Source organism: Salinarimonas soli (assembly GCF_008386575.1).
GTDB lineage: Bacteria > Pseudomonadota > Alphaproteobacteria > Rhizobiales > Beijerinckiaceae > Salinarimonas_A > Salinarimonas_A soli.
Genome location: NZ_VUOA01000025.1, coordinates 56,229 through 103,377, shown reverse-complemented (window position 1 = coordinate 103,377; position 47,149 = coordinate 56,229). Strand labels below are relative to the sequence as shown.

The 47,149-nt window shown below is 72.0% G+C and carries 52 protein-coding genes and 1 tRNA gene; 24 read left to right on the top strand and 29 right to left on the bottom strand.

Annotation, left to right across the window (positions count from 1 at the left end; all coding sequences use genetic code 11):
- Positions 1-269 precede the first annotated feature (269 nt).
- Positions 270-3,698 (bottom strand): EAL domain-containing protein, encoded by a 3,429-nt coding sequence (locus tag F0L46_RS14300; protein ID WP_149818646.1) that lies wholly within the window; start codon positions 3,696-3,698, stop codon positions 270-272.
- A 385-nt stretch (positions 3,699-4,083) separates the two neighbouring features.
- On the opposite strand from F0L46_RS14300, the gene F0L46_RS14295 reads away from it, so the two are divergent.
- Positions 4,084-4,452 (top strand): hypothetical protein, encoded by a 369-nt coding sequence (locus tag F0L46_RS14295; RefSeq protein WP_149818644.1) that lies wholly within the window; start codon positions 4,084-4,086, stop codon positions 4,450-4,452.
- Positions 4,453-5,622: 1,170 nt separating this feature from the next.
- Here the strand turns inward: F0L46_RS14295 and F0L46_RS14285 are convergent.
- Positions 5,623-5,707 (bottom strand) — tRNA-Leu (locus tag F0L46_RS14285).
- A gap of 211 nt (positions 5,708-5,918) precedes the next feature.
- Between F0L46_RS14285 and F0L46_RS14280 the strand changes: the two genes are divergently transcribed.
- From F0L46_RS14280 to F0L46_RS14270, 3 genes are all read left to right on the top strand, one after another.
- Positions 5,919-6,209 carry a hypothetical protein gene (locus F0L46_RS14280; protein WP_149818640.1) on the top strand — a complete coding sequence of 97 codons (291 nt, stop codon included), beginning with the start codon at positions 5,919-5,921 and terminating at the stop codon, positions 6,207-6,209.
- 126 nt (positions 6,210-6,335) lie between these two features.
- Positions 6,336-7,328, top strand: a complete 993-nt coding sequence (locus tag F0L46_RS14275; protein ID WP_149818664.1) for a complex I NDUFA9 subunit family protein — start codon at positions 6,336-6,338, stop codon at positions 7,326-7,328.
- Between the two features lie 124 nt (positions 7,329-7,452).
- Positions 7,453-8,388 (top strand): coiled-coil domain-containing protein, encoded by a 936-nt coding sequence (locus F0L46_RS14270; RefSeq protein ID WP_149818638.1) that lies wholly within the window; start codon positions 7,453-7,455, stop codon positions 8,386-8,388.
- A 230-nt stretch (positions 8,389-8,618) separates the two neighbouring features.
- Here the strand turns inward: F0L46_RS14270 and F0L46_RS14265 are convergent, their stop codons facing one another.
- Positions 8,619-9,278 carry a Fe2+-dependent dioxygenase gene (locus tag F0L46_RS14265; protein ID WP_149818637.1) on the bottom strand — a complete coding sequence of 220 codons (660 nt, stop codon included), beginning with the start codon at positions 9,276-9,278 and terminating at the stop codon, positions 8,619-8,621.
- A gap of 96 nt (positions 9,279-9,374) precedes the next feature.
- Here F0L46_RS14265 and F0L46_RS14260 point away from each other — a divergent pair, with 96 nt between their 5' ends.
- The 7 genes from F0L46_RS14260 (at position 9,375) to F0L46_RS14230 (ending at position 16,542) form a co-directional block, all read left to right on the top strand.
- The gene (locus F0L46_RS14260; protein WP_149818635.1) at positions 9,375-10,229 is read left to right on the top strand and encodes a 4-helix bundle domain-containing protein; all 855 of its coding nucleotides are present in this window, start codon (positions 9,375-9,377) and stop codon (positions 10,227-10,229) included.
- A gap of 4 nt (positions 10,230-10,233) precedes the next feature.
- The gene (locus F0L46_RS14255; protein WP_149818633.1) at positions 10,234-11,565 is read left to right on the top strand and encodes a cytochrome c peroxidase; all 1,332 of its coding nucleotides are present in this window, start codon (positions 10,234-10,236) and stop codon (positions 11,563-11,565) included.
- A 136-nt stretch (positions 11,566-11,701) separates the two neighbouring features.
- Positions 11,702-12,700: a Bug family tripartite tricarboxylate transporter substrate binding protein gene (locus F0L46_RS14250; RefSeq protein ID WP_149818631.1), complete on the top strand. Its 999-nt coding sequence runs from the start codon at positions 11,702-11,704 to the stop codon at positions 12,698-12,700.
- A gap of 240 nt (positions 12,701-12,940) precedes the next feature.
- Positions 12,941-13,666, top strand: a complete 726-nt coding sequence (locus F0L46_RS14245) for a hypothetical protein (RefSeq protein ID WP_149818630.1) — start codon at positions 12,941-12,943, stop codon at positions 13,664-13,666.
- A gap of 302 nt (positions 13,667-13,968) precedes the next feature.
- The gene (locus F0L46_RS14240; protein ID WP_149818628.1) at positions 13,969-14,790 is read left to right on the top strand and encodes an alpha/beta fold hydrolase; all 822 of its coding nucleotides are present in this window, start codon (positions 13,969-13,971) and stop codon (positions 14,788-14,790) included.
- 75 nt (positions 14,791-14,865) lie between these two features.
- A complete protein-coding gene (locus tag F0L46_RS14235; protein ID WP_149818626.1) occupies positions 14,866-15,849 on the top strand; it encodes an alpha/beta fold hydrolase in 984 nt (327 codons plus the stop codon).
- 111 nt (positions 15,850-15,960) lie between these two features.
- A complete protein-coding gene (locus F0L46_RS14230; protein ID WP_149818624.1) occupies positions 15,961-16,542 on the top strand; it encodes a pyridoxamine 5'-phosphate oxidase family protein in 582 nt (193 codons plus the stop codon).
- 105 nt (positions 16,543-16,647) lie between these two features.
- Here F0L46_RS14230 and F0L46_RS14225 read toward each other — a convergent pair whose 3' ends face one another.
- From F0L46_RS14225 to F0L46_RS14190, 8 genes are all read right to left on the bottom strand, one after another.
- On the bottom strand, positions 16,648-16,887 hold the full coding sequence (locus F0L46_RS14225) for a DUF2188 domain-containing protein (protein WP_149818622.1): 240 nt from the start codon (positions 16,885-16,887) through the stop codon (positions 16,648-16,650).
- An 85-nt stretch (positions 16,888-16,972) separates the two neighbouring features.
- Complete coding sequence (locus F0L46_RS14220; RefSeq protein ID WP_149818620.1) at positions 16,973-17,440, bottom strand: nuclear transport factor 2 family protein; 468 nt, start codon at positions 17,438-17,440, stop codon at positions 16,973-16,975.
- A gap of 167 nt (positions 17,441-17,607) precedes the next feature.
- Positions 17,608-18,534, bottom strand: coding sequence for an SDR family NAD(P)-dependent oxidoreductase (locus F0L46_RS14215; protein WP_438646680.1), 927 nt, complete (start codon positions 18,532-18,534; stop codon positions 17,608-17,610).
- Between the two features lie 62 nt (positions 18,535-18,596).
- Positions 18,597-19,571: a catalase family peroxidase gene (locus F0L46_RS14210; protein ID WP_149818618.1), complete on the bottom strand. Its 975-nt coding sequence runs from the start codon at positions 19,569-19,571 to the stop codon at positions 18,597-18,599.
- A gap of 308 nt (positions 19,572-19,879) precedes the next feature.
- A complete protein-coding gene (locus F0L46_RS14205; RefSeq protein WP_149818616.1) occupies positions 19,880-20,512 on the bottom strand; it encodes an ATP-dependent Clp protease proteolytic subunit in 633 nt (210 codons plus the stop codon).
- 83 nt (positions 20,513-20,595) lie between these two features.
- A complete protein-coding gene (locus F0L46_RS14200) occupies positions 20,596-21,075 on the bottom strand; it encodes an SRPBCC family protein (RefSeq protein ID WP_149818614.1) in 480 nt (159 codons plus the stop codon).
- The gene (locus tag F0L46_RS14195; RefSeq protein WP_149818612.1) at positions 21,072-21,386 is read right to left on the bottom strand and encodes an ArsR/SmtB family transcription factor; all 315 of its coding nucleotides are present in this window, start codon (positions 21,384-21,386) and stop codon (positions 21,072-21,074) included. The genes F0L46_RS14200 and F0L46_RS14195 overlap by 4 nt, the downstream gene beginning before the upstream one ends.
- 374 nt (positions 21,387-21,760) lie before the next feature.
- Positions 21,761-21,982: a hypothetical protein gene (locus F0L46_RS14190; protein WP_149818610.1), complete on the bottom strand. Its 222-nt coding sequence runs from the start codon at positions 21,980-21,982 to the stop codon at positions 21,761-21,763.
- 326 nt (positions 21,983-22,308) lie between these two features.
- Here F0L46_RS14190 and F0L46_RS14185 point away from each other — a divergent pair, with 326 nt between their 5' ends.
- The 5 genes from F0L46_RS14185 (at position 22,309) to F0L46_RS14170 (ending at position 24,447) form a co-directional block, all read left to right on the top strand.
- The gene (locus F0L46_RS14185) at positions 22,309-22,536 is read left to right on the top strand and encodes a hypothetical protein (RefSeq protein WP_149818608.1); all 228 of its coding nucleotides are present in this window, start codon (positions 22,309-22,311) and stop codon (positions 22,534-22,536) included.
- A 122-nt stretch (positions 22,537-22,658) separates the two neighbouring features.
- Complete coding sequence (locus F0L46_RS14180; RefSeq protein ID WP_240539993.1) at positions 22,659-23,435, top strand: Crp/Fnr family transcriptional regulator; 777 nt, start codon at positions 22,659-22,661, stop codon at positions 23,433-23,435.
- The gene (locus tag F0L46_RS14175) at positions 23,432-23,698 is read left to right on the top strand and encodes a hypothetical protein (RefSeq protein WP_149818606.1); all 267 of its coding nucleotides are present in this window, start codon (positions 23,432-23,434) and stop codon (positions 23,696-23,698) included. The genes F0L46_RS14180 and F0L46_RS14175 overlap by 4 nt, the downstream gene beginning before the upstream one ends.
- Positions 23,699-23,802: 104 nt before the next feature.
- A complete protein-coding gene (locus F0L46_RS26210) occupies positions 23,803-23,940 on the top strand; it encodes a hypothetical protein (RefSeq protein ID WP_188311970.1) in 138 nt (45 codons plus the stop codon).
- 117 nt (positions 23,941-24,057) lie between these two features.
- Positions 24,058-24,447, top strand: a complete 390-nt coding sequence (locus tag F0L46_RS14170) for a hypothetical protein (protein WP_149818604.1) — start codon at positions 24,058-24,060, stop codon at positions 24,445-24,447.
- A gap of 55 nt (positions 24,448-24,502) precedes the next feature.
- Here F0L46_RS14170 and F0L46_RS14165 read toward each other — a convergent pair whose 3' ends face one another.
- Entirely contained in the window at positions 24,503-25,408 is a 906-nt protein-coding gene (locus F0L46_RS14165) for a cobalamin B12-binding domain-containing protein (RefSeq protein ID WP_149818601.1), read from the bottom strand.
- Between the two features lie 289 nt (positions 25,409-25,697).
- Here F0L46_RS14165 and F0L46_RS14160 point away from each other — a divergent pair, with 289 nt between their 5' ends.
- Positions 25,698-26,834 (top strand): glycosyltransferase family 4 protein, encoded by a 1,137-nt coding sequence (locus tag F0L46_RS14160; protein WP_240539992.1) that lies wholly within the window; start codon positions 25,698-25,700, stop codon positions 26,832-26,834.
- Positions 26,831-27,478 carry a class I SAM-dependent methyltransferase gene (locus F0L46_RS14155; RefSeq protein WP_438646679.1) on the top strand — a complete coding sequence of 216 codons (648 nt, stop codon included), beginning with the start codon at positions 26,831-26,833 and terminating at the stop codon, positions 27,476-27,478. The genes F0L46_RS14160 and F0L46_RS14155 overlap by 4 nt, the downstream gene beginning before the upstream one ends.
- A gap of 5 nt (positions 27,479-27,483) precedes the next feature.
- Here F0L46_RS14155 and dapD read toward each other — a convergent pair whose 3' ends face one another.
- Together dapD and F0L46_RS14145 are read right to left on the bottom strand one after the other, a co-directional pair.
- The gene (dapD, locus tag F0L46_RS14150; RefSeq protein ID WP_149818599.1) at positions 27,484-28,323 is read right to left on the bottom strand and encodes a 2,3,4,5-tetrahydropyridine-2,6-dicarboxylate N-succinyltransferase; all 840 of its coding nucleotides are present in this window, start codon (positions 28,321-28,323) and stop codon (positions 27,484-27,486) included.
- Positions 28,324-28,469: 146 nt separating this feature from the next.
- On the bottom strand, positions 28,470-29,324 hold the full coding sequence (locus tag F0L46_RS14145; protein WP_149818597.1) for a 2,3,4,5-tetrahydropyridine-2,6-dicarboxylate N-succinyltransferase: 855 nt from the start codon (positions 29,322-29,324) through the stop codon (positions 28,470-28,472).
- A gap of 230 nt (positions 29,325-29,554) precedes the next feature.
- Here F0L46_RS14145 and F0L46_RS14140 point away from each other — a divergent pair, with 230 nt between their 5' ends.
- Positions 29,555-30,058 carry a YciE/YciF ferroxidase family protein gene (locus F0L46_RS14140; protein ID WP_149818595.1) on the top strand — a complete coding sequence of 168 codons (504 nt, stop codon included), beginning with the start codon at positions 29,555-29,557 and terminating at the stop codon, positions 30,056-30,058.
- Between the two features lie 57 nt (positions 30,059-30,115).
- Here the strand turns inward: F0L46_RS14140 and F0L46_RS14135 are convergent, their stop codons facing one another.
- Positions 30,116-30,616: a DUF6101 family protein gene (locus F0L46_RS14135; RefSeq protein WP_149818593.1), complete on the bottom strand. Its 501-nt coding sequence runs from the start codon at positions 30,614-30,616 to the stop codon at positions 30,116-30,118.
- A gap of 265 nt (positions 30,617-30,881) precedes the next feature.
- Here F0L46_RS14135 and F0L46_RS14130 point away from each other — a divergent pair, with 265 nt between their 5' ends.
- Entirely contained in the window at positions 30,882-31,769 is an 888-nt protein-coding gene (locus F0L46_RS14130; protein WP_149818591.1) for a LysR substrate-binding domain-containing protein, read from the top strand.
- 9 nt (positions 31,770-31,778) lie between these two features.
- On the opposite strand, the gene F0L46_RS14125 is transcribed toward F0L46_RS14130, so the two are convergent.
- The 8 genes from F0L46_RS14125 to F0L46_RS14090 all read right to left on the bottom strand — a co-directional run bounded on the left by F0L46_RS14125 (position 31,779) and on the right by F0L46_RS14090 (position 39,074).
- Complete coding sequence (locus F0L46_RS14125; RefSeq protein ID WP_149818589.1) at positions 31,779-31,937, bottom strand: Flp family type IVb pilin; 159 nt, start codon at positions 31,935-31,937, stop codon at positions 31,779-31,781.
- 117 nt (positions 31,938-32,054) lie between these two features.
- On the bottom strand, positions 32,055-32,978 hold the full coding sequence (locus F0L46_RS14120) for a DMT family transporter (protein WP_149818587.1): 924 nt from the start codon (positions 32,976-32,978) through the stop codon (positions 32,055-32,057).
- Between the two features lie 430 nt (positions 32,979-33,408).
- Positions 33,409-34,065 carry a sigma-70 family RNA polymerase sigma factor gene (locus tag F0L46_RS14115; protein WP_188311969.1) on the bottom strand — a complete coding sequence of 219 codons (657 nt, stop codon included), beginning with the start codon at positions 34,063-34,065 and terminating at the stop codon, positions 33,409-33,411.
- A gap of 48 nt (positions 34,066-34,113) precedes the next feature.
- Positions 34,114-34,620: a general stress protein gene (locus F0L46_RS14110; RefSeq protein ID WP_149818585.1), complete on the bottom strand. Its 507-nt coding sequence runs from the start codon at positions 34,618-34,620 to the stop codon at positions 34,114-34,116.
- Between the two features lie 226 nt (positions 34,621-34,846).
- On the bottom strand, positions 34,847-36,355 hold the full coding sequence (locus F0L46_RS14105) for a Do family serine endopeptidase (protein ID WP_149818583.1): 1,509 nt from the start codon (positions 36,353-36,355) through the stop codon (positions 34,847-34,849).
- 243 nt (positions 36,356-36,598) lie between these two features.
- Complete coding sequence (locus F0L46_RS14100; protein WP_149818581.1) at positions 36,599-37,648, bottom strand: SDR family oxidoreductase; 1,050 nt, start codon at positions 37,646-37,648, stop codon at positions 36,599-36,601.
- A gap of 163 nt (positions 37,649-37,811) precedes the next feature.
- On the bottom strand, positions 37,812-38,336 hold the full coding sequence (locus F0L46_RS14095; RefSeq protein WP_149818579.1) for an ester cyclase: 525 nt from the start codon (positions 38,334-38,336) through the stop codon (positions 37,812-37,814).
- A gap of 15 nt (positions 38,337-38,351) precedes the next feature.
- Positions 38,352-39,074 carry an SDR family oxidoreductase gene (locus F0L46_RS14090; protein ID WP_149818577.1) on the bottom strand — a complete coding sequence of 241 codons (723 nt, stop codon included), beginning with the start codon at positions 39,072-39,074 and terminating at the stop codon, positions 38,352-38,354.
- Positions 39,075-39,332: 258 nt separating this feature from the next.
- Here F0L46_RS14090 and F0L46_RS14085 point away from each other — a divergent pair, with 258 nt between their 5' ends.
- From F0L46_RS14085 to F0L46_RS14075, 3 genes are all read left to right on the top strand, one after another.
- Positions 39,333-39,746 (top strand): hypothetical protein, encoded by a 414-nt coding sequence (locus F0L46_RS14085; RefSeq protein WP_149818574.1) that lies wholly within the window; start codon positions 39,333-39,335, stop codon positions 39,744-39,746.
- Between the two features lie 62 nt (positions 39,747-39,808).
- The gene (locus F0L46_RS14080; RefSeq protein WP_149818572.1) at positions 39,809-40,075 is read left to right on the top strand and encodes a hypothetical protein; all 267 of its coding nucleotides are present in this window, start codon (positions 39,809-39,811) and stop codon (positions 40,073-40,075) included.
- A 94-nt stretch (positions 40,076-40,169) separates the two neighbouring features.
- Positions 40,170-40,922, top strand: coding sequence for an SDR family oxidoreductase (locus F0L46_RS14075; RefSeq protein ID WP_149818570.1), 753 nt, complete (start codon positions 40,170-40,172; stop codon positions 40,920-40,922).
- Positions 40,923-41,047: 125 nt separating this feature from the next.
- Here the strand turns inward: F0L46_RS14075 and F0L46_RS14070 are convergent, their stop codons facing one another.
- The 5 genes from F0L46_RS14070 to F0L46_RS14050 all read right to left on the bottom strand — a co-directional run bounded on the left by F0L46_RS14070 (position 41,048) and on the right by F0L46_RS14050 (position 45,462).
- A complete protein-coding gene (locus tag F0L46_RS14070) occupies positions 41,048-41,392 on the bottom strand; it encodes a hypothetical protein (protein ID WP_149818568.1) in 345 nt (114 codons plus the stop codon).
- Positions 41,393-41,395: 3 nt separating this feature from the next.
- Positions 41,396-41,959: a cytochrome b gene (locus tag F0L46_RS14065; protein WP_276315547.1), complete on the bottom strand. Its 564-nt coding sequence runs from the start codon at positions 41,957-41,959 to the stop codon at positions 41,396-41,398.
- A complete protein-coding gene (locus F0L46_RS14060) occupies positions 41,956-43,068 on the bottom strand; it encodes a catalase family peroxidase (RefSeq protein ID WP_149818566.1) in 1,113 nt (370 codons plus the stop codon). Before F0L46_RS14060 ends, F0L46_RS14065 begins: the two co-directional genes overlap by 4 nt.
- Before the next feature lie 87 nt (positions 43,069-43,155).
- The gene (locus F0L46_RS26875) at positions 43,156-43,983 is read right to left on the bottom strand and encodes a helix-turn-helix domain-containing protein (protein ID WP_149818564.1); all 828 of its coding nucleotides are present in this window, start codon (positions 43,981-43,983) and stop codon (positions 43,156-43,158) included.
- A 228-nt stretch (positions 43,984-44,211) separates the two neighbouring features.
- On the bottom strand, positions 44,212-45,462 hold the full coding sequence (locus tag F0L46_RS14050; protein WP_149818562.1) for a cupin domain-containing protein: 1,251 nt from the start codon (positions 45,460-45,462) through the stop codon (positions 44,212-44,214).
- 312 nt (positions 45,463-45,774) lie between these two features.
- Between F0L46_RS14050 and F0L46_RS14045 the strand changes: the two genes are divergently transcribed.
- The gene (locus F0L46_RS14045; protein WP_149818560.1) at positions 45,775-46,500 is read left to right on the top strand and encodes a YoaK family protein; all 726 of its coding nucleotides are present in this window, start codon (positions 45,775-45,777) and stop codon (positions 46,498-46,500) included.
- A gap of 114 nt (positions 46,501-46,614) precedes the next feature.
- On the opposite strand, the gene F0L46_RS14040 is transcribed toward F0L46_RS14045, so the two are convergent.
- Positions 46,615-47,148 (bottom strand): Dps family protein, encoded by a 534-nt coding sequence (locus F0L46_RS14040; protein WP_149818559.1) that lies wholly within the window; start codon positions 47,146-47,148, stop codon positions 46,615-46,617.
- Position 47,149: the final 1 nt, after the last annotated feature.

Genomic DNA, 47,149 nt, shown 5'->3' with positions numbered 1-47,149 from the left:
GTCAAGGCGGGCCCGGTCCCTCTCCCTTGCGGGAAGGGGTTGGGGGTGGGGGTCGGACAGTCGGAGCGGGCGGGGAGGTGGGGCGCACGCACGCCCGTACAGGCTTGTTCTTGACCGGGACCTCTCGCGTCCCGACCCCCACCCCTACCCCTCCCCACAAGGGGGAGGGGGCGCACGCAGGCTGGTACAGCCCTATCCTTGACTGTAGGCGCTTGGCGTCCCGACCCCCACCCCTAACCCCTCCCCGCAAGGGGGAGGGGGATTGCCCCCTACCCCGCCCGCATCATCCGCTCCAGCGGGCCCAGCACCTCGCGGGCGGGGCCGGGGCGGCTGATGAGGTAGCCTTGGGCTTCGGTGCAGCCCTCGGCGCGGACCTGGTCGAGCTGGGCCTGGGTCTCGACGCCCTCGGCCGTGATGGCGATGCCGAGGCGGGAGCCCAGGCCCACCATGGCGCGCACGATGGCCGCCGTGTCGGGGTTGTCGATCTCCTTCACGAAGGAGCGGTCGATCTTGATCTTGTCGAAGGGGAAGCGGCGCAGGTAGCTCAAGGAGGAATAGCCCGTGCCGAAATCGTCGAGCGCGATGCGCACCCCGAGGCCCCGCAGCTGGTGCAGGGTTTTCAGCGCCTCGCCCTCGTGGATGAGCACCGTCTCGGTGATCTCCAGCTCCAGGCGCTCAGGGGGAAGCCCTGAGGCCGCGAGCGCCGACATCACGCCCTGGACGAGCCCCGGCTGGCGGAACTGGACCGCCGAGACGTTCACGGAAATGCGCATGGGCTCGGACCAGGTCGCGGCCTCGCGGCAGGCCTCGCGCAGGACCCATTCGCCGAGCGGCACGATGAGCCGCGTCTCCTCGGCGAGCGCGATGAAGGCGCCGGGCGGGATCATGCCGCGGGTGCGGTGATGCCAGCGCACCAGGGCCTCGCAGCCGCTGATCCGCCCCGAGGCGAGGTCGAGGAGGGGTTGGTAGTGCAGGGCGAACTCGCCCCGGGCCAGCGCCTGGCGCAGGTCGAGCTCCAGCGCCTGGCGCTCCTGCTGCGCCTCGTCCATGGCGGGCTCGTAGAAGCGGTAGGTGTTGCGCCCCGCCATCTTGGCCCGGTAGAGGGCGAGGTCCGCGTTCTTGAACAGCTCGTCCGCGTCCGTGCCGTCGCCGGGGCTGAGCGCGATGCCGACGCTCAGGCCCACCGAGACGCTGCGCCCGGCGACCCCGAAGGGCTCGCTCACCGCCTCCACGAGGCGCTCGGCCAAGGCCCGCGTCCTGGCGGGGCTCGCGTCGCCCGCCTGGAGCACGGCGAACTCGTCGCCGCCGAGGCGCGCGAGCGTGTCCTCCAGGCGCAGGGCGCCCGCCATGCGCCGCGCGGTCTCGCGCAGGAGCGCGTCGCCCGCCAGATGGCCCAGGGTGTCGTTGACCGTCTTGAACCGGTCGAGATCGAGATAGAGCAGCGCCACGGAGGCGCCCGTGCGCCGGCTCTCGGCGAGCTGCTGGTTGAGGCGGTGGCGGAACAGGGCGCGGTTGGGCAGGTCGGTGAGGCTGTCGTGGCTCGCCGCGTGCTCGACGCGCCGCTCCGCCTCCTTGCGGTCGGTGATGTCGGTGTGGGTGCCCACCGCGCGGATCGCCCGGCCCGCCCCGTCGCGGGCCACGACCTTGCCCCGGTCGAGGATCCAGCGCCAGGAGCCGTCCCGGTGCCGCACCCGGTGCTCGCATTGATAGATCGGGGTCAGCCCCTTGAGGTGGTCGGTCAGCGGGCGCATCACGGCGTCGATGTCGTCGGGATGGACGAGGGCCGACCAGGCGTCGACATGGGGGCGGATCTCGCCCGGATCGTAGCCCAGCATCGCGTACCAGCGCTCGCTCAGCCACACGTCGCCCGTGACCACGTTCCAGTCCCACAGGCCGTCGTTGGTGGCGTCGAGCGCCATGGCGAGGCGCTCCTCGCTCGCCCGCAGCTGGGCCTCGCTCGCCCGCAGCGCCTCCTCGGCGTGGCGGCGCTCGGTGATGTCGAAGTTGAGGCCGACCAGCCGCGCGGGCTCGCCCGCCTCGTCGCACACCACCCGGGCATAGCCCGCGATCCAGCGCCAGCCGCCGCCTTCGGTGTCGGGCCGGCGCACCCGGAACTCGGCCTTGTAGAGGCCCCCGCCCGCCACCGCCTGGCGCAGCTGCTCGACGGCCGCCGGCACGTCGTCGGGATGGAGGAGCGCCGCCCATTGATCGCGGTCGAGCACGGCCCAGCCGCCCTCGGGGGGCTCGATCCCGTGCATGCGGCAGGTCTTGGCGCAGTGGCGCGCGAGCCCGGCCTTGAGGTCGAGATCCCACACCCCCGCGCCCGCGGCCTCCTGGGCCAGCAGCAGAAGATCGCTCGTCTCCTGGAGGCGGTGGCGGTCGGAATAGATCTCCTCGATGTCGAGCGACGTGCCGAGCCACTCGACGATCTCATCCGAGCCCTCCCGGCGCATGGGAATCATGACGAGCTTGTGCCAGCGCCACGCCCCGTCGATCCGGCGCAGGCGGCCCTCCACGTCGAAGGGCACGCCCTTGGTGAAGGCGCGCCGCTTCACGGCCTTGATCCGCCGGGCGTCGTCGGGGTGGATGAGGGCCGCGCGCTCCGCGATTCCCGTCCCCAGCGGCCCGTGATAGGCCGTCATGCGCTCGTTGTAGAACAGGGCGTTGCCGTCCGGGTCCGTGACCCAGATCTTGTGAGGGAGCGCCGCCGCGAGGGTGCGGTAGCGCCGCTCGCTCTCGCGCAGCGCCGCCTCGTTGCGCCGCGCCGCGGTGACGTCGGTATAGGTGCGCACCACGCCGCCGCCCTCGAGCATCACCGAGCGCACCTCGAGCCTCGTGCCGTCGGGGCGCTCGCGCTCGTAGTGCCCGCCGCAGAGAAGCTCCTCGGGGCGCACGGTGGGGCGGTTGAAGAAGGGCTCGGCGCGCGCGAACTCGTCCGACGCGATCTGGTGGCGGTGGACGGTCTCGAAGGCGGGGCGGCCCTCCAGGAGGGCGGGGGGCAGGCCCAGGAGCTCGCAGGCGCGCCGGTTGTGGACCTGGATCACGCCCTCGGAATCCACCATCATCAGGCCCTGGTCCATGTTCTCCAGGGTGGTGGTGAGGAGCGAGCCGCGCTCGCGCAACTCGCGCTCGCAGCGCTCCAGCTCCGCCTTCTGGCTCGCGATGAGGGCCTCGTTGACCCGCCGCCGGGCGGTCTCGTCGTCGCTCGCCACCCGGGCGCGGTGGACCTGCAGATGCGCCACGACGACCCGCGCGAGGTCGGTGAGCGCCTCGCGGTCGGCGGCGGTGAAGGCGCGGGGCTCGGTGCCGATGACGCACAGCGTGCCGGCCCGCAGGCCCGGCGCCATGACGAGGGGCGCGCCGGCATAGAAGCGGATGTGGGGGCGCCCCGTGACGAGGGCGTTGGCCCGGAAGCGCTCGTCGAGGGCGGCGTCCTCCACCACGAACACGTCGTCGGCGAGGATCGTGTAGTTGCAGAAGGCGAGCTCGCGGGGCGTGCCGTCGACGTCGAGGCCGCAGCGGGCCTTGAACCATTGCCGGTCCTTGTCGACCAGCGAGACGAGAGCGATGGGGAGATCGAACAGGCGGCGGGCCGTGCGGCAGACCGCGTCGAACTGCTCCTCGGGCGGGGTGTCGAGGATGCGCAGGGCCCGCAGGGCCATGAGGCGCTCGTCCTCGTTCCTCGGCAGCGGATACATGCGATCTCCCAGGCGCCAGCCCTCGGCGGCCCCCGCGTCCCCGTGATGCGAGCGCCGCTCGAAGGCCTCTTCTAGCGGCGGGAGACTAACGATTGGTGATCGAAATGCCAGACGCCCGCCGTAGAAATTGAGGTGTCGGATGGCATTTTCATGCGGCTTATGTCGGTTGGCAGACTATTGGGCATGTCTTCGACGCCGGTCTGACGTTGCGTCATCACGTGATATTACGGATGAACTGTGCGCGCACGCCCCGATACGCGGAATAGGCGTGGCGGGACGGGGCTCTCACGCCTGGGATGCGTTGCGGCTATTGGAGTGGTGAGTGACGCTGCGTCACGCCCGCGGACGGCTGTCATCCCCGGCGCGGGACCCTATCTGCTCCCGTATGAACCGCATCGCTTCCCCCCGGCCCCGCGCCGCCTCCCGCGCCCTCCTCGGCGCCCTCGCCCTCGTGTCGGCGCTCGCAGCGGCTGCGCCCGCGGCCGCCCAGGAGCCCGCCCCCTGGCGCGACGAGGGCACGGGGTGCTGGTACCTGCGCGGGGGCACCGGCCTCACCCCCCGCCTTCGCCGCGACGGCACCCCCGACTGCCCCGGCGCGCCGCCCGCGCTCACGGCGCCGCCCGTGGCCGCGGCCCCCTCCCGCTGGGCCGAGGGCCTCGACGAGCGCGCCACCCGCGACCTCGCCCGCGCCGTGGAGCGCCTGGAGCGCGAGATGGCGGCCCTGCGCCAGGCCATCGAGCGCCAGGCGCGCTAGGCGCGCCCCTGCCCGGAATCGGGAGGATTGCCGGAAAGTTGTCCGAATTCGGAGCAAGTCCCGCTCACGATGTTCCCCGATGTCCCCACGCGGGACGGTTGCGTTCCGGAGCGGGACAGGCCAGGTTGGGATCACGCTCACTGTCACGACCTCCCCCCGCCGGCTTCGCCGAGCGGGGGTTTTTTTGGGGTGGCGCTTCGCGCGTAGCGTCGTGTCGTAAGTAACCGCGCGAGGCCCCGTACCGAAATGCAATCAGCGCCAGACAAATTTGCAGATGCATGCGCCTCCGCATTCTGATCTGTTACGGGAGCTTGGGGAGCGCCAAAGCTATCGAACCAGCTTCTTCGCAGTTTGCAATCCCACTCTAGGATCCCCTGACGTGCGCTTCCGCAAGCCTCTCACGATACTGAGCCGCACCTCATCGGTAACCAACAGCTTCGTGCAGGCCATCCTGCCAGCTATCGAACCCACTCCGGATGAGATTGCCGAGGCGCTTGCCATTTTAGGCATGACCCCCAAGACCATCACGTGCGCCTATTGCGGGACCGCCTCAACGGATTGGGATCACCTCTGCCCCCTCGTGAAGGGCAAGCGTCCTACAGGCTACATCACTGAGATCAGGAACCTCGTGCCCTCTTGTGGGCCATGCAACCAGTCTAAAAGCGGGGCGGACTGGCACGTGTGGATGACTGGTACGGCCAAAGGATCTCCGAGGACCAAGGGTGTTACCGACCTGGAGGCCCGCCTGGGGTGCCTGAAGCGCTACGTAGCGTGGGGACAGGTCCGACCGCTAGACCTTCGGGTGCTTGGTGGCGCAGAACTTTGGGACAGACATTGGGCGAACCTTGAGGCCCTCACGGCAGGGATGAGGGAAGCGCAGTTACATGCGGCCCAACTTCGAGAAAATATTGTTGGTAGACTGAAAGGCAGCGCAGGACTCAGTTCAGGATAAACAATGTCGATGACGCAAATTCCTAAGCACTCCGTCACCGCGGGTGCACCGACTACTCCATCGACAAGGAGGCAGTTAGCTCTCGGCAGCCAATAAGTCCCGAAAAATTCAAAGCCCCTAGAACGTGATCCGCTTACGCTACACCGCAACCTCCGGCCACGGAATGAGCGGTGCACTCGGCTGAAATGAAGGGGTCGACGAGCGAGACGCCGAAAATTTGGTGCCCAGGAGAGGACTCGAACCTCCACGGCTTTCACCACTGGTACCTGAAACCAGCGCGTCTACCAATTCCGCCACCTGGGCTCGCCGGAGCGATGGGAGAGGGCTTTAAAGAGGCCAGGGGCCGGCGTCAACGGGTGGGGCGGAAAAAAGCGCGGCGGGGGCTGCGTCGGGATGAAAGGCGAAAAACGTGGGCGGGAGGGATCCGGGGGGCGGGGTCGGGCGTAAGCCCCTCATGAGAGACCTCGCAGGGAGGGACGCGATGCGGCCCGCAGGGACTGGCAGGGGGCCGCTGGTGCGGCTCATCGTGGACAACGGCATCTTCGGGGCGGGCCTCGGCCTTGCGGCCGCGGGCGGGCTCGCGGCGGGCGACGTGGGGGGCCTGGGCCATCTCGCGCTGAACGGGATCGAGGGCGCGCTGGGCTTGGGCCTCCTCGGGCTCGGCCTCATGGGGCTCGGCGCCGCGGCCTGCGTCAGCACGGCCGTGATGCTGCTCGGGGCGGGCGAGGAGCGCCGCTTCGGGCGGGGCACCCCGGTCCTCGTGCCGGTTCCCGTGCCCGTGCGCCGCCGCCCCCGCCGGGGCTGAGCCCTCGGTCGCGAACGCGCGGCGCTTCCCGGCGCCGGCCTGCCCTTCACAGGCGCGGGCGGGTCGACTACAGAACCCGCAAGCCGTCCGCAGGAGGTGTTCAGGTTGGCCACTCGCTCCAAGTACATGTCGGCTCGGGTCGTCACCGTCTTCGGCGCCTCGGGCTTTCTCGGGACCTCGGTGGTCCGGGCTCTCGTCAAGCGCGACTACCGCGTCCTCGCCGCCGTGCGCCGGCCCGATCTCGCGGGCCATCTCCAGCCGCTGGGCTATGTGAGCCAGATCCACGCCCTCCAGGCGAACCTGCGCTTTCCCGACTCCATCGCCAACGCGGTGCGCGAGGCCGACGCGGTGGTGAACCTGGTGGGCATCCTCCAGCCCACCGGCCGCCAGACCTTCTCCTCCGTGCAGGCCGAGGGCGCGGGCGCCGTGGCGCGGGCCGCGGTGGCGCGGGGCATCGAGCGGGTGGTGCACGTCTCGGCCATCGGGGCGGACGCGAGCTCGCCCTCCGCCTATGGCCGCACCAAGGCGCAGGGCGAGGCCGCGGTGCTCGCCGCCTGCCCCGGCGCCGTGATCCTGCGCCCCTCCATCATCTTCGGGCCCGGCGACAGCTTCTTCAACCGCTTCGCGGCGCTCGCCCGCATGACGCCCGTGATCCCGCTCGCCTATCCGGACACGCGCTTCCAGCCCGTCTTCGTGGGCGACGTCGCCGAGGCCGTGGCGCGCGCCGTCGACGGGGAGCTCCAGGGCGGCGCCACCTACGAGCTCGGCGGGCCGGAGGTGCTGAGCTTCCGTGAACTCGTCCAGTTCACCCTCGACCATATCGACCGGCACCGGCGCATCATCCCCCTCTCGCCGGGCGCCGCCCGCACCCAGGCCACGGTGATGGAGACCCTGGACAAGCTGTTGCTGGGCTTCCTCCCCGACGACCTGAAGCTCACCCGCGACCAGCTCCTCCTGCTCCAGCGCGACAACGTGGTCTCGCCCGAGGCCCGGCGCGAGGGCCGCACCCTGGAGGGCATGGGCATCAGTCCCGACGCCCTCGAGGCGATCGTGCCCTCCTACCTCGTGCGCTTCCGCGCCCGGGGGCAGTTCTCGCAGCCGGGGCACAACAAGCTGTAGGGCGCGGGGGCCACGGCGCCCGCTTCCCTGCCCCGAACCCGCGCCCCACTGGAAACCTTGACGGGCGCATGGCAGTTTCCTGCCGGGCGCCGTCGCGCTCCGCAGTCACGGGCTTGGGGTTTGCGTGGTCGAAACCGTCATGATCTTCGGGCTGGGCTTCCTGGTGGCGGCCCTGCTTGCCCTTCTCGTCATCCCCGCCGTGAACGCCCGGGCCGAGCGCCTCGCCAGGCGCCGGGTCGAGGCCATGTTCCCGCTCTCCGTGGCCGAGCTCACGGCCGAGAAGGATCACCTGCGCGCCGAGCTCGCCGTGAAGGAGCGCCGCCTGGAGCAGCGCATGGAGGAGGTGCTCGCGGGCAAGCACGCCGACATGGAGGAGCTCGGCCGGCGCGCCGTGCGCATCGAGGCCATGGAGGGCGAGATGCGGCTGCGCGACGAGCGCATCAAGGCGCTGGAGACCGACCTCGCCGACACCGGCCGGCGGCTCCAGGCCACCGAGGGCGAGCTCGCCACGGACCGCGCGACGCTGGCCGGCGCCCGCGAGACGCTGTCGGCCTTGGAGCAGGCGCACCGGCGCACCCTCGACGAGCTCTCCGTCACCCGCGCCGACCTCGACCGCACCTCGGCCACCCTCGCCGAGACCCGCACCGCGCTGGAGGGCGCCCTGGAGCGCCTCGCCGCCCGCGAGAGCGACCTCGCCGATCTCGTGGCCCGCCACGACGAGGCGATGCAGGACCTCGACGCCCGGCGCATCCGGATCTCGGACCTGGAGACCCGCATCGCCACCCAGACCAGCCGGGGCGACGAGTTCGAGCGGCTGCTGGGCGAGCGCCGGGCCGAGCTCGCGACGGAGCGCGAGCGCCTCGCCGAGATCGCCCGCAGCCTCGTGGCCGAGCAGGAGCGCACCATCGGCCTGGAGCAGCGCCTGCGCGCCATGGAGGCCGACCCGGCGGGAAGCGACGTCATCCGCGCCGAGAACGCCGAGCTGCGCCGGCGCATCGACGAGGTGACGGACGCGATCATGGCGGCGAAGTCGCCCGCGCCGACGGCGGCGCACGGCTAGGCGATACCTCGGGGAGCTGTCCCACCCTCGTCCTGAGGTGCGAGCGGAGAGAGCCCGAAGGGCGCTCCAGAAGTCTCCGGAGGGCTGTGGCCCCGTTTCGCGTGCTGCGAGGCCGGGCTGTGCGGGGCACCTCAGCATGAGGAGACAGGAGCAAGCCCTTTCGGGTGAGACTCAGGACGGGGGTGGAGGGTGAGGCCTCCGTCGGACCAGCCGCTCAGGGCCAGCGCCGGTCACTCCGCCCACATGCGCACGAGGTTGGCGGCGCTCTTCGCCAGAAGGTCGAAGGCGGCGCTCTTGCCCTCGCGCTCGAACAGGTCGCGCTTGGCGGCCTCGAGATCGAACAGGATCTCGCGGCGCGCGGCGTCCCGGATCCAGCTCTGCGCCCAACCGACCGCCACGAGGCGCTCGCCCGCCGTCACGGGATCGACCCGGTGGAGCGCCGTCGTCGGATAGGCGACGAGATGCCCCGCCGGCAGCTTGTAGGCTTCCTCCCCCGCCGGGCTCTCGATCACGAGCTCGCCGCCCTCATACTGCTCGGGCTCGGCGAGGAAGAGCGTGAAGGAGACGTCGGTGCGCAGCTCCCCCATCAGCGGGTTGTCGACATGCGAGCCGTAGGAGCGTCCCACCCCGTAGCGGCTGACGAGGAGCGGCGTCAGCGCTTTCGGGCGGACCGCCGCCTCGAAGACGGGATTGCGCCGGATCGCCGCGGCGATCCGCTCGCGCAGGAGCCGCAGGGTGGCCGAATCCTCCCGGACCTGCTCGTTGTCCTTCACGAGGCGGGCGCTCCAGCCCGCCGTGGCCCGTCCGTCTTCGAAGGGCGCGGCGGCGAGCGTGGCGCGGATCTCGTCGAGCTCGTCCGGGCTCAGGACATCGGCGATCTGGATCAGCATGCGGCGTTCCCGGGGATTGATCCCGGCCCCCATAGCAGGTACCTAAGTTACTGGAAAGACAAGTAGTTTTTAGCCATTCCAAACTGGAGCCCTCCCATGAAGCGCCGCAAGCTCTGGCTCGGCCTGTCCACCGCGATCCTCGCCGCGCCGACCCCGGGGCTGCCCGCCGCCATCGCCGCCGAGGGCGGCCTGGTCGTGGCGCAGGCCCATGGCGAGCACGGCGCCAAAGCGAAGGCCCCGCCGGCCGAGGCCAAGGGCGCCACGGCGTCGGGTGAGGGCGGCGAAGGCGGGGAGGGGGCCTCCGGGGCCGCGCTGCCCCCGGAGCTGCGCCTGTCCCGCGGGATCGGCCTCGTGCGCGGGCATCTTCTGGTCGGCAACGAGCTCATCGAGGCCGGGCGCTGGGCCGACGCCCTGCCGCATTTCCTCCACCCGTCCGAGGAGGTCTACGGCACCATCCGCGGCGACCTGAAGGCCTTCGACGTGCCGCCCTTCGACGTCGCCCTGAAGGCGCTCGCCCAGACCGTCAAGGCGAAGAACAAGGAGGCCTATGCCCGCGCCCGCGCCACCCTCGACGAGCGCTTGGCCGCCGCCGACCGGGGCCTCAAGGCGAAGGAGGCCAACTGGGACTTCTTCACCCTCGAGACGGCGCTCGAGGTGCTGAAGAGCGCCGCGTCCGAATACGAGGAGGCCCTCAAGGGCGACCGCATCGTCAACGTGGTCGAGTACCAGGACTCCCGCGGCTTCGTGCTCGAGGCCGAGCGGATGATCGGTTCCGTCGGCGAGAACCTCGCGCGCAAGGATGCCGACGCCGCAGCGGCCGTGAAGGCCGCGCTCGCCGACCTCAAGACGGCCTGGCCGGCGACGCTGCCGCCGAAGACCGCCGTGAAGGACGTGTCGGCCGTGCTCGGGGACATCTCGCGCATCGAGCTCCAGCTCGGCCGCCTGCGCTGACCCCATGCCGCGTCTCCGCCGCCTCGCCGCCGCCGTCTTGAGCCTTGCCGGGCTCGGGCTCGGCCATGCCGCCGGCGCGGGCGAGGAGCCGGATCTCGCGCGCTGGCGCCCCGCCTTCGCGCGGCCCGACGCCGCGCCCGAGCCCCGCGCCAACCCGACGACGCCCGAGAAGGCGGCGTTGGGGCGGGCCCTGTTCCACGACGAGCGCCTCTCGGGCGATGGCCGCACGAGCTGCGCCACGTGCCACCAGCCGGAGCTCTCCTTCTCGGACGGCGTGGCGCGCCGCGCGGGCCATGACGGCGAGCCCCTGCCCCGGCGCACGCCCCCGCTCTGGAACCTCGCCTGGGGACTCACCTTCTTCTGGGACGGCCGCGCGCCGACGCTGGAGGCGCAGGCGAGCGGCCCGATCGAGAACCCGCGCGAGATGGCGGGTGACCTCGCGGCAGCGGCGGTGCGGCTGCGCGGCGACCCGGGGGCGATCAAGGCGTTCGAGGCCGCCTTTCCCGCCGATCCGCGCATCAGCGAGGCCCATGTCCGGGAGGCGCTGGCGGCCTACCAGCGCACCCTCGTGTCGCCCCGCACGCGCTTCGACGACTGGGTGGCGGGCAACGAGGAGGCGCTGAGCGCCGGGGAGCGCGCGGGCCTCGCCCTGTTCGTGGGCAAGGCGGGCTGCGTCGCCTGCCATTCGGGCTGGCGCTTCACGGACGAGGCGTTCCACGACATCGGCCTGCCGCAGGCGACCCCGGACCTCGGCCGGGGCGAGGCGCTGGACCTGCGCCCCCTCGACCGCGCCTTCAAGACGCCGTCCCTGCGCGAGCGGGTCTGGACGGCGCCCTACATGCACGACGGCTCGGTGCCGACCCTGGAGGCGGCCGTCGACCATTACGCCGACGGCATCGTGCCGCGGCCCACCCTCTCGCCCGACCTCCCGCGCGGCCTGACGCTCTCGCCCGAGGAGCGGGCCCAGCTCGTCGCGTTCCTGGCGACGCTGTCGAGCGAGGATCCGCCCCGCCCGGCGCCCCTGCCCACCGCCGCCGCGACGGCCGGGACTGAGCCCATCGTCGCGGGCGCGACCCGCATCGGCCAGAGCGGGCGCCGCTTCGCGCCCGGGGCGGTGCGCATCCATGCCGGCGAGACGCTCACCTTCGTCAACGACGACACCCGCACCCACCAGATCCGGGTCGACGACCCGCGCATGACCTACGCCTCGGGCGCCCAGGAGCCCGGCGACACCCTCCCGCTGACGTTCGCCGAGCCGGGCGCCTTCGAGGTGACCTGCGGCGTGCATCCGGAGATGCATCTTTCCGTGGAGGTCGAGGCGCCGCCCCGCCATTGAGCCCCGCCGCCTTGGCGCGGCGCCAAACCCTGCACTACCATCCGGCAGGAGCCGTCCCCCAAGGGGCGGCCAGGACAGCGATGCGACGGACGCCCCGGCGCCCGTGAATACGCAGAGCCCACAGGGAGGTGATCCGATGAACCCGAGCCCGAATCCCGCGATGAGGCGCCTTGCCGCGGCGCTCGCCGGCGCCGCCGCGCTGCTTGCCGGCACCTTGGCCCACGCGGCCGACGCCTACCCGACCCGCCCCGTGCGGATGGTCGTGCCCTTCCCGCCCGGCGGCACCACGGACATCTTCGCGCGGCAGATCGGCGACCGGCTGTCCCGCGCGCTCGGCCAGAACGTCGTCATCGAGAACCGGGGCGGGGCCGGGGGCAATATCGGCTCCGACAGCGTCGCGAAGGCCGAGCCCGACGGCTACACGATCCTGATGGGGACGGTGGGAACCCACGCCATCAATCCCAGCCTCTATCGCCAGATGCCCTACGACGCGCTGCGCGACTTCGCGCCGGTGGCCTTCGTGGCGGGCGTGCCGAACGTGCTCGTGGTCAACCCGCGCAACGTGAAGGCGCGCACGGTGCAGGACTTCATCGCCGAGGCGAAGGGGGCCAAGAAGACCTTCAACATGGCCTCGTCGGGCAACGGCACGTCGATCCACCTCTCGGGCGAGATGTTCCGGCAGATGACCGGGGTCGACCTCGTCCACGTCCCCTATCGCGGCAGCGGCCCGGCCGTGAACGACCTCGTGGGCGGGCAGGTCGACCTCATGTTCGACAACCTGCCCTCCTCGATCGAGCAGATCCGGGCCGGCACGCTGAGCGCCATCGCGCTGACCTCGGCGAAGCGCTCCCCCGCGCTGCCCGACATCCCGACCATCGCGGAGGGCGGCGTTCCGGGCTTCGAGGCCTCGAGCTGGTTCGGCCTCTTCGCGCCCGCCAAGACCCCGCGCGAGATCGTCGACAAGCTGAACGCCGAGGTGCGGCAGGCCCTCGCGAACCCCGAGACGCAGAAGCGGTTCGCCGACATCGGCGGCGAGATCCGCCTCTACTCGCCGGAGGAGTTCGGAGCCTTCGTCCGAGGCGAGCTCGAGAAGTGGGCCGCCGTCGTGAAGGCGTCCGGGGCGAAGATCGACTGAGCCCCATGGCGGCGGGCGTCTTCCGCCCAAGCTTCCGAATGCGCGTGCCAGTGAGATGTCGCGGGACGGCTTGGCCGTTATCGAGGGTCTTTGCCTCTGTTTCGACACGCTTATGCTTGAGAAAGGTGGCCTCGACGGCTGGTCTGGTTCATAAAATGCTCCGCTTGCATTGCCCCAGATCATTCGCTCTACTCGGCGTCGACCATCACTCGACATTATGCTTGCGGTTCGGAGGGGGCGATGGCGCGTCCATCATGGCGGATCATCGGGCTGGGCCTGGCGGCATCGGTCGCCCTCGTCGGCGCAGCTGAGGCGGCGGATCGCGACCGCGCGGCGCTCGACCTCGCGGAGCGCTATCTCGAGGTCTGGTCCGCCCGCAACGACGTGATGCTTGAGGCGACGCCTGACCTCTATGCGCCGGCGGTCGGGTATTATGGCCGCCAGACCCGGCGGTCCGAGCTGCTCGCCGAGAAGCGGCGCTTCGCCGACCGCTGGCCCGTGCGGCGCTACACCCACCGCCCGGAGACCCTGCGCGTGACCTGCGACGCTCAGGCTCGCTCGTGCCTCGTGCGCTCCCTCTACGACTACAAGGTCGCCAATCCCGGCAAGGGCACGCGGGCGCAGGGCTCGTCCGGCCTCGCCCTCGAGGTCAGCTTCGCCTCCGATCATCCGGTGATCGTTTCGGAGACGGCCTGGAAGCCCGGCGAGGCGAAGCCCGCGCCGGCCGGCGGGGACGACCGCGCGGTCGCGCTCTGCCGGGACTACCTGGCCCGGGCCGCGGCGCCGCACGGGCAGATCCGGGTCCAGGTGGAGCGGGACGGGCCGGTGCGGGAAACTTCCCGGGGCGAGCTGACCCTGCCGCTCGCCGCGAGGGTCGTCTATGCCCGGGCGGGCGGCCCGGAGACCCGCAGCTCCCCCGTCGTCTGCCGCGTCGACCCGGCGGGCCGGGTGGTCGGGATCGAGTAGGCTCCTGAAACTCGGCCCGGCGGCCCGCGGGTCGGGAGCGCAACCGTCCGGGCAAGTTCGAAAGATCGCGTCCGCCCGAATCGGTACCGTCGGGGTAGTCGAGGGCCGCATGGCGGCAGGAGCCTGCGACGGGAGCGATGGCCGCGGGCGACGATGCGCCGGGCCCGCGGCATGACCCATGGGCGAACGCTGCCGGCCGGCAGCCCGCACCCGGTTCGCCACCCCTCGGATCCAGCCCCCCCGCGAGCCCCGGCGCCCAGACGCTCGCGGGCCGTGCCGGCCCCCATCCGAGAGGACGTGCCATGAACACCATCACCACCAAGGACGGCACCCAGATCTACTTCAAGGATTGGGGCTCGGGGCAGCCGGTGGTGTTCAGTCACGGATGGCCGCTGAGCGCGGACGCGTTCGAGGACCAGATGTTCTTCCTCGCCTCGCACGGGTTCCGGTGCATCGCCCATGACCGCCGCGGTCACGGACGCTCCAGCCAGCCCTGGAACGGCAACGACATGGACACCTATGCCGACGATCTCGCCGAGCTCGTCGAGGCCCTCAACCTGCGCGACGCGGTCCATGTCGGCCACTCGACGGGCGGCGGCGAGGTCGTGCGCTATATCGGCCGGCACGGCACGCGGCGCGTCGCCAAGGCGGTCCTGGTCTCCGCGATCCCGCCCCTGATGGTGAAGACGGAGGCCAACCCCGTCGGCACGCCGATCGCGGTGTTCGACGCCATCCGCGCCGGGGTCCTGGCCGACCGGCCCCAGTACTGGCGCGACCTGAGCCTGCCCTTCTTCGGCTACAACCGGCCGGGCGCGAAGGTCTCGGAGGGCGTGCGCGAGCAGTTCGTGATGCAGAGCTCGATGGCCGGCATGCCGGCGTCCTATTTCTGCGTGAAGGTCTTCTCGGAGACGGATCTCACGGAAGACCTGAAGAAGATCGACGTCCCGACCCTCATCATCCACGGCGACGACGACCAGATCGTGCCGATCCAGGCCGCGGCGCTCCAGTCGGTGAAGCTCGTCAAGAACGCGCAGCTGAAGATCTACGAGGGCGCTCCCCACGGCCTGCCCACGACGCTCAAGGACCGCCTGAACCAGGACCTGCTCGTCTTCCTCAAGGGCTGAAGGACCATCCCGCCTCCATCCGTCTCACCGGCACGCGGCGCCCTCGCCGCGCGCCGTCGCAAATGGGGAATGACCATGTATGCTCTCTCGCCCCGCCAGATCGCGCTCGGCTCGATCCTGGCCCTCGCCGCCTCGACCGTCCTGCCCGCGCCCCTCGGCGCTCAGCCCGTCCCCTGCGAGTGCGCCCGGACCGCGGCCCCCGTGGTGCACTACAGGACGGCGGACGTCGACGGCGTCAGCATCTTCTATCGCGAGGCCGGGCCGAAGGATGCGCCCGTCGTGCTGCTCCTCCACGGTTTCCCGACCTCCTCGCACATGTTCCGCAACCTGATCCCCGCGCTCGCCGACCGCTATCGGGTCATCGCGCCCGATTACCCGGGCTTCGGGCAGAGCGCCGCGCCCGATCACAAGGCGTTCGGCTACACCTTCGCGCGCTATGCCGACCTCATGGACGGCCTCCTGGGGCGGCTCGGCGCCGACCGCTACGCCATGTACGCGTTCGACTACGGCGCGCCCGTCGGCTACCGGCTCGCCCTGAAGCACCCGGAGCGGGTCAGCGCCCTCGTGGTGCAGAACGGGAACGCCTACGAGGAGGGGCTCGGGGCCTTCTGGGATCCGATCAAGGCCTATTGGGCGGAGGACACGCCGGCGCGCCGCGCCGCCATCGGCTTCCTCGTCTCGCCCGAGGTCACGAAATTCCAGTACACGGACGGGATGAGCGACGTCTCGCGAATCTCGCCCGACAACTGGGTCCACGACCAGGCCCTGCTGGATCGGCCCGGCAACAAGGACATCCAGCTCGACCTGTTCAAGGATTACGGCACCAACGTCCCGCTCTACCCGAAATTCCAGGCCTTCTTCCGCGAGTGGAAGCCGCCGACGCTGATCGTCTGGGGCAAGAACGACAAGATCTTCCCCGCCGAGGGCGCCCGTCCCTACCTGCGCGACCTCCCCGACGCCGAGATGCACCTCATCGATACGGGGCACTTCGCCCTGGAGGACCGGGGCGACGTGATCGTGCCGCTGATCGGCGAGTTCCTCGACCGCAAGCTCAAGTGAGCCTGGGCGCGCGGCCTTGATCCACACGGGAACGGTGCCGGCCGTCTGAGCCCGGCGGGAGCCCGCGCCGGGCCCCGTCGCGCAACCTCTTCGGCGCATGGGACGTCTCGGATGGGTCACAGGTTCGCGGACATCGCGTTCACGCAAGCGGTCAAGACGGTTCAGCAGGCCATGGGCAGCCGGGGCGCCTATGCGCGCCGCGACGCAGGTCCCAGCACGAACGACCGGCTCGGCGCCGAGGAGGGAGCGTTCATCGCCGCCCGCGACGGGTTCTACATCGCCTCAGTGTCCGAGACGGGCTGGCCCTACGTGCAGTTCAGGGGCGGGCCGCCGGGGTTCCTGCGCGTGCTCGGCGAGACGGAGATCGGGTTCGCCGACTTTCGCGGCAACCGGCAATACGTGACCGCGGGGAACGTGAGCGTGAACGACCGGGTGTCGCTCTTCCTCATGGATTACGCCCACCGCCGGCGGCTCAAGATCTTCGGCCGCATCCGGGAGGCCCGGCTCGACGACGATCCGGCGCTGCGCGCCCGCCTCGTCGTCCCAGGCTACCGGGCCGTCGTCGAGCGCGCCTTCCTGATCCGGGTCGAGGCCTTCGACTGGAACTGCCCCCAGCACATCACGCCGCGCTTCACGGCGGAGGAGATCGCGGAGGCCTTCGGGGAGAGGCTTCCGTCCGCCGACGCGTCGTGACGGCTGGAAGCCCAAAGCATTCGCGCTGCCTCTGTCGGCGCGGCCCGCGTCCCATCGCTGCCCCTTGCCGGCGCCCGCCGCGCTCCAGGGGGTCGCGAATCCGGCTCAGCCTTTGACCTCGGTGCTGGGCCGATCCTGGCCCGAGGACACCTCGTCGTGCCACCGCCCTTTCTGATCCTCCCAGGAAATCCCGGTCGTCTCGCCCGGGACGATCTGCTCGCGAGCGGCGCGCTCCGCCGCCCGGCGGGCATCGTCGTGCGACGCGAACGGCTCCGAGAAGACGTCGCCGACCTTGTAGGCCCAGCCGCCGTCATGCTCGACGATCTCGTAGGTGACCTTGCTCATGGTCCGCTCCCTGTCAGCCGGCATCCCGGCGATCCGAACGTTATAGGCCGATATGGTTGAATCGCTGAACCTGTCCCGGCCGGGCTCACAGCCCGAGCTCGTCGAGCCCCGGGTGATCGTCGGGGCGCCGGCCGAGCGGCCAGCGGAGCTTGCGGTCCGCCTCCCCGATCGGCAGGTCGTTGATGCAGGCGAAGCGGCGGCGCATCAGGCCATGCTCGTCGAACTCCCAGTTCTCGTTGCCGTAGGAGCGATGCCAGCGGCCTTCCAGGTCGTGCCACTCGTAGGCGAAGCGCACGGCGATCCGGTTCTCCGTGAAGGCCCAGAGCTCCTTGACGAGACGGTACTCGAGCTCGCGCGCCCATTTGCGGCGCAGGAACGCGATGACGTTCTGGCGCCCGTCGATGAACTCGGATCGGTTGCGCCATGCGGTGTCGACCGTATAGGCCAGCGCGACGGTTTCGGGGTCGCGGCTGTTCCAGCCGTCCTCGGCGAGGCGGGCCTTGCGGGCGGCGCTCTCGGCCGTGAACGGCGGCAGGGGCGGACGGTCGCTCATCGATAACCTCCTCAAGCCGACACCCCGTCATGTCGGATCTGGCACGGGCACGGCCGGACGCGGCCGGGGCATGGCGACGATCGTCCCGCCCGCCCGGCATCGTGCGGCGCGGATGGCCGCTGTCGCGCGTGAGACCGTGTCGGCTCCTGGGCGCGACGCGAAGGGCCTCACGCCGCGAGCATCGCCTCGGAGAGCCTCCAGAGGCGCTCGGCGTTCGCGGGGTCGAGGGCATAGGGGGCCACGCCCCGCCACTCGGGGCCGCGATGGGTGACCGTCTCGGCCTCCTGGCAATCCTCGAAATAGCGGCCGCCGATCCCCTCGACGAGGGGCGACGCGGCCAGCAGCACCGAGGTCGCGGCGCCCTGCTGCGGGGTCTTGCGGCCCTCGGGCGGGGTGCGAAGGCCGCCGATATGCTTCTGCAGGCCCGTCGCGATCGCGCCCGGGTTGAGGGCGTTCGCGAGGATGCCGTCGTCCGCCCAGCGCCGTGTCGCCTCGACGGCGAACAGGGCGTTCGCGGTCTTCGACTGGCCATAGGCCAGGAAGGGCTCGTAGGGCAGGAAGGCGAAGCCCGGATCGTCGAAGAACACCGGCGCAAGGAGGTTCGCGCTCGAGCTCACGGCGACGATGCGGGCGCCGCCCGCGGCCGCGAGCGCCCGGCGCAGCCCCAGGGCGAGCATGAAATGGCCGAGATGGTTCGTGGCGAACTGCATCTCGACACCCTCCGGGGTCCGCTCCAGGGTCGGGGTCGCCATGATGCCGGCATTGTTCACGAGCCCGTGGAGCGGCCCCGCCCAGCCCGCCGCGAAGGCCGCGACGGAGCGCCGGTCGGCGAGATCGAGCGGGCGAACGTCGAGGCGGGGATTGCCCGTCTCCGCGATGATCGCCTCCGCCACCCGGCGGCCGGCCTCGGGGGAGCGCACCGCGACCGTGACGGCGGCGCCCGCGCGGGCAAGGCTTCGCGCCGTCTCGACGCCGATCCCGGAGGCGGCGCCCGTCACCACGAAACGCCGGCCGGACAGGTCGACGCCGCGGACGATCTCGTCGGCCTCGGTGGCGAAGCCGTAATCGAAGCGGATGCGGGCCATGGGGGGCATGCCTCTCATGAAACGGGCGTCGCGGTCCCGCCGGATGGCGCGGACGCGACACCCGACAGACGTCAGGGATTGCGCCGGGAGAACGAGACGGCGTAGGCCTCGTCGCGGATCGTGACCATCGGATCGTCCGACAGCTCGATCCCGTCGGTGATCTGCCCGGGCAGGAACAGGAGAGCCTTCTGGGCCTCGTCGCTGTTGGGCACCACCGTGTCGATCGTGATCCGGCCGAGCTCGACCCTGCGGCGGTCGGCGGGCCAGGGGCGGGAGGGATCGACCGTCTGGTCGTCGGGCGCGGCGATCTGGGCCAGCAGCCGGAAGGTGACGGGACCCCGGGCGAGGCGACCGCGCATCTCGTCGGCGAGGAAGTTCGGCGGGCGGCGTGCCGCCTCGGCCGGATCGAGATGGACCAGGCGCTCGGGCTCCAGCACGTAGCGCACGGCCTGCCGGGCGCCCGCCTTGTTGACGAGCACGAAGGCGTTCTGCCCGAAATAGTTCTCCTCCGCGTAGCTCGCCGGGGTCGCCACCGTGGCGTTCGCGGCCTTCACGTTGGGGTGGGCCGCCAGGAACGTGTCGAGGGCCGTGGGCTTTGGTGCGTCCGGAGGGCTCGCCTTGATGGCCCGGAACAGGTCGCGCAGCTGCTCGGCCGTCGAGAAGGGGAAGAACTTCAGGGCGTTCGTCACCATGTCGGTCTCGGAGCCGTCGGGCAGGCGGAACTTGATCGCCATGCCGTGCGGGTTGGCGTCCTCCGACCCGTCGGGGATCATCGGCGCGCCCGAGCCGTCGGAGAAGCGCACCGTCACGGGAATCGTGCTGCCGTCGAACAGGACGGCGCGGCTCAGCGCGCTGGCTCCGGGCGACGCCCGGAACGTGCCCTGCGTGACGAGGCCCTTCGCGTGAAGGGCCCGAAAGCCGTTCTGCGGGCCGAACAAGGCGTTGACGGCATCGACGGTCTGGGTGCCCACGTCGTCGGCACGGGCGGGCTGCGCGAGCAGCAGGACGGCGAGCGCGACGCCGAGGCGGGCACCGGTTCGGATCATGGCGGGCTCCTTACAAGCTGGCGCGGGCTCCCTCGAGCGGCGCGGGGCAGGACCGCCCGCCGCTCGGATCCCGGCGCTCCAGGGAGCGGCGGGCGTCCGGCCGTCGGGCCTCGATCCCACTGTGCCCGCAGCCGGCCCGCAGGGCTCGCGAGTTGCCGTAAGGCCGCGTGAGATGATGGCTGCGCGGGCGCGGCGGCGACCGCACGCGTCCCGGTCCGGGCCTCCACCCCCCGATCATGCCTCCCGGCCGACGAGGGGCGGGATGGCCGCCCCTCACGCGTCCAATCCTGTCCGATGCAGCGTTCCCGTCACGCGCGCTCGGGCCCGCCCTCCGGCCGCCGGTCCAGCACGGCGTCGACGATCCCGAAGGCGCGGGCGCCCTCGGCGTCCATGTAGGTGTCGCGCTCCAGCGCCCGCTCCATCGTCTCGTAGGTCTGGCCGGTGTGGCGCACGTAGATTTCCGTGAGCCGGCGCTTGATGGCCTCGGTCTCGCGGGCATGGATCAGGATGTCGGTGGCCTGACCCTGGAAGCCGCCGGAGGGCTGGTGCACCATGACCCGCGCGTTCGCCATGGCGAAGCGGTGGCCCGGCTCACCCGCGACCAGCAGCAGCGAGCCCGCCGAGGCCGCCTGGCCGACGCAGAGCGTCGCCACGGGACAGCGAATGAACTGCATCGTGTCGTACATGGAGAACGCGGCCGTCACCACGCCGCCGGGCGAGTTGATGTAGAAGGAGATCTCCTTCTTGGGGTTCTCGGCCTCCAGGTGCAGCAATTGCGCGACCACGAGGGACGCGGACCCGTCGTCGACCGGCCCGGTCAGGAACACGATGCGCTCCCGCAGCAGGCGGGAATAGATGTCGAAGGCGCGCTCGCCGCGGTTCGACTGCTCGACGACCATGGGCACGAGGCTGTTGCGGTAGAGCGCGACGGGGTCTCTCATCGGTGGGTCTCCTGGGCAAGGGGGATCGTTCGGCCCGAGCGCGTCGGGCCGGCGGATCGGTTGGATGTTGGCTGCGAGCGAGGCTAGGCGGCGCGGCGGAGCGTCAGGGAGGGGCGCATCGCGGCCGGCGGGCGGCGCCGGCCGGGCCGGAGCTGCGCGAGGCTGCGGGCCGGGACGCGGCGGGGTGCCGCGACGGCGGCGCTCGCGACGGTGTGGAGGATGCGAAGATGCGTCCCGCCCTCCCGAAGGGGCGTCAGCTCGAAGGTCACCCGGGAATCGGGAGCCCGATCCGCCCCGTCCGGCTCGGCGGAGCGCCACGTCATCGACAGGCGTTCGAAGGGAACCGCCTCGATCACCTCGCCCGCGATCCGCCCGCCCCTCTCGGGCGGCAGATCGAGCCCGAAGGGACGGCCAGGCTCGGGGCGGATGTCGCTCGCGCCCAGCCACTCGCGCACGATCTCGGGCGTGGTCAGCGCGCGCCACACGGTGGAGGGCGGCGCGTCGAGGTCGCAGGCCGTGACCAATGTCCCGGCGATCTCGTCGTCGCTGGGGATGCGGCTCATCGGTCCATCCTCTTCAGCACGTCCTTGAGGCGCTCGATCCGCTCGGGCCAGAACGTGCGGTAGCGGTCGACCCAGTCGACCAGGGGCGTGAGCGCCTGCGGATCGGCGCTGTAATAGGCGAAGCGTCCCTCCCGCCGCTCGCGCACGAGCCCGGCGGCCCGCAGGGCCGCCAGGTGCTGCGACACGGCGGGCTGCGAGATCTCGAACCCGGCCTTGAGCTCGGACACGCTCATCTCCCGCCCGACGAGCCGCTCGAACACGGCCCGGCGGGTCGGATCGGCCAGGACGCGGAAGAGGTCGGCCTCGATCATGAGCGATACATAAGCACGTGCTTATGCGAGTCGCAAGCCCTCCGAGGCCCCCGGGTGCCTCGTCGCCGGATGCGCCTTGCGTGACGGCCGTCCTCGGCGCGCCGTCGGCCCCGGGAGCCCGTCGTGCCGCAGACCATTCAGGGCTGAGCCCTCAACGTCCACGATGATGGGACGAACCCATCGCCCCACAAAGAGGGAATCCCTCTACCTGCGCCCGGAACGAACCTCGCACTGGGCCATCCTTGACCGACACGGCCGCGGCGGCGAACGCCGCCTGATGGACAAAGGTCGACGGGCTCCCGTCCCCTGGCAGCGGACGCTTGCTGCACGGCGAGACCGCAAGATCCAGGGACGGCGACTCCCCCAAAGGGCGATCAGCACCCGCGGCAGATGCCGCCGAGGGCCCGCCGGTTGGTGTCGTCCCACCGCTTCTGCTGCAGTTCCTGCCGCTGCTGGACGAGGGGATCGACGCCGGTGCCACGGCTTGGCGAGGAGACGTCCTGCGCCGGCGGGCTCTCCGGCAGGCGAGGGCGCTTGGGCGTCTGGGCGAGCGCGGGCGCCGTGAGCAGGACGAGGGCGAGGGCTGCAAGGCGCATGGTGGGCTCCAGGTTCGATCGTTCACCGTAGCACGCGAGGCGTTATGGGATCGCTCAATCTGGAGACAAGAGTCCGCCTCGCCCGCAAGTGGCACGCGTGCCCCCGGACATCATGCGAAACGTGGGCCCGTGGGCTCGTCGGTCGACGCTGATCGGAGGGCCAGAAACCTAACCTGGATTAAGAGGTTGCTTATCCCAAGACGTTCGAGCCCCGGCCAGCCCATGCTGGCTCCCCGGTTGGTCGGGGCTGTCACCGGTCGAGAGAGGCGCGCCGGCTCAGATCGCCCAGGCACGCTTCCCTCGACGTGTGGAGGAGTACGACGGCCATGCGGGATGACCGGAGCAAGCCTGCCGCCGGGGTGCTCGAGCGGAACGCCAGGCGCCACGACGCCGCGGCCGAAGCCATCCTCACCCTCGCCAGGTACTGGGAGGAGCACCCGAGCCCGATGCCCGTCGGCACGGTGCTCGGGATCGCGCGACACCATCGGGTGCAGGCGCTCATGCTGCGGGCCAGGGCGGCGGGGATGCGGCACAAGGGGCCCCGGAAACGCTGAGGGCCCGGGAGGCGGTCCCGTCCCGGCCCGCCCGGCGCGACGCCTTGGCGGCCCACGGTCGCACCGCGCAAAAGAGGGGCGCCGATTAAACTGCGATAACGACCTCGATAGGCTCTGCCGTCATGAATGAACTGAAGCCGCTGAACTCGTCGGAGCCGATGCCGTCGCCCCAGGGGGTCCACCGCCTCGTCCAGAAGCTGGAGAGCATCACCGACCTCACCGAGGCCGAGCGGCAGGGCCTGCTCTCGCTGCCCTTGCGGGTGCAGGAGGTCCGGGCCGACCAGGACATCACGCGCGAGGGGGACAGGCCGACCCAGTCCTTCCTGCTCCTGGAGGGCTTCATCTGCCGCTACAAGCTCACCCAGGTCGGCAAGCGCCAGATCTTCGCCTTCCATACGCCGGGCGACATCCCCGACCTGCTGACGCTGCACCTCAAGACGTTGGATCACAACGTCGGCACCGTCACGGCCTGCACCGTGGGCTTCATCCAGCACGAGCACCTGCACGAGCTCCTGCGCCAGCAGCCGCGCCTCATGGACGTGTTCTGGCGCGACACCCTCGTGGACGGCGCCATCTTCCGCGAATGGATGCTCGGCATCGGCCGGCGCTCGGCGCGCACGCGCATCGCCCACCTCTTCTGCGAGATGACCACCCGGCTCAGGGCCGTCGACCTCGTCGACGGCAACCGCGTGCCCCTGCCGATCACCCAGGCCGAGCTCGGCGACGCGCTCGGGCTCTCGACGGTGCACGTCAACCGCTCGGTCCAGGAGCTCCGGGGCGACAACCTGATCGAGTGGCAAGGCGGCGTGCTCACGGTTCTCGATTGGGAGAGCCTCAAGGCGGCCGGCGAGTTCGATCCGACCTACCTGCACTTGAGCGGGAGCCACACGGTGCCATGAGCCTCATCCTGCAGCCGGTGCGGGTCGCGACCGGGTCCGACGAGGAGGGCATGCTCGTCTTTGCCGGAGACCGGCTCGTGGCCGTGCTCGTGCGGCTCACGGACCAGCATGCCGAGACGGGCCTGGCCGGGCACTGGTTCCTGGAGACCGGCTTCGGGGTGCTCGACCGCCCGCACGAGGCGACGTTCCCGGATCTGGAGGCGGCCAAGGGATGGGTCCATGCCAGGCTGCGGGACGGCCGAGGCGGCGCGGGCGGCGCCTGATCAGGTACGGGCTTCCCTCGTCGGCCGAACCATGATCGGATGGGCTCGCGGGTGCTCGGAGGCCCATGGGGGACCGCGCCGGGCGCCCCGACCGGGAGGGCACGATGACCACCAGGACCGTCGCAACCCAGAACCTCGAGAAGTGGATGCCGAGAAGCGAGGGCGCCCGGATCGCGGCCGCCGTCGCCGCGGCCGTGGTCCTCGGCATCGTGATCGCGCTGCTGGCAGGCCTCAAGGGGTAAGGCGCCCCTCCGGCACCATGGCTAACGGCGAAGGGGCAGCCGCGTCGGCGGACGCCGTCCGGCAGAGCTGCTAGGGTGATCCCGGCTCCCGTTCCGGCGGAGCCGAAGGAGCCGCCTATGCGCAGCCGAGCGACCGCTTTCGTCGCTGCCCTCGCCCTCTGGCCCGCCGCGACCGGGGCCCGGGCCGAAGCCGGGCTGTCCTTCGAGGTCTCCTACGAGGGGGTTGCGCCCTGCCGGCGCGAGAGCCCCCGGTTTCGCGTGACCAGGCTGCCCCCGGGGACGGCGAGCCTGCGCTTCGATCTCGCCTCGGGCGAATCGGGCGACTTCGGTCACGGAGGCGGAACGGTCGTCATGAGCAAGCCCGGAACCGTCGCCCCCGGCGCCGTCTTCGGCGTGGGGCCGTGCAACGCCGGATCCTATGTCTGGACCGCCCGTGCCCTGTCGCGCGACGGCACCTCGCTCGCGACCTCGGAGGTCCGATCGACGTATCGCGGGAGCGCCTATTGATGGCCGCGCCGTCGCCCGAGCGGCGCATCGAGCCGCCCGGACGGGGCAGGCCGTCTCATGCAGGCTCGGCGCGCAGGGTCGGCGCGGCGAGATCGTACAGCTTCTGCGCGACGAGCACCGCAGCCGGCGCGTTGGGGGCCGTCGCGTCCGCGCCCACCTCCAGGGCCAGGGCGGGGTTCGCGGTGAACATCGGGCCGCCGACCATGATGCCGATCGCGGGATTGTGCGAGCGCGCGCGCAGCCGAACGATCGTCGATCTCAGGGTGTCGAGCTGTCGATCCGACCCCGCGGTCAGGCCGGCGACGGCGAACCAGGTGCCGCTCGCCGCCTCGACGATCTCGTCGGCGGTGCTCGAGAGCTCGGTCTGCACCTGCCAGCCGGCCGCCAGGAGAAACTTCTCCACCATCGTCACGCCGAAACGATGCGGGTCGCCGGGGGTCATCGCCATGAGCACGCGGCGGCGGCTCCCGAGCGCCGGCTCGTCATGGGTCTCGTTGAAGATCGCGAGCAGCTTCTGAAGGCGGGCCACGCCGAGCGTGACGTCGATGAAGTCGCATTCGTCGTTGGTCCACATCTCGCCGAGATGCCGGGCCGTCGGTTCCAGCAACTCGACGAACAGCGTCTCCATCGCCAGGCCGCGATCCCGCAGCACCACCACATAGGCGGCGGCGGCTTCGAGATCGGTGCCCAGAACGATATCGGCGAGCGCGCTGATGTCCGCGCGGCTCGGTGCCAGGGCCTCGATCAGCACGGTGACCGGCGGGGCGTCCGCGACCACCTCGGTGTGCAGGCGCAGCAGCCGCGGGACGATCTGGTTCGAGACGATGCGGGCGAGGTTGGCCTGGCGAGCCGCCACGTCGTCGCGCCGGTAGATCTCCGGCGCGATGAAATGCGTCTCCAGGCTGCAGAGGCTCTGGGGATCGATCGCCGGCACCGCCACCGTTTCCGCCGTCCGACCCATGGCGTCCCCTCTCGAGCGGCGCCTTTCGCGCGCTTCCTGGACGCTAGGTCATCAGATCGGCGCAGGCTTGTCGATAGCGCGCTGCCCACATTTTCGCCTCATGTGCCGCAGGAATGATCGGTACGGTGGTGGTCGCGGGCCATGGCGCCGGCACCGTCGCTCAGCCCCTGCCGGGCATGGATCCCCGCGCCGAAAGGGGCGTTCAAGCGAGGTCGGGCTCTAGGCGGTGCAGCCGCTTCAGGGTCAAAAGGGCCGGCGCCGGGCCCGGCCGAGCCAAAGGGGTGCAGTCGTGACCTCCGTTCCGTCCAAGATCGCCTTCGTCGTGACGGAGGACTGGTTCTTCGCCTCGCATTTCCTGCCCATGGCCCGGGCCGCGCGGGAGATGGGGCTCGAGGTCGCCGTGGTGGCGCGGGAGCGGGCCCACCGGGGTGCCATCGAGGCCACGGGAGCGCGGCTCGTGGCGCTGGAGGCCGAGCGGAGCAGCCTGAACCCGCTCAGCGCAGGCTTCGCGGCGGGCCAGCTCGCCGCGATCCTGGAGCGGGAGAAGCCCGGCATGGTCCATTGCATCGCGCTGCGCGGCATCCTCATCGGCGGCACGGCGGCAGCCCTGGCGCGCGTCCCGCGCCGGGTCTACGCGCTCACGGGCCTGGGCTTCCTGGGCGCGCGACCGGGGCTCGCGGGCCGGGGCGCGCGGCTTGCGGTGCGCACCCTCGTTCGGGGGCTCGAGACGCGGGGGACCCGCTACCTCTTCGAGAACCCCGACGACCCGCGCCTCCTGGGGCTTGATCCCGCGGACGAGGCCCGGGTGACGCTTGTGGGCGGCGCCGGCGTCGATCCGGACGCCTTCCCCGTCATGCCGCTGCCGCCGCAGCCCCCGCTCAAGGTGGCGATCGTCGCCCGCATGCTTTGGTCGAAGGGCGTCGACGTGGCGGTGGAGGCCGTGCGGCTCGCCCGGGCGCGGGGCGCCGCCGTGGAGCTCTCCCTCTACGGCGCCCCCGATCCCTCGAACCCGAAGGCGGTTCCCGAGGCGACGCTGCAGGCGTGGAGCCGGGAGCCCGGCATCCGCTGGCACGGGCCGACCCGCGACGTCGCGGCGGTCTGGGCGGGGCACCACGTCTGCTGCCTGCCCTCCCGCGGCGGCGAGGGCCTGCCGCGCACGCTGATCGAGGGAGCCGCGAGCGGCCGCGCCCTCCTCACCACCGACGTGCCCGGCTGCCGGACGCTGGTGCGCGACGGTGTCGATGGCCTCCTCGCGCCCCCGGGCGAGGCGGGCCCGCTCGCCGACGCCCTCGTGCGGCTGGCCGCCGATCCGGCCCTCGTGGCGCGTCTGAGCGAGGCGGCGCGCGAGCGCGTGCTCTCAGGCTTCACCGAGCGCCATGTGATGGAGGCCGTGAAGCGCCTCTATGCCGGGATGCTCGCCTCGTGATCGCCGACCCGGCCGCCTTCATCCGGGCGAACACCCGCCTCCTGCCCGTGCCGCACGCGCCCGAGATCCGGCTCCACGTGGCGGAGGAGGCCACCGACCTGTGGCAAAGGACGGAGGAGGAGCTCGGCCAGATGGGCCTGCCGCCGCCCTTCTGGGCCTTCGCCTGGGCCGGCGGGCAGGCGCTCGCCCGCTACGTCCTCGACCATCCCGAGACGGTCGCGGGGCGGCGCGTGCTCGACTTCGCGTCGGGCTCGGGGCTCGTCGCCATCGCGGCCGCGCGCGCCGGTGCCGCGCGGGTGGAGGCGGCGGACGTGGACGCCTTCGCGGGCGTCGCCATCGCCCTCAACGCGCAGGCGAACGGGGCCGCCGTCGCGGCGCGGATCGAGGATCTGGTCGGCCGCGACGAGGGCTGGGAGACGGTGCTCGCGGGCGACATCTGCTACGAGCGCGATCTCGCCGAGCGCGTCGTCGCGTGGCTGCGGGGCTTGAGCGGGCGGGGCGCCACGGTGCTCGTCGGCGATCCCGGGAGGGCCTACCTGCCCAAGGACCGCCTGGAGCGGCTTGCCGAGTACGAGGTCCCCGTCACCCGCTCCCTGGAGGACGCCGAGATCAAGCGCTCGGCGGTGTGGCGGCTCGCCGGCTGAGGGGGTCAGTCCCGCAGCAGCTCGTTGATGCTCGTCTTCGAGCGGGTCTGGGCGTCGACGCGCTTGACGATGACGGCGCAGGAAAGCGAGGGCCCGGGGGAGCCGTCGGGGAGGTTCTTGCCCGGCAGGGCGCCCGGAACCACCACCGAGTAGGGCGGCACCCGGCCGCGGAAGACCTCGCCCGTCTCCCGGTCGATGATCTTCGTCGAGGCGGAGATGAACACGCCCATGGAGAGCACCGAGCCCTCGCCGACGATCACGCCCTCGACCACCTCGGAGCGGGCGCCGATGAAGCAATTGTCCTCGATGACGGTGGGGTTGGCCTGGAGCGGCTCCAGGACGCCGCCGATGCCGACGCCCCCCGACAGGTGCACGTTCTTGCCGATCTGGGCGCAGGAGCCCACGGTCGCCCAGGTGTCCACCATCGTGCCCTCGTCGACATAGGCGCCGAGATTCACGAAGGAGGGCATCAGCACCACAGTCGGCGCGATGAAGGCGCCCCGGCGCACCACGCAATTGGGCACGGCGCGAAAGCCCGCGGCGCGGAAGCGGCCCTCGTCCCAGCCGTCGAACTTCGAGGGCACCTTGTCCCACCAGGCGCTCTCGCCCGGGCCGCCCTTGATGATCCCCATGTCGTTGAGGCGGAAGGACAGGAGCACGGCCTTCTTCAGCCATTGATGCACCTGCCACCCGTCGCCCGCCTTCTCGGCGACGCGGGCCCGGCCTGAGTCGAGGAGGTTCAGCGCCTCCTCGACCGCCTCGCGGACGGCGCCGCCGGTCTGCGCGTTGACCGCGGCCCGGTCCTCCCAGGCGGCGTCGATGGTGTGGCTGAGATCGGCGGTCATGCGGGGCTCCCGGGCGCTACGGGCGGGTGCTTAGCAACGCGCACGCCCGCTGTCATCCGGCAACGCGCCGGGGCGGGGCTGCGGAGCCGCTTGCGCGAGATGCAGATCCGGGATTCAGCGCAGGACCCCCGCGCCGAAGGCGCTCCTCAGGCCACGTTGCTCGAGTCGCGCACGAGATCGTTGATGGCGGTCTTGGCCTGGGTCGCCGCATCCACGCGCTTCACGATGACGGCGCAGGCGAGCGAGGGCCCGGGCGAGCCGTCGGGGAGGTTGCGGCCCGGCAGGGCGCCCGGCACCACGACGCAGCGGGGCGGCACGCGGCCCTTGAAGACCTCCCCCGTGTCCCGGTCGACGATCTTCGTCGAGGCGGAGAGCGAGGTGCCCGACGCGATCACCGCGCCCTCGCCCACGATCACCCCCTCGGTGATGTCCGAGCGCGCGCCGATGAAGCAATGATCCTCGATGATCACGGGATTGGCCTGGAGCGGCTCGACCACGCCGCCGATCGACACCCCGGCCGAGAGGTGGACGTGGCGGCCGATCTGGGCGCAGGAGCCCACGGTGACCCAGGAATCCACCATGGTCCCCTCGCCGATATGGGCGCCGAAATTGATGAAGGAGGGGAGCACGATGGCGTCGCGGCCAATATGGACGCCCCGGCGTACCACGCAATTGGGCACGGCGCGAAAGCCCCCGGCCCGGAACTCGTCCTCGCCCCAGCCGTCGAACTTGGAGGGCACCTTGTCCCACCAGCGCGATCCGCCCGGCCCGCCCTCGATGAGGCCGTTCTCGCTGAGGCGGATGAAGAGCAGGACGGCCTTCTTCAGCCATTGGTGCACCCGCCACTCGCCGTCGATGCGCTCGGCGACCCGCAGCGCCCCGGAGTCGAGGGCCGCCATGGCGGCCTCGGCGGCTTGGCGCACCTCGCCCCGGGTGCGGGTGGTCACGGCCATGCGGTTCTCCCAGGCCGCGTCGATGATGCTGGCGAGATGGGCCGTCATGGATGCTCCCGTGGGTTGAAAGCCCGTGGATATCATGGCCGTGCCGGGTGTCATCGGGAGGGGTACGGACGCCGTTGCGGAAGGCGCCGCGCCCCGCCGCCCTGCGACCCCTTCGCCCGGAACCCCCGGCCCGGCCTCACGTTGCCTCCATGTCGCTCCGCCGCGCTTCGGCTCGGCCGAAGGCGGCTGCAATCGCATTTCACCGACAACCCAGCGGAGGAGCTGAAGCCATGGGTCTTTTTTCCAAGGACATCAAGACGCTCGACGACCTGTTCGTCCACACCCTGCAGGACATCTATTACGCCGAGCAGCAGATCGCGAAGTCGCTGCCGCAGATGATCGGCAAGGCCACGGATCCGCAGCTCAAGGCGGCGTTCGAGCAGCACCTGACCGAGACGCAGGGCCAGATCCAGAAGGTCGAGCAGGTGTTCCGCATGCACGGCCATGAGCCGAAGTCGGTCACCTGCGCCGCCATGGACGGGATCCTCTCCGAGGCCCAGGACATCATGGGCGAGGTCGACGACAAGGAGGTTCTCGACGCCGCCATGCTGGCCGCGGCCCAGGCCGTCGAGCACTACGAGATCACCCGCTACGGCACCCTCGTGGCGTGGGCCAAGCAGCTTGGCCGCGACGACTGCGCCCAGGTCCTGCACTCGATCCTGGACCAGGAGAAGGCGACCGACCAGAAGCTGTCGAAGCTCGCCGAGGCCAAGGTGAACACCAAGGCCGCCTGAGCCTGAGCGCACGGACGAACGCGATGCGGCGGCCCCTTGCGGGCCGCCGTTGTCGTTTCAGGCCTGCCCGCCCTCGCTCAAGGCGGGCTCGCGGAACACGAGAGGGCGGACCGGGAGCGCCGCCGTCTTGCGGTGCGCCAGGAAGCGCGGGCGGCGATGGGCGAGGAGCCCGTGGCGGCGGCGCATCCGCGTCGCGCCGAGCTTCAGCGGCCCGATCTGCGGGTACGGGTTGGAGAGCGCGCCGTCGGGGGTCTGGACCAGGAGAGGCAGGCCCGACGCGTCGGCCAGCGCCCGCCAGACGGCGACGACGTCGTCGTCCTCGTAGGGGCCGAGCGCCTGCGCCACCGCGCCCCGCTCGTCGATGATCGCGATCTCGAACGCCTCCGCCTCGCCGGTCTTAGGCGCAAGCCTCAGGGCCAGCCCCGCGGCGCGGCGCCCGCGCAGGCCAAGGATATTGTCCGGGCCGGCGATGGCGTGGCCTGCCGTAAGGGGAGGCGGCGTGCCGGGGTCGCCCTCGCATGGAGGGACGACCCCGGAAATCGGGGTGAGTCCTGGCATATGTCGACGCCCTGTCAGCGTGCCGGCGGTCTCTGGCGGACCGCTCGTTGATGACCCGAGGCTAGGAGCGCGGTCGTGCCGGACGCCTTAAAAGGCAGGGTAAACAAGCACTTGCGGGCAAGGAGTCTCGTCGCATCCTCAACGGAAGCTTGCCCGGGCCCGTCGAATGCCGTTGCGTCACCTTCGAGGCGTCGTCGTCCGCGCGTCATTCTTGCGGCTGATACGTGACGCCTCTAGGATGAACGGAAGCGATGGAGGCGCGGTCATGGTTCATCTTCTCGACATCGACCAGCTGCGCACCTTCGTCGCCATCGCCGACATGGGATCCTTCACCCGCGCCGCCGAGGTGGTGCACAAGACCCAGTCCGCCGTCTCCATGCAGATGAAGCGCCTGGAGGAGCGCGTCGGCCGGCCGGTCTTCGAGCGCGACGGGCGGGCCTCCCGGCTCACGGAGGACGGCGAGCGGCTCCTCGACTATGCGCGGCGCATCGTGCGGCTCAACGGGGAATGCATGTCGTCCTTCGAGACCAGGGCCCTCGAGGGCCGGGTGCGGCTCGGGCTGCCGGACGACTACGCGGACCGCTACTTGCCCGAGATCCTGGCGCGCTTCGCCGCCTCGCACCCCCGCGCCGAGGTCACCGTGGTGTGCGAGCCGACGCCGATGCTCATCGACCGGGTGCAGAACGGGGACCTCGACCTCGCCATCATCACCCACGTGGACCGGCGCGGTCCGAGCGAGATCATCCGGGTCGAGCAGCTGCTCTGGACCACGTCGGCGCGGCACGACGTGCACAAGAGCTCTCCCGTGCCCCTCGCCCTCGGACGCCCGACCTGCGACTGGCGCCAGTCAGCCACCCAGGCGCTCGAGCGGGCCGACCGTCCCTTCCGGGTCGGCTTCGTGAGCTGGAACTCGACGGCGGTGGGGGCGGCGGTGCTGGCGGGCCTCGCGGTCGCGGTGCTTCCCGAGAGCGCGGTGCGCCCGGGGATGCGGATCCTGGGGCCTTCCGACGGCTTCCCGGCGCTGCCGTCGTGCAAGATCGGCCTCCTGCGCAGCCGGGGCGAGACGAGCCCGCTTGCGGAGCTGCTCGCCGCCGAGATCCGTCAGAGCCTCGACAATCTCGGAGCCGGGCGCCTCACGGCCGCGGCCGAATAGGGCCGGCCGTCAGTTCGTGAAGCCGGCCTTGACCGATTCGAGACGGGCGCGGGTGGACTCGCCCATGGACGTCGTGGCGACGATGATCACCAAGGCCACGACCATCGCCATGAACGCGTATTCGATCGACGTCGCGCCGCTCTCGCACCGGATGAAGGCTTTCGTCATCAATCGATCCCTGGCCGATGCGCAGCATGCCCCAGCCGCGTGAGGCAAAGGTTAAGACCGCTCGGAGGGATCGATGCGTCGCGCCGCACGCGTGAGCAGCGTAAATGAAACCTTGGGTCAGCGGCCCGCCGCCGGGCGCCAGAGCACCAGGGCGTTGCCGGCGAGCGCGCAGGCGGCGCCGGCGATGGCGAGCAGCGTCCAGGCATAGCCCTCGAACAGCGTCGAGACCGTGAGCGCGACGATGGGGAAGAGCACGGTCGCGTAGGCGCCGCGGGCGGGCCCGATCCGCCGGATGAGCGCGCCGTAGCAGGCGAAGGCGACCACGGAGGCGAACACCGCAAGGAAGAGAAGCGCCCCCCAATAGGTTGCGGTCCATTCCACGATGAAGGGCTGTCCCCGCAGCGCCGAGAACGCCGCGAGGCCCGCCACGCTGTAGACCATGCCCCACGCGTTGATGGCCTGGACCGGCACGCCGCGCCGCTGGAGCCGGCCGGTCACGAGGTTTCCGCAGCAGAACAGGAGGGTGCCGAGCACGCACAGCCCCAGGCCCCCGAGGGCCGCCCGGTCGAAGCCGGCCCCGGCGATCTCCGGCCAGAACAGGAGCCCGACGCCCAAGGTGCCCACGAGCGCGCCCGCCGCCACCCGGCCCTCGATGCGTTGGCCGAACAGGGCCGCGCCGAGGAGCAGGTTCATCACCGAGGCGAGCGAGAACACCACGGCGAGGAGGCCCGAGGGGATGTGCAGGCCTCCGTAATAGAAGAGCACGAAGTTGAACGAGAACATGCAGGCGCCGACCAGGGCGAAGCGCAGGTGGTCGCGCAGCGGAAAGCGCATGCGGTCGCCCCGGACCGCAACCCAGCTCACCATGATGGCGGCCGCGATCATGAAGCGCCACAGGGCCGACACCTCGGGCGCCACGACCCCGAGATGCGCCTTGAGCGCGATCCAGCTCACGCCCCAGACCAGGACGACGGCGCCGTAGAGGCCGAGGGTCGTCGCGTCGACCGCTGGAGCGGTGGAGTCGAGGGGGGCGCTGCGCATGGATCGCTCGTTCGGCGTCGGGCCGGAGGCGGACCTTACGCGCTGCAGCCCATGAGCGCCAATGATGGTTCATGATCAGATCCGTCAGGATCCGTGATGTGAAACATCAGGCCAAAAAAAGACCGGCTTGAAGCCGGTCTGAGTTCGACGCCGAGCCGCGGGAGGAACCAAATCGGCGTGGTCTCAACATAACCCGTCCGGCGGTTCGGGGCAGGTCGCCCGTTGCGGTGAATTGCATCCTCTTGCGGGAGAGTAGGCGTCCCGGGCGCTTCGCGAGCCCACCTCGCGTCGTCCGCCATCGCCCGCGGGCGCTGACCGGGGCCGGCGGCCTGCCGGAACGCACAAGGGCGGCGGGACCGATCCCCGCCGTCCTTGTGTGGCTGCCGGATTTTCCCTCGCCGGACGGCGGAGAGGGGACTGTTTCCGGCCTCTACTGGGACATCTGCATCCAGGCGGCGGGCCGCGCCGGCACGGCTGCGCCCGGGCGGCGGTGGATGCGCAGGTAGCGGACGGCGATCGGGGCGGGGAGCGTCAGCCGACGCCGGTCGCGGCGCTGCGAGCGCGTCGCCTCGGATCGCGTTCCGGCCCGCCCGTCGTCGATCGTCACCCCCATGAGCTCGGCCAGCCGCAGCCGGGCGCGGTAGATGCGGCTCTTCACGGTGCCGACCGCGACGCCGCTGTCCTCGGCGATCTCCGCGTAGCTCCGGCCTTCCGCCGAGATCAGGAGGAGTAGCTCCCGCTGCGACGGGGCGAGCTGGGCGAAGGCGCGGGTGAACGCGATCCAGTCGACGAGCCCGTTCTGGGGGGCCGGGGTCGCCATCTGCCCCGCGATCTCGCCGTCGGGATCCTCCATCTCGCGGCGCTGCCGCCGCAGGCTCGTGTAGTAGGTGTTGCGCAGGATCGTGAAGAGCCAGGCCTCGAGCCGCGTCCCGGGCTCGAATTGAGCCCGGCTCGACCAGGCGCGCATCAGGGTCTCCTGGACGAGGTCGTCGGCGCGGTCGGCATCGAAGCAGATCGACCGGGCGAACGCGCGCAGCGACGGAAGCGACGTGACGATGCCGTCGCGGATCGCGGGATCGGTGATCATGGCGTCAATCCTTCTGGATCGGTGGGAGAGCCGGACGGTCCGGCGGGGTCAGGCGGCCTCGAAGGCGACGTTCAGCCGGCGCAGGACCCGGCGCGCGATGTCGGCGTCCTCGGCGGCCATGTGGGCGATGACGAGATATTGGTCGGCCTTGATCTCGGCCTCGTAGCGGACGACGTGCCCGTGCGAGAGGCCGAGGCTCCCGAAGGCCGCCCCAAGCGCCGAGGCCCCGCCGCCCACCGCGCCGCCCGCGAGAGCGGTCGCGATCACCTGCGCGATCGGCCCGGCCGCCAGGACCGGCCCGACGCCCGGCACCGTGACGAGGGCGGCGCCGACCAGCAGGCCTCCGAGCGAGCCCCACAGGGCGCCCGTCTTGCCCCAGCTCTCGATCCGGCTGTCGGCCGTGACGAATCCGACCGGATGCTCCTCCGAGTGGACGCCGCGGCCGACGATCGACAGGCGGGCCAGGGGAAAGCCCTCGGCCTCCAGGGTGCGCACGGCGTCGTGCGCCCCGGCATGGGTCTTGAAGACAGCGATGAGGATGTCGTCGTCGGGCATGGGGGTCTCCTCTGCGCGGCCCCGATTCCGCGGGGCCGCCCGCCTTGGGCTTTCGAGGAGTCTAGGCGGACCGCCGGCCGGTGCTTGAAGCCCGTTGCTCACCTTTGGGCGTTCCTGCTTCCCGGAGCCTGGGCGGCCGACGCGCCCGACCGATCCCGCAAAAGCCCCGCGCCCTCCCTGGGGGACGGCGCGGGCCTGGTCTTCCGACCGGCGCGGGAGAAGGAGCTCAACCGCTCTTCGGCAGCGCGATGCCGACGAATCGCGTGGTGTCCTGGCCGCCGCGCACCTGCATCAGCACCGCCGGCCGCCCCGTCCCGCGGGCCGCCGCCACAAGGTCGGCGACGTCCTGGGGCTTCGACACCGCCGTCCCGTCGACCTGCAGGATCACGTCGCCCGTCTGGAGGCCCTTGCCGGAGGCGGGGCTGTCGGGCTCGACGCCTGCCACCACCACGCCCTGCCCGTCGGGGGCTGGCGCGAGCCTCAGGCCGAGGCGGGCCGGGGAGGCCTCCTGACGGCCGGCGGCGTTCGCCTGGTCGCCGGGCAGCGTTCCGAGCGCCACGGTTGCCGTGCGCTCGGCCCCGTCCCGGACATAGGCGACCTGGACGTCGGCTCCGGGCTTCAAGGCGCCGATCCGCCGGGTGAGGTCGCGGGCGTCGGCGACGGCCTCGCCGTTCACCCCCACGATCACGTCGCCCGCCTTCAGCCCCGCCTTCGCGGCCGGCGTGTCGGCTTCGGCCTGGTCGACCAGGGCGCCGTGAGCGTCCTTGAGGCGCAGCGCCTCGCCGATCTCCTTGGTGACGGGCTGGACCTGGACGCCGAGATAACCGCGCGTCACCTTGCCGGCGGTCTCGAGATCGTTGACCACGGCCTGGACGGTGGCGGCGGGAATCGCGAAGCCGAGGCCGACGCTGCCGCCGGACGGGGAGTAGATCGCCGTGTTCACCCCGACGACCTCGCCGCGGGTGTTGAAGCTCGGGCCGCCCGAGTTGCCCTGGTTGATGGGAGCGTCGATCTGCAGGTAGTCGTCGTAGGGGTTCGCGTTGAGGTCGCGGCCGCGGGCCGACACGATCCCCGCCGTCACCGTGCCCCCGAGGCCGAAGGGGTTGCCGATGGCCACCACCCAGTCGCCGACGCGCGGCGCCTCGCGGGCGAGCGGCACGAAGGGGAAGCCCCCGCCGTCCGTGGTCTTGAGCAGGGCGAGATCCGTCTTGGCGTCGCGCCCGACGACCTTCGCGTCGATCTCGCGCCCGTCGTCCAGCTTGAGCTTCGCGGCGGTGGCGTCGCCGACGACGTGCTGGTTCGTGACCACGTAGCCGTCGGCGGAGATGAAGAAACCGGAGCCCAGGGCCTGCGTGGGGCCCTGCTCCCGCTCTGCGCCCTCGCCGCCGAAGCGGCGCATGAACTCGCGGACCTGCGGCGGCAATTGGTCGGCGTCGGGCAGCGCGCTCGGGCGGCTCTCCGTCCCGCCCGTGGCGGTCGGGGTCCGCGTGACGAGGACCGCCACGACGGCGGGCTTCACCCGGGCGACGACGTCGGCGAAGCCAGACGCCGTGTCGGAGCGCGCTGTCATCTCGGCGGGCTGGCCCAGGGCGAGGGCGGGCCGCTGGGCCTCGGCGAGCGTGGCGCCGGCCACGCCGCCCATCACGAGGGTGAGGGCCGCGGCGGAGCCGAGGAACCGGCGCCTGCGCCGATGAGCCGTGGCCAGGGGGGACTGGACGTGATCAGGGGTCGTCATGACGTGCCTCCTTTTCGGTCGGCCGGCAACGTCGGCCGACCGCGAGCCCCTAAGATAGGCGTGGCAGATGGAGGGCTGTTTTCTGTTCGATTACAATCGGTTCACACTTTCCAGAACTTGCTGTTTTGTCGCGTGGCGGTGCCGGATACTGGCGAACACGAACCTGGCCCGGTCGACATGCGGCCTGTGCGCGGCCGGCGCCGCTCCCGACATCGCGGCGAACGGCATGCCGGCGCGGCGCGCTCACGGAAGAACGCGCTTGGCCTTGAGGCTCGCGATGGCGCCCAGCAGCGAGTCGGTCGAGGGCATGCGCTCCGTGAAGCCGAAGCGGTGGATCTTGCCGACATCGGAGATCACGTCGCTCCCGGTGCGGAACACGAAGTCGCCGAAGCCCCACCCCACCAGGCGGGCGAGGTCCGGCTCGACGAGGCCGTGGCGGCCCGCGATCTCGCGCCAGAGCGGGCCCTTGTCGGCCATGTGACGGGCAAGGGTCAGCGGCACGGGCGGGGCGACGGGGAGGTCGAGGGCCCCGGCGACGTCCTCCCACATCCGCTCCCAGCGGAAGACGTCGCCGTTCGTCACGTTGAAGGCCTCGCCCCCGGCCCGCTCCGTCTCGGCTGCCCAGGCGCTCGCCCGCGCGAGCAGCCCCGCATCCGTGATCTGGGCGAGCGCTCCATAGGCCGCTTCGGTGCCGGGGAAGCGCAGGGGGACGCCGAGCGCCCGCGACAGCTCGGCGAAGGCGCCGATCACGAGGGCGATGTTCATCGGGTTGCCCCAGGCGTCGCCGGCCACGACGTCGGGCCGCAGCGCGACGTAGTCCCAGGCCGCGCGGGCGGAGCGAGCCCGCAGGATGTCCTCCTGCGCCATGTAGAGGTTGGGCGGCATGTGCGGCGGGTCGCTCTCGCGGGCGGGCGTGCGCACCCGGGCGCCGAGATGGATGCCGTAGATCTTGAAGCCCTGGTAGATCACGACCCGGCGCAAGGCCGAGCCCGCCGCCTCCAGCCCGTCGAGGAGGTTGTCGAGCATGGCGGCGTTGCGCGCCGCCTCCGTGGCAAGATCCGGATCGGGCGCGAGGGCCGCATAGAAGACGTGGGTGGTGTCCGCTGCCTCGCGCAACGCCGCGGCGGTGCCGCCGGCGTCGGCGAGATCGGCCGTGATCGTCTCCAGCCCCGGCACGGGTCGCCGCCCGAGACCCCGGACCCGCCAGCCGCGTCCGCGCAGCTCGTCGGCGAGGGCCCCGCCGATGATCCCGTGGGCGCCGGCGACGAGCGCCACCTTGTCGTGCTCCGCCATGCCGCTCTCCTCGAAATGTGCCCGATCAAGTCGAATCGCGGCCGTTCTTGAGCCCACGATCTCCTGCGACGGCGCCGGTTGTCGTGGCTGGCGGCACCTGAACGGCCCGCTCCCGCCATCGATCGCCCCGTCACGAGCCCCGCAAGCCCCATGGGCCAGCCTCTCACGGGTCCGTCTTGACGACGCCCATCTGGCCCAGAAGCGTCAGGTTGTCCTCGATGTGCCAGTTGTCGGTGATCCGGCCGTCCGCCACCTTGAGGAGGTCCGTCGCGTTGAAGCGGATCGCCTGGCCCGTGCCTTTGGTTCCACCGAAGGTTCCGGTGAACGTGCCCGTGAACACCATGTGGACGGTGACGTAGCTGTCCGCCACGATCATCTTCTCGACCCGCACCCGCAGGTCCGGCACCGCGGCCCGGAAGGTGCGGGAGGCGGCGGCGGGGCCCTCGGGCCCCTGCGGGCGCCCGGGCGGCAGGGTGCGGTCGACGAAGCCCGGGGCGATCGCCTGGCGCAGGAGCGCCTCGTCGCCCGTGTCCCAGAATCCGTAGAAGGCTCGGGCGGCGGCGAGGGTCTCCTCGGCGCGGTTCGCCGGCGGGGTCGTGGCGACGACCGTCTCGGCGATCGCGACGGCGCGGGCCGGGCCTGGGGCGGCGAGCGCCAGCAGGCCGGCCGCGAGGGCGTGACGGATCATGGCAACCTCCCGGATTCAGGCGATGGCCCCGCCGCCGTCGACGCGGACGGTGGAGCCCGTGGCGAAGGGGGTGGCGAGGAGGTAGAGGACGGCGTTCGCGACGTCCTGCGCCGTGCCGACGCGGCGCGCCGGCAGGCGCTCGGCGGCGCCCGCGAACATCGCCTCGCGCCGATCCTCGGGCAGGCGGTCCCAGAGCGGGGTGGCGATGAGCCCGGGCGAGACCGCGTTGACCCTCACGGGCGCGAGCTCCAGCGCGAGGCCGCGGGCGAGCGCCTCGAGGCCGGCATTGATGGCGCCCTGGAGCACGGCCGCCGCGGACGGGCGCTCGCTGAGATAGCCCGAGACGAGGGTGAGCGATCCCCCGTCCCGGATGCGCGCCGCCCGCGCCACGCGGTAGGCGCCCCAGAACTTGCTCTCCATGGCGGCGTAGGCATCGGCCAGGGGCAGCGTGCGCACCGGCCCCGAGGGCGTCTGCGCCGCCGAGACGACGACGTGATCCCAGGGCTCTCCCGCCAGGAGCGCGCTCACGGCCGCCTCGTCCCCCGTGTCGAGGACATGGCTCGTGACGCCGGCGCCGAGCCGCGCCCGGGCGCGCTCCAGCTTCTGAGGCGAGCGCGACGCGATCGCGACCGAGGCGCCGGCGGCCCGCGCGGCTTCAGCGACGGCAAGCCCGATCCCCGAGCTGCCGCCGATCACGAGCACGCGGGCCCTATCGAGTGAGGGAAAGGGTTCGGTCATGCATGGCTCCGGGACAGGGTCGGATCCTAATCCGTCCGCGGCCGGCGCCGTTTCGGGATCGTTCGACCGATGCCCCGCCGCGGGCGAAGCCGAAACCGCAGCTCCTGCCCCCGGGCACTGATCAGGCGGATGCGCAAAGCGGTGCGCGATCGCGGAAGCCCCTGGGCCGGAAAGTGGGCACTTCGGTGGGCATCGCGGTCGCGGGACGGTTCGCCGCCGTGTGGCCCAGAGCGGCCGATCCAGCTGGAGGATGCCCATATGCGACTCGCCTTGACCCTCGCGACGCTCCTGCTCGCAAGCGCCCCCGCCCTCGCCCAATCCGCCCCGAGCCACCCGGAGGGCGCCCAGAGATTCGCCCAGGCGCAGGTCCCCTGCTTCGAGCGGGGCTCGAACCAGCGCGCCGGCGGGCCCGCCGACTGCCTCAACAGCCCCACTGGCGGCCTGTCCGTCGCCGACCCGAGCGTCGCCACGCAGCAGGGGATCCCCTGCTACGAGCGGGGCTCGAACCAGCGTGCCGGCGGTCCCGCCAATTGCCTCAACAGCCCCACGGGCGGCATCCCGGTCTCGGATCCGGGCGCTTCGGTGCAGCAGGGCATCCCCTGCTACGATCGGGGCTCCAACCAGCGCGCGGGCGGCCCCGCCAATTGCCTGAACAGCCCCTCGGGACAGTGAGCGACACCCCGGGACCCCGCACCGGCCGCCATCGCGGCCGGTGCCGCACAGGAGGCCGTGCCGTGCCCAAGCTCCTTGCAGCTTTCGCCGTCCTCGTCGCCTGGCCGGCGCTCGCCGCCGGGCAGACGGTCCCGCAGGAGACCCGCGCGGATCGGGGTGCCGTCACGGCGCCCGGCCTCCTCACGGCGCCCTATACCAGCTCGGTCGGGCAGGTGCGCCCGCCGGGGCGGGCCGCCGACGAGGCGCTGGAGCGCACCATCGGCCGGCGCACACCCGACGAGATCCGCGACGACGCCATCGACCGCTCGATCTGCGCCGGCTGCGACTGACGGCCCGCGCCGGTCCCCTGGCACGAGGGCCGTGCCCCCTTCCCCCGGCGGCGCCGGGGTCTCGCCGTTTCCCCACGCATGACAGGAGCCCGCCATGGGCAAGCTCGAAGGCAAGACCGCCGTGATCACGGGCGGCAGCAGCGGCATCGGCCTCGCGACCGCCCGGCGCTTCGCCGCGGAGGGCGCCCACGTCTACATCACCGGCCGGCGCCAGGCCGAGCTCGACGCGGCGCTCGCCGCGGTCGGCCCGGGCGCCACCGCGGTTCGGGTCGATTCGTCGAAGCTCGCCGATCTCGACCGGCTCTTCGATCAGGTCCGGGCCGAGCGGGGCCGGATCGACGTCCTGTTCGCCAATGCGGGCGGCGGCTCGATGCTGCCGCTCGGGCAGATCACCGAGGCGCAGGTCGACGAGATCTTCGGCACCAACGTGAAGGGCACCCTGTTCACGGTCCAGAAGGCCCTGCCGCTGCTCGCAGACGGCGCCTCCGTGATCCTGACGGGCTCCACCACCTCGACGGTGGGGACGCCTGCCTTCAGCGTCTACGCGGCCTCCAAGGCGGCGGTTCGCGCGCTGGCCCGCAACTGGATCCTCGACGTCGGGGACCGGCGCATCCGCATCAACACCTTGAGCCCCGGCCCGACCCGCACCCCGGGCCTCGTCGACCTCGCCGGCCCCGACGCCGCCCGGCAGCAGGGCCTCCTCGATCATCTGGCCGGGCAGGTGCCGCTCGGCCGCGTGGGCGATCCCGACGAGATCGCGAAGGCGGCCGTCTTCCTCGCCAGCGACGACGCGAGCTTCGTGACGGGCATCGAGCTCTTCGTCGACGGCGGCGCGGCCCAGGTCTGAGCGGGAGCCCAAGAGCCGAACGAGCAGGAGCGTAAAGTGCCCGGATGCGCGTCACGGGACCGTGGCGCGCATCCGGGCTCGATCATGTCCATCATGCGGGAGCCGGCCCCCGCGCCCGTGCCGGCCTAGCGCCGCTCCCGGCTCTCGCGCCGGCGGTCGTCGGTGTTGCCCTTCGCGATCTGGAGGCAGACGAGGAGGTCGACATAGGAGGGCGGGCCGCCGGTCCTCGTCTCCTGCGTGCAGAAGCGGCGGTCCGCGTCGGCGAACTCGCCCCATCGGCGGACGAGCTTGGCCCGCGCGTCGCGCTCGTCCGCCGCGCAGTCCCCCTCGGTCCGCCGGTCGACTTGGTCGAGCGCGGCGGCGGCTCTGCAGTCCCGGCTGCCGTCGAAGACGGGAACCCCGGCCGCGTGAGCCGCGCCCGGCGCTCCGGCGAGGGCGGCAAGGAGGACGAGGGATGGCGATAGGTGCATGGATCATCTCCGCAACGCTGCGTCGGGCGCAGGGTGGGCGGGCTGCCGCCAGCCCGTCATGCTGGCCAGCACGCCGTCCCGCCGGACGAGGCCGTGCATCAGCGCGGCCGCGAGGTGGAGAAGGACGATCGCGGCGAGCCCATAGGCCAGAACCGTGTGAAGGCCGCGCAGGGCCGCGTAGAGCACCGGGCTCGCCGGCATGATCGGCGGCAGCACGAGGGGCCCGAACAGGACGATCGGGTAGCGCGCGGCCGACAGCATCGCCCAGCCGACGAGCGGCAGCCCGATCATGAGCGCGTAGAGGGCGACGTGAGAGGCGTGGGCCGTGACCCGCTGCCAGGCGGGCAGGTCGGCCGGCAGGCGGGGCGCGGGGTGGCGCCGGCGATAGGCAAGGCGGATCAGCGCGAGGCACAGGATCAGGATGCCGAGCGGCCGGTGGGCCGAGACCAGCGTGTGATAATCGGCGAGCGAGCCCACCATGGCGACGCCGATGACCAGCATAGCGAGGATGAGAACCGCCATGAGCCAGTGCAGCAGCCGCGCGGGCAGGGGAAAGAGGGGGCTCACAGGGCTGCTCCCTGGACGGGGGGATCTTTGACGGGGCTCGGCGACTTGGGCTCCCCGGCCCGGCGCGTGAACGACTGGGAATAGGCGGCCGAGCGGGCGCTGAGCAGGGGATCGTCGGACGGCGCGATGCCGTCCGGCAGGACGAGAGGATCGAAGTTCACGTCGCGGCAATTGCCGGGTCCCTCGGCGGCCGTGCCGGTGAGGACGAGGGTTCCGGCGTCGACCGTCTTCCGGTCGGAGGGCCAGGGCAAGGTCGCGTCCGCCGTGGGGTCGCCCGGGCGGCCGAGGGTCACCACGAGGCGCCAGCGCAAGGGAGCCCGCCGCAGCTCGGCTTCCAGATCGTCGAAGAGGTAGTTCGGGTCGGCGCGGCCCGCGTCAGCCGCACCTTGCGCGACCGGCGCGCGCTCGGGCACCATGGCCCAGCGCACGGGCGTCTCGGTCCCGTCCGCCGCGACGAAGCGGTAGGCGTTGAGGCTCGCATAGGTGCTGTCGGCGAAGCCCGAGGTGATCGTGCGCGCGTTGATGAGGGCCGCGGCGCGTACGCTTTCTGGATGGGCGGCGAAGAACGCCTTCATCCGCGCGGGGTCGGGCTTGCCGGTCGCCGGATCGGGCTTGCCCGCGAGGATCTGCTCGTAGAAGGCCTCGGGCGTGCGTACCAGGAAGACCGGGAGGCTGTTCATGCCCGTGCGCCATTCCTCGCCGTCCGCCAGCCGGACGCGCAGGGCGAGGCTGCGTACGGTGCCGGCCGCGTCCGCTGCGTCGGGCGTGCCCACCGCGAGCGCCACCCGGCCGGTGATCGGCAGGACGACCCCGGGGGCCAGCATCCGGACCCGGGTGAGCCCTGCCGCCGCGCCGCTGCTCTCGAACCGCCCCTCGACGCACAGGCCCTTGGCATGGTTGCGCCGGAAGCCGGGATGAACCCCGTTCACCTCCTGGAAGCCGTCGATCATGCGCTCCGGGGTGAGGCGCCCGGGCGACAGCCAGCCGCCCGCATAGGCGAACCCGCTGGCGCTCGCGGCCGTCACGGCGCCGATCGCGCAGAGGCGCAGGATCACGGCACGGGGGCTCAGCCCCCCGGCGCCGCCGGTGATCTGGTCGAGCAAGGACATGGGGCCGCCTCCAGGGCGTTCACGCGAGGGGCGGGGGCGGGTCGGCCCGCGCCGAGGACGCCCGCTGCGCGGCGGGCGCCGCTGGCCTCACCAGGGACGCGCTTCGGCGGCAGTCCGCCGGGGCGGCGCCAAGACGCGGCCCTGCGCCTGGCGCCAGCGCGCGGGCGTCTGCCCGACGAAGCGCTTGAACACGGTGGTGAAGTGCGCCTGCGTCTGGAAGCCGACGCTCAGGGCGACCTGGACGAGGCTCTCGTTCGAGCCGGCCAGGATCTCCTGGGCGCGCTCGATGCGCCGGCGCAGCACGTAGGTGTGCGGGCTCACGCCGAGGCTGGCGCGGAACTGCGTCGCGAAATACATCCGGGTGAGGCCCGCCGTGCCGGCGAGGTCGGCGAGGCTGAGACGCTCGGCCAGGTTCTCCTCGATATGGCGCATGACGCGGTTGAGGCGCCATTTCGGCAGGGGCGAGGCGGGCCGGCGCGCCGGCCGCGGATCGGCCCGCTCCATGATCCGCGCCGCGATGGCGAGGCTCATGGACTGGGCGTAGAGCTGCTGCACGGGCTGCCCGCTCGCGCGGGCGGCCACCAGGGCGAGTCCTAAGCGGCGGATCTCGGGGCGGCCCGCCAGGCTCGCCGTCTCGGCGTCGTCCGCGGCCCGCACGAGGGCGGCCGCGACGCCGGGCTCGAGATCGACGGGGTAGAACATCGCGTCGCTGGACGGCGCGTCCGTCTCGCCCGCGAGCGTCGCGGGGCCGACCTCGATGAGCGCGCGCTCGCCCGGCCCGGGGCAGACCCGCAGCGCGACGGACGCCTCCGGCAGGTCGAGATGCAGGCTGCGCCACCGGGTCTCGCCGTCGGGCGCCGGGCCGTAGACCAGGGGGAGGGGCCGGCCGGCGTGGGGGGGAGCTTCGAGGTACATGGGGCCTCCAGGCATGGGTTAGGTCGCCTGAGATGATCGGCCCGATGCGTCCGCCTCGATATCGAACGCTGGTGTCCGGGGCATAAGCCTTCGGCGGCCCGACCCTACACCTTGGTATCGCCGAGCCGTCGGCGCGTCTGGCCGCGGGCGGGGCCCCATGCGCGACGGGAGGGCGGCCCGTGCGAGCCGCCCTCCCGTCGATTCGTCGTCGCAGCCTGGGCCGCGGATCTAGCGCGGCATGACCTCGGCGCGGTCCTTCGGGAGGCGCTCGACCACCGCCGGGTCGAGGTTGAGGGTCGCCGCCACGATGGCCGGCGGGGTCATGGCGAGCCACTGGGTCAGCGAGAACTCCGCGTACCGGTTCGTCCGGAAGATCTCCATGAAGACCGCGTCGGTGCTGCCGGTGTTCTCGATGTAGTGGCCGAGGTTCTTCTTGACCACGCCGATGTCGCCCGCGCGGAAGTCCGCCGTCTGGGCCGCAGGGCCCGTGTCGAACACCGTCATCCGGCCCTCGCCCGCGATCCAGTACTGCCATTCGTCGGCGTTGGGATGCCAGTGCATCTCGCGGATGGCGCCGGGCTTCAGGGTCACCATCGCCGCCGCGATCGTCGTCGAGACCTCGAAGTTCCGGCTGTCGGCGATCTGGACCTGGCCGCCCGCCGTGACCTTGTCGGGCCGCTTGCCGGCAAGATCGAAGATGAAGGGGCGGGGCGGATCGCCGAGGGGGCCGCGGACCGAGGCCTGGTCGGCGGCGAGCGACCCGGGGGGCTCGCCCTGGAAGATCCAGCGGTTCTGGAGCGGGATGTTGCGGAAGGTCTCCGCCGGCATGCCGAAGTTCTTCGCGAGAACCTCGGGCGGCGTGTGGGCGACCCAATCGGTCACCAGAAGGGTGTTGTACTCCGTCTGCTCGCCGTTATCGAAGGCGAGGACGAACTCGGCGCCGTCGGGGCCGATGCCCTGGAGCCCGTGCGGGAAGCCCGCCGGGAAGTACCAGAGCCCGCCCGCCTTCACGTCGGCCACGGAGGCGCGGCCGTCCTCGTCCATCACCGTCACGCGCACGGCGCCGTTGGTGACGACCGCCCATTCGGCCTGCTGGTGCCAGTGCAGCTCGCGGATGCCGCCGCGCGAGAGGCGCATGTTCACGCCCGATATCTGGTCCGAGACGCTGAAGTCGTGCTTCGTGACCTGGCGCGCCCAGCCCCCGTTCTGCTGCCGGCGCGGGGCGGTGTTGAACGAGTTCCAGAATCGCCCCATCGAGCCGACATCGGTCGCCGGCGGATCGGTGAACGACGGGAGGTTGCGCGCGAGGTCCGGGTTGCTCGGCCCGGGGTCGGTCACGCTCCCGGGATTGGCGTTGATCGCACCCTGGGGCGGCAGGTCGGGGTTGCCGAACGTGGCGGCCTGGGCGGCCTGCGTGAGGACGAGACCTCCCGCCGCGCCCGCCGCCAACAAGCCGCGCCTCGATAGCGTATCGGACATCGTCGATCTCCCTGATGGATCGGTCGACGATGAGCGCTCCGCCGTCCGGCATCTTTCGAAGACCGCCGCGGACTTCGCGATCGCCCGACCCGGGCGGCGGCGCACACGGATCCCAGGCCGTCGACGGGACCCGCGCGCGATGCCCGTGCGCGCTGAAAAGAGCGCCGGCACCAGAGGTCCGATGATGCGGGCGGGCGCTCCCGCCCGGATGGCGCTCGCCCGGCGCCTCGAACCCGAGGTGACGCGGATGAAGGTTCCGGGCCTGGCGCCCCTCTTGGCCGTAACGGGCCGCCACGATGCCGGGTCCACTCCATGACAGCCGGCGGGTCGGGGAGCGGTCAGGCGCGGGCCGCCGACGCGGCGAGCCGCATCGCCCGCGATCCGCCGGGCGGGTTCGCCCTGACCCTGACGCTCGGAGCCCTCACGGGCTGGGTCGACGCGGTCGGCATGTTGCGCGCCCATGCGGGGTACCCGTCGTTCATGAGCGGCAACAGCACCCTGCTCGCCGTCGCGACGGTCACCCTGGACATGGGGCACGCGGCAGCGCTCGCGGGGCTGATCGGCGCGTTCCTGGCCGGCATCGTTGGGGGCGAGCTCCTGCGGGGCGCTCTCGGCCCCCGCGGCGAGCCCGCCTTCATCGCGATCGAGGCGGTGCTGCTCGCCGTCGCGGCCGCGAGCGCGGGGGCGAACGCAGCGCCCATCGCGACGCTCCTCGTCCTCGCCGCGGCGATGGGGCTTCAGAACGCCGTCGCGCGTCAGGTCGGCGGCGTCCCCGTGAGCCTCGTCGCGATCACGGGCACCCTGATCCAGGCGGCCCGGGCCTTCGTGGACGCGCTTCGGGGAATATCCTCGATCCGCGCCGCCGCGCCCTATCTGGCCTTGTGGCTCGCGGTCCTGTCGGGCGCGGGCGCGGGCACCCTGGCGGTGCTGCACGGACCGCCGGGCGCGATCGACCTCGCCTGCCCGGCCGTGGTGGCGGCGCTCGCCGCGGCATGGCTCTCCGTCGCTTCGCGACGGCGCCCCATCGCGGGGCGGTGAAGGGCCGGCTTTACGCCCCGCTCGTCCGGCTGGGCCCACAGGCGAACCGACCCGCCGGACAGCGACGATGCCGGCGCCCCTGCGGAGCACCGGCGTCATCTCCAGGCCGGCAGCTCAGTGGCCGCTGGAATCGGCGCGACGTCCGGCCTCGAACAGGAACCAGACCCGCCGCTCGGCCTCGTCGATGAGCGGTTCGAGCACGCTCGCGGTCGCCACGTCGCGGTGGCTGTCGCACAGATCGTGCGCCTCGCGCAGGCGCGCCGTGTAGGCGAGCGTGTCGTCGCGCAGCTCGGCCAGCATGTCGCTGGGCTCGACAAAGACCGCATCGTTGTCGGGGATCCGCGCCAGGCGCGCGACGTGGCCGACCGAGCGGATCGTCGTCTCGCCGAGCTTGCGCACCCGCTCGGCGAGCACGTCGATGATCGGGAGGAGCTGCGCCGCCTGCTCGTCGAGGAGCAGGTGATAGTCGCGGAAATGCGGGCCGCTGACGTGCCAGTGGAAGTTCCGCGTCTTGAGATAGAGCGCGAACGTGTCGGCGAGGATCGCGTTCAGCGCCCCCGCGATGTCGTGCACCGCCGATTGCGGCAGGTCGCTCGGGCCGCGCAGCGCGCTGGCCTGGCGGTGGAGAAGGCTGGGCATCGATGTCATG

Bases quoted from the DNA above. Each gene is read 5' to 3' on its own strand.
- F0L46_RS14300 (WP_149818646.1), bottom strand. From the start codon at position 3,698: ATGTATCCGCTGCCGAGGAACGAGGACGAGCGCCTCATGGCCCTGCGG.
- F0L46_RS14295 (WP_149818644.1), top strand. From the start codon at position 4,084: ATGAACCGCATCGCTTCCCCCCGGCCCCGCGCCGCCTCCCGCGCCCTC.
- F0L46_RS14275 (WP_149818664.1), top strand. From the start codon at position 6,336: ATGTCGGCTCGGGTCGTCACCGTCTTCGGCGCCTCGGGCTTTCTCGGG.
- F0L46_RS14265 (WP_149818637.1), bottom strand. From the start codon at position 9,278: ATGCTGATCCAGATCGCCGATGTCCTGAGCCCGGACGAGCTCGACGAG.
- F0L46_RS14260 (WP_149818635.1), top strand. From the start codon at position 9,375: ATGAAGCGCCGCAAGCTCTGGCTCGGCCTGTCCACCGCGATCCTCGCC.
- F0L46_RS14255 (WP_149818633.1), top strand. From the start codon at position 10,234: ATGCCGCGTCTCCGCCGCCTCGCCGCCGCCGTCTTGAGCCTTGCCGGG.
- F0L46_RS14250 (WP_149818631.1), top strand. From the start codon at position 11,702: ATGAACCCGAGCCCGAATCCCGCGATGAGGCGCCTTGCCGCGGCGCTC.
- F0L46_RS14245 (WP_149818630.1), top strand. From the start codon at position 12,941: ATGGCGCGTCCATCATGGCGGATCATCGGGCTGGGCCTGGCGGCATCG.
- F0L46_RS14240 (WP_149818628.1), top strand. From the start codon at position 13,969: ATGAACACCATCACCACCAAGGACGGCACCCAGATCTACTTCAAGGAT.
- F0L46_RS14235 (WP_149818626.1), top strand. From the start codon at position 14,866: ATGTATGCTCTCTCGCCCCGCCAGATCGCGCTCGGCTCGATCCTGGCC.
- F0L46_RS14230 (WP_149818624.1), top strand. From the start codon at position 15,961: ATGGGTCACAGGTTCGCGGACATCGCGTTCACGCAAGCGGTCAAGACG.
- F0L46_RS14225 (WP_149818622.1), bottom strand. From the start codon at position 16,887: ATGAGCAAGGTCACCTACGAGATCGTCGAGCATGACGGCGGCTGGGCC.
- F0L46_RS14220 (WP_149818620.1), bottom strand. From the start codon at position 17,440: ATGAGCGACCGTCCGCCCCTGCCGCCGTTCACGGCCGAGAGCGCCGCC.
- F0L46_RS14215 (WP_438646680.1), bottom strand. From the start codon at position 18,534: ATGCCCCCCATGGCCCGCATCCGCTTCGATTACGGCTTCGCCACCGAG.
- F0L46_RS14210 (WP_149818618.1), bottom strand. From the start codon at position 19,571: ATGATCCGAACCGGTGCCCGCCTCGGCGTCGCGCTCGCCGTCCTGCTG.
- F0L46_RS14205 (WP_149818616.1), bottom strand. From the start codon at position 20,512: ATGAGAGACCCCGTCGCGCTCTACCGCAACAGCCTCGTGCCCATGGTC.
- F0L46_RS14200 (WP_149818614.1), bottom strand. From the start codon at position 21,075: ATGAGCCGCATCCCCAGCGACGACGAGATCGCCGGGACATTGGTCACG.
- F0L46_RS14195 (WP_149818612.1), bottom strand. From the start codon at position 21,386: ATGATCGAGGCCGACCTCTTCCGCGTCCTGGCCGATCCGACCCGCCGG.
- F0L46_RS14190 (WP_149818610.1), bottom strand. From the start codon at position 21,982: ATGCGCCTTGCAGCCCTCGCCCTCGTCCTGCTCACGGCGCCCGCGCTC.
- F0L46_RS14185 (WP_149818608.1), top strand. From the start codon at position 22,309: ATGCGGGATGACCGGAGCAAGCCTGCCGCCGGGGTGCTCGAGCGGAAC.
- F0L46_RS14180 (WP_240539993.1), top strand. From the start codon at position 22,659: ATGAATGAACTGAAGCCGCTGAACTCGTCGGAGCCGATGCCGTCGCCC.
- F0L46_RS14175 (WP_149818606.1), top strand. From the start codon at position 23,432: ATGAGCCTCATCCTGCAGCCGGTGCGGGTCGCGACCGGGTCCGACGAG.
- F0L46_RS26210 (WP_188311970.1), top strand. From the start codon at position 23,803: ATGACCACCAGGACCGTCGCAACCCAGAACCTCGAGAAGTGGATGCCG.
- F0L46_RS14170 (WP_149818604.1), top strand. From the start codon at position 24,058: ATGCGCAGCCGAGCGACCGCTTTCGTCGCTGCCCTCGCCCTCTGGCCC.
- F0L46_RS14165 (WP_149818601.1), bottom strand. From the start codon at position 25,408: ATGGGTCGGACGGCGGAAACGGTGGCGGTGCCGGCGATCGATCCCCAG.
- dapD (WP_149818599.1), bottom strand. From the start codon at position 28,323: ATGACCGCCGATCTCAGCCACACCATCGACGCCGCCTGGGAGGACCGG.
- F0L46_RS14145 (WP_149818597.1), bottom strand. From the start codon at position 29,324: ATGACGGCCCATCTCGCCAGCATCATCGACGCGGCCTGGGAGAACCGC.
- F0L46_RS14140 (WP_149818595.1), top strand. From the start codon at position 29,555: ATGGGTCTTTTTTCCAAGGACATCAAGACGCTCGACGACCTGTTCGTC.
- F0L46_RS14135 (WP_149818593.1), bottom strand. From the start codon at position 30,616: ATGCCAGGACTCACCCCGATTTCCGGGGTCGTCCCTCCATGCGAGGGC.
- F0L46_RS14130 (WP_149818591.1), top strand. From the start codon at position 30,882: ATGGTTCATCTTCTCGACATCGACCAGCTGCGCACCTTCGTCGCCATC.
- F0L46_RS14125 (WP_149818589.1), bottom strand. From the start codon at position 31,937: ATGACGAAAGCCTTCATCCGGTGCGAGAGCGGCGCGACGTCGATCGAA.
- F0L46_RS14120 (WP_149818587.1), bottom strand. From the start codon at position 32,978: ATGCGCAGCGCCCCCCTCGACTCCACCGCTCCAGCGGTCGACGCGACG.
- F0L46_RS14115 (WP_188311969.1), bottom strand. From the start codon at position 34,065: ATGATCACCGATCCCGCGATCCGCGACGGCATCGTCACGTCGCTTCCG.
- F0L46_RS14110 (WP_149818585.1), bottom strand. From the start codon at position 34,620: ATGCCCGACGACGACATCCTCATCGCTGTCTTCAAGACCCATGCCGGG.
- F0L46_RS14105 (WP_149818583.1), bottom strand. From the start codon at position 36,355: ATGACGACCCCTGATCACGTCCAGTCCCCCCTGGCCACGGCTCATCGG.
- F0L46_RS14100 (WP_149818581.1), bottom strand. From the start codon at position 37,648: ATGGCGGAGCACGACAAGGTGGCGCTCGTCGCCGGCGCCCACGGGATC.
- F0L46_RS14095 (WP_149818579.1), bottom strand. From the start codon at position 38,336: ATGATCCGTCACGCCCTCGCGGCCGGCCTGCTGGCGCTCGCCGCCCCA.
- F0L46_RS14090 (WP_149818577.1), bottom strand. From the start codon at position 39,074: ATGACCGAACCCTTTCCCTCACTCGATAGGGCCCGCGTGCTCGTGATC.
- F0L46_RS14085 (WP_149818574.1), top strand. From the start codon at position 39,333: ATGCGACTCGCCTTGACCCTCGCGACGCTCCTGCTCGCAAGCGCCCCC.
- F0L46_RS14075 (WP_149818570.1), top strand. From the start codon at position 40,170: ATGGGCAAGCTCGAAGGCAAGACCGCCGTGATCACGGGCGGCAGCAGC.
- F0L46_RS14070 (WP_149818568.1), bottom strand. From the start codon at position 41,392: ATGCACCTATCGCCATCCCTCGTCCTCCTTGCCGCCCTCGCCGGAGCG.
- F0L46_RS14060 (WP_149818566.1), bottom strand. From the start codon at position 43,068: ATGTCCTTGCTCGACCAGATCACCGGCGGCGCCGGGGGGCTGAGCCCC.
- F0L46_RS26875 (WP_149818564.1), bottom strand. From the start codon at position 43,983: ATGTACCTCGAAGCTCCCCCCCACGCCGGCCGGCCCCTCCCCCTGGTC.
- F0L46_RS14050 (WP_149818562.1), bottom strand. From the start codon at position 45,462: ATGTCCGATACGCTATCGAGGCGCGGCTTGTTGGCGGCGGGCGCGGCG.
- F0L46_RS14045 (WP_149818560.1), top strand. From the start codon at position 45,775: ATGACAGCCGGCGGGTCGGGGAGCGGTCAGGCGCGGGCCGCCGACGCG.
- F0L46_RS14040 (WP_149818559.1), bottom strand. From the start codon at position 47,148: ATGACATCGATGCCCAGCCTTCTCCACCGCCAGGCCAGCGCGCTGCGC.